Source organism: Paenibacillus sp. Soil750 (assembly GCF_001428045.1).
In the GTDB taxonomy this organism is placed as follows: Bacteria; Bacillota; Bacilli; order Paenibacillales; family NBRC-103111; genus Paenibacillus_E; species Paenibacillus_E allorhizoplanae.
In genome coordinates this window covers 1-57671 of record NZ_LMSD01000005.1, presented here as the reverse complement: position 1 = coordinate 57671, position 57671 = coordinate 1, and the positions used below count along the sequence as shown (strand labels likewise).

At 47.3% G+C, this 57671-nt stretch carries 45 protein-coding genes (1 of these 45 running past the window's edge); 32 read left to right on the top strand and 13 right to left on the bottom strand.

Annotated elements, in window-relative coordinates; genetic code table 11:
* The 3 genes in view from ASL11_RS06780 to ASL11_RS06770 are tightly spaced (each overlapping or abutting the next) and all read left to right on the top strand, a layout consistent with a single transcriptional unit that may run on beyond the window.
* Nucleotides 1-188, top strand: the final stretch of a protein-coding gene (locus tag ASL11_RS06780; protein WP_056611489.1) for a heme NO-binding domain-containing protein. The gene continues 358 nt to the left of window position 1, outside the view; the window shows 188 of its 546 coding nt (coding positions 359-546); its start codon lies off the left edge, out of view; its stop codon occupies nucleotides 186-188.
* Entirely contained in the window at nucleotides 189-1946 is a 1758-nt protein-coding gene (locus tag ASL11_RS06775) for an ATP-binding response regulator (RefSeq protein WP_056611486.1), read from the top strand. It begins immediately after the preceding gene.
* Nucleotides 1939-2301, top strand: a complete 363-nt coding sequence (locus tag ASL11_RS06770; protein WP_056611484.1) for a response regulator — start codon at nucleotides 1939-1941, stop codon at nucleotides 2299-2301. Before ASL11_RS06775 ends, ASL11_RS06770 begins: the two co-directional genes overlap by 8 nt.
* A gap of 106 nt (nucleotides 2302-2407) precedes the next feature.
* Here the strand turns inward: ASL11_RS06770 and ASL11_RS06765 are convergent, their stop codons facing one another.
* From ASL11_RS06765 to ASL11_RS06750, 4 genes are all read right to left on the bottom strand, one after another.
* A complete protein-coding gene (locus tag ASL11_RS06765) occupies nucleotides 2408-3040 on the bottom strand; it encodes a DUF975 family protein (RefSeq protein WP_056611482.1) in 633 nt (210 codons plus the stop codon).
* 231 nt (nucleotides 3041-3271) lie between these two features.
* Nucleotides 3272-4159, bottom strand: coding sequence for a DUF4097 family beta strand repeat-containing protein (locus tag ASL11_RS06760; protein ID WP_056611479.1), 888 nt, complete (start codon nucleotides 4157-4159; stop codon nucleotides 3272-3274).
* 3 nt (nucleotides 4160-4162) lie between these two features.
* Nucleotides 4163-4948, bottom strand: coding sequence for a DUF1700 domain-containing protein (locus ASL11_RS06755; RefSeq protein WP_056611476.1), 786 nt, complete (start codon nucleotides 4946-4948; stop codon nucleotides 4163-4165).
* Nucleotides 4949-5061: 113 nt separating this feature from the next.
* Nucleotides 5062-6495 carry a VanW family protein gene (locus tag ASL11_RS06750; RefSeq protein WP_056611473.1) on the bottom strand — a complete coding sequence of 478 codons (1434 nt, stop codon included), beginning with the start codon at nucleotides 6493-6495 and terminating at the stop codon, nucleotides 5062-5064.
* 217 nt (nucleotides 6496-6712) lie between these two features.
* Here ASL11_RS06750 and ftsE point away from each other — a divergent pair, with 217 nt between their 5' ends.
* The 5 genes from ftsE to ASL11_RS06725 all read left to right on the top strand — a co-directional run bounded on the left by ftsE (nucleotide 6713) and on the right by ASL11_RS06725 (nucleotide 12769).
* Nucleotides 6713-7399 (top strand): cell division ATP-binding protein FtsE, encoded by a 687-nt coding sequence (gene ftsE, locus ASL11_RS06745; RefSeq protein WP_056611468.1) that lies wholly within the window; start codon nucleotides 6713-6715, stop codon nucleotides 7397-7399.
* Nucleotides 7389-8306: a permease-like cell division protein FtsX gene (ftsX, locus tag ASL11_RS06740; RefSeq protein WP_056611466.1), complete on the top strand. Its 918-nt coding sequence runs from the start codon at nucleotides 7389-7391 to the stop codon at nucleotides 8304-8306. The genes ftsE and ftsX overlap by 11 nt, the downstream gene beginning before the upstream one ends.
* A gap of 311 nt (nucleotides 8307-8617) precedes the next feature.
* Complete coding sequence (locus ASL11_RS06735) at nucleotides 8618-9811, top strand: murein hydrolase activator EnvC family protein (RefSeq protein ID WP_056611463.1); 1194 nt, start codon at nucleotides 8618-8620, stop codon at nucleotides 9809-9811.
* 91 nt (nucleotides 9812-9902) lie between these two features.
* On the top strand, nucleotides 9903-11366 hold the full coding sequence (locus ASL11_RS06730) for a S41 family peptidase (RefSeq protein WP_056611460.1): 1464 nt from the start codon (nucleotides 9903-9905) through the stop codon (nucleotides 11364-11366).
* A 119-nt stretch (nucleotides 11367-11485) separates the two neighbouring features.
* On the top strand, nucleotides 11486-12769 hold the full coding sequence (locus ASL11_RS06725; RefSeq protein WP_056611457.1) for a PDZ domain-containing protein: 1284 nt from the start codon (nucleotides 11486-11488) through the stop codon (nucleotides 12767-12769).
* A gap of 463 nt (nucleotides 12770-13232) precedes the next feature.
* Here ASL11_RS06725 and ASL11_RS06720 read toward each other — a convergent pair whose 3' ends face one another.
* Together ASL11_RS06720 and ASL11_RS06715 are read right to left on the bottom strand one after the other, a co-directional pair.
* On the bottom strand, nucleotides 13233-14054 hold the full coding sequence (locus ASL11_RS06720; RefSeq protein ID WP_056611454.1) for an OmpA/MotB family protein: 822 nt from the start codon (nucleotides 14052-14054) through the stop codon (nucleotides 13233-13235).
* Nucleotides 14038-14829: a flagellar motor protein gene (locus tag ASL11_RS06715; RefSeq protein WP_056611449.1), complete on the bottom strand. Its 792-nt coding sequence runs from the start codon at nucleotides 14827-14829 to the stop codon at nucleotides 14038-14040. The genes ASL11_RS06720 and ASL11_RS06715 overlap by 17 nt, the downstream gene beginning before the upstream one ends.
* A 271-nt stretch (nucleotides 14830-15100) precedes the next feature.
* Between ASL11_RS06715 and uvrB the strand changes: the two genes are divergently transcribed.
* The 4 genes from uvrB (at nucleotide 15101) to ASL11_RS06700 (ending at nucleotide 20932) form a co-directional block, all read left to right on the top strand.
* Entirely contained in the window at nucleotides 15101-17098 is a 1998-nt protein-coding gene (gene uvrB, locus ASL11_RS06710) for an excinuclease ABC subunit UvrB (RefSeq protein WP_056611446.1), read from the top strand.
* 41 nt (nucleotides 17099-17139) lie between these two features.
* Complete coding sequence (uvrA, locus tag ASL11_RS06705; protein ID WP_056611443.1) at nucleotides 17140-20022, top strand: excinuclease ABC subunit UvrA; 2883 nt, start codon at nucleotides 17140-17142, stop codon at nucleotides 20020-20022.
* A gap of 264 nt (nucleotides 20023-20286) precedes the next feature.
* Nucleotides 20287-20436, top strand: a complete 150-nt coding sequence (locus ASL11_RS36320; RefSeq protein ID WP_157256838.1) for a hypothetical protein — start codon at nucleotides 20287-20289, stop codon at nucleotides 20434-20436.
* A 292-nt stretch (nucleotides 20437-20728) separates the two neighbouring features.
* Nucleotides 20729-20932: a hypothetical protein gene (locus tag ASL11_RS06700; protein WP_056611440.1), complete on the top strand. Its 204-nt coding sequence runs from the start codon at nucleotides 20729-20731 to the stop codon at nucleotides 20930-20932.
* 82 nt (nucleotides 20933-21014) lie between these two features.
* Here the strand turns inward: ASL11_RS06700 and ASL11_RS06695 are convergent, their stop codons facing one another.
* From ASL11_RS06695 to ASL11_RS06670, 6 genes are all read right to left on the bottom strand, one after another.
* A complete protein-coding gene (locus ASL11_RS06695; protein WP_056611435.1) occupies nucleotides 21015-21983 on the bottom strand; it encodes a sugar phosphate isomerase/epimerase family protein in 969 nt (322 codons plus the stop codon).
* 51 nt (nucleotides 21984-22034) lie between these two features.
* Nucleotides 22035-23189 (bottom strand): MBOAT family O-acyltransferase, encoded by a 1155-nt coding sequence (locus ASL11_RS06690; protein WP_056611432.1) that lies wholly within the window; start codon nucleotides 23187-23189, stop codon nucleotides 22035-22037.
* A 90-nt stretch (nucleotides 23190-23279) separates the two neighbouring features.
* Complete coding sequence (locus ASL11_RS06685) at nucleotides 23280-24197, bottom strand: hypothetical protein (protein WP_056611429.1); 918 nt, start codon at nucleotides 24195-24197, stop codon at nucleotides 23280-23282.
* Nucleotides 24198-24288: 91 nt separating this feature from the next.
* Nucleotides 24289-25488 (bottom strand): hypothetical protein, encoded by a 1200-nt coding sequence (locus tag ASL11_RS06680; RefSeq protein WP_056611426.1) that lies wholly within the window; start codon nucleotides 25486-25488, stop codon nucleotides 24289-24291.
* 7 nt (nucleotides 25489-25495) lie between these two features.
* Nucleotides 25496-25747, bottom strand: a complete 252-nt coding sequence (locus ASL11_RS06675) for an acyl carrier protein (RefSeq protein WP_056611423.1) — start codon at nucleotides 25745-25747, stop codon at nucleotides 25496-25498.
* A gap of 51 nt (nucleotides 25748-25798) precedes the next feature.
* Nucleotides 25799-29038 carry an FG-GAP repeat domain-containing protein gene (locus ASL11_RS06670; protein ID WP_157256837.1) on the bottom strand — a complete coding sequence of 1080 codons (3240 nt, stop codon included), beginning with the start codon at nucleotides 29036-29038 and terminating at the stop codon, nucleotides 25799-25801.
* A 217-nt stretch (nucleotides 29039-29255) separates the two neighbouring features.
* Here ASL11_RS06670 and ASL11_RS06665 point away from each other — a divergent pair, with 217 nt between their 5' ends.
* From ASL11_RS06665 to ASL11_RS06625, 9 genes are all read left to right on the top strand, one after another.
* Nucleotides 29256-31808: a DUF3656 domain-containing U32 family peptidase gene (locus tag ASL11_RS06665; protein ID WP_056611801.1), complete on the top strand. Its 2553-nt coding sequence runs from the start codon at nucleotides 29256-29258 to the stop codon at nucleotides 31806-31808.
* Nucleotides 31809-32064: 256 nt separating this feature from the next.
* The gene (locus ASL11_RS06660; RefSeq protein WP_056611418.1) at nucleotides 32065-34134 is read left to right on the top strand and encodes an alpha-glucuronidase family glycosyl hydrolase; all 2070 of its coding nucleotides are present in this window, start codon (nucleotides 32065-32067) and stop codon (nucleotides 34132-34134) included.
* A 29-nt stretch (nucleotides 34135-34163) separates the two neighbouring features.
* Nucleotides 34164-35168 (top strand): endo-1,4-beta-xylanase, encoded by a 1005-nt coding sequence (locus ASL11_RS06655; protein WP_056611415.1) that lies wholly within the window; start codon nucleotides 34164-34166, stop codon nucleotides 35166-35168.
* A gap of 151 nt (nucleotides 35169-35319) precedes the next feature.
* Complete coding sequence (locus ASL11_RS06650) at nucleotides 35320-36948, top strand: response regulator transcription factor (protein ID WP_056611412.1); 1629 nt, start codon at nucleotides 35320-35322, stop codon at nucleotides 36946-36948.
* On the top strand, nucleotides 36920-38707 hold the full coding sequence (locus tag ASL11_RS06645; RefSeq protein WP_056611408.1) for a sensor histidine kinase: 1788 nt from the start codon (nucleotides 36920-36922) through the stop codon (nucleotides 38705-38707). The genes ASL11_RS06650 and ASL11_RS06645 overlap by 29 nt, the downstream gene beginning before the upstream one ends.
* A 94-nt stretch (nucleotides 38708-38801) precedes the next feature.
* A complete protein-coding gene (locus ASL11_RS06640; RefSeq protein ID WP_056611405.1) occupies nucleotides 38802-40499 on the top strand; it encodes an ABC transporter substrate-binding protein in 1698 nt (565 codons plus the stop codon).
* Between the two features lie 144 nt (nucleotides 40500-40643).
* The gene (locus ASL11_RS06635; protein ID WP_235550406.1) at nucleotides 40644-41579 is read left to right on the top strand and encodes an ABC transporter permease; all 936 of its coding nucleotides are present in this window, start codon (nucleotides 40644-40646) and stop codon (nucleotides 41577-41579) included.
* A 37-nt stretch (nucleotides 41580-41616) separates the two neighbouring features.
* The gene (locus tag ASL11_RS06630; RefSeq protein WP_056611399.1) at nucleotides 41617-42546 is read left to right on the top strand and encodes a carbohydrate ABC transporter permease; all 930 of its coding nucleotides are present in this window, start codon (nucleotides 41617-41619) and stop codon (nucleotides 42544-42546) included.
* A gap of 30 nt (nucleotides 42547-42576) precedes the next feature.
* On the top strand, nucleotides 42577-43722 hold the full coding sequence (locus ASL11_RS06625) for a glycosyl hydrolase family 8 (RefSeq protein ID WP_056611396.1): 1146 nt from the start codon (nucleotides 42577-42579) through the stop codon (nucleotides 43720-43722).
* 156 nt (nucleotides 43723-43878) lie between these two features.
* Here ASL11_RS06625 and ASL11_RS36315 read toward each other — a convergent pair whose 3' ends face one another.
* Nucleotides 43879-44037 carry a hypothetical protein gene (locus ASL11_RS36315; protein ID WP_157256836.1) on the bottom strand — a complete coding sequence of 53 codons (159 nt, stop codon included), beginning with the start codon at nucleotides 44035-44037 and terminating at the stop codon, nucleotides 43879-43881.
* A 452-nt stretch (nucleotides 44038-44489) separates the two neighbouring features.
* Between ASL11_RS36315 and ASL11_RS06620 the strand changes: the two genes are divergently transcribed.
* The 11 genes from ASL11_RS06620 (at nucleotide 44490) to ASL11_RS06570 (ending at nucleotide 57393) form a co-directional block, all read left to right on the top strand.
* A complete protein-coding gene (locus ASL11_RS06620) occupies nucleotides 44490-45584 on the top strand; it encodes an ABC transporter ATP-binding protein (RefSeq protein ID WP_056611393.1) in 1095 nt (364 codons plus the stop codon).
* A complete protein-coding gene (locus tag ASL11_RS06615; protein WP_056611390.1) occupies nucleotides 45577-46293 on the top strand; it encodes an ABC transporter permease in 717 nt (238 codons plus the stop codon). The genes ASL11_RS06620 and ASL11_RS06615 overlap by 8 nt, the downstream gene beginning before the upstream one ends.
* 5 nt (nucleotides 46294-46298) lie before the next feature.
* Entirely contained in the window at nucleotides 46299-47687 is a 1389-nt protein-coding gene (locus tag ASL11_RS06610; RefSeq protein WP_056611386.1) for a GldG family protein, read from the top strand.
* Nucleotides 47684-48616, top strand: coding sequence for a DUF4340 domain-containing protein (locus ASL11_RS06605; RefSeq protein ID WP_056611382.1), 933 nt, complete (start codon nucleotides 47684-47686; stop codon nucleotides 48614-48616). Before ASL11_RS06610 ends, ASL11_RS06605 begins: the two co-directional genes overlap by 4 nt.
* A 537-nt stretch (nucleotides 48617-49153) precedes the next feature.
* Nucleotides 49154-49378: a hypothetical protein gene (locus tag ASL11_RS06600; protein ID WP_056611378.1), complete on the top strand. Its 225-nt coding sequence runs from the start codon at nucleotides 49154-49156 to the stop codon at nucleotides 49376-49378.
* 28 nt (nucleotides 49379-49406) lie between these two features.
* A complete protein-coding gene (locus ASL11_RS06595; protein WP_056611375.1) occupies nucleotides 49407-50351 on the top strand; it encodes a spore coat protein in 945 nt (314 codons plus the stop codon).
* A gap of 185 nt (nucleotides 50352-50536) precedes the next feature.
* Nucleotides 50537-51010 (top strand): DUF6130 family protein, encoded by a 474-nt coding sequence (locus tag ASL11_RS06590; RefSeq protein ID WP_056611372.1) that lies wholly within the window; start codon nucleotides 50537-50539, stop codon nucleotides 51008-51010.
* Between the two features lie 177 nt (nucleotides 51011-51187).
* The gene (locus ASL11_RS06585; protein WP_056611370.1) at nucleotides 51188-51889 is read left to right on the top strand and encodes a heptaprenylglyceryl phosphate synthase; all 702 of its coding nucleotides are present in this window, start codon (nucleotides 51188-51190) and stop codon (nucleotides 51887-51889) included.
* 7 nt (nucleotides 51890-51896) lie between these two features.
* Nucleotides 51897-54266, top strand: a complete 2370-nt coding sequence (pcrA, locus tag ASL11_RS06580) for a DNA helicase PcrA (protein WP_235550404.1) — start codon at nucleotides 51897-51899, stop codon at nucleotides 54264-54266.
* Nucleotides 54267-54333: 67 nt separating this feature from the next.
* Complete coding sequence (gene ligA, locus ASL11_RS06575; protein ID WP_056611363.1) at nucleotides 54334-56355, top strand: NAD-dependent DNA ligase LigA; 2022 nt, start codon at nucleotides 54334-54336, stop codon at nucleotides 56353-56355.
* 27 nt (nucleotides 56356-56382) lie between these two features.
* Nucleotides 56383-57393 (top strand): DUF1835 domain-containing protein, encoded by a 1011-nt coding sequence (locus ASL11_RS06570; protein ID WP_056611359.1) that lies wholly within the window; start codon nucleotides 56383-56385, stop codon nucleotides 57391-57393.
* Nucleotides 57394-57671 lie beyond the last annotated feature (278 nt).

Below are 57671 nucleotides of genomic sequence, written 5' to 3'. Positions count from 1 at the left end.
AATATGACACTTCCGTAGAAGGGACGCTGATCATGATTTACCGATCCTCGCGACCGTTTGCGGATTTGGCTGAAGGGCTAATTAACGGATGCATTCAGCACTATGGTGAGGCGATTAATGTGGTACGCGAGAATTTGGAGGAAGGAACCGCGGCACGGTTTATTATATCTAAAGCGGAAGTGGAATAAATGCAGGATATATCCGAAATTGATGTTCTTCGAAGGCAGCTAGAACGGGAGAGGAAAGCGCGGAAGGCAGCCGAACAGATCGCCGAGGAGAAGACTCGGGAAATTTATTTCGTGAATCAAGAGCTGATGCAGTTAAACGATCAACTGGAGGAATTGGTGAAGGAGCGTACGGCGGAGCTTTCCAAAGCACGTGATGAGGCCATTGAGGCCAATCAGATCAAAAGTCAGTTCCTCGCGAATATGAGCCATGAGCTGCGTACTCCGCTGAATGCGATCATTGGCTATAGTGAGATGCTCAAAGAAGATGCCGAAGATATGAATGAACCGGCATTTGCAGACGATTTGGGCAAAATTCATAACGCTGGCAAACATCTGTTGACACTCATCAATGATATTCTGGATCTCTCCAAGATCGAATCGGGTAAAATGGATATGTACCTAGAAGTCTGTGATATCCAAACTTTGATTCTCGATGTGCTGACGACAGTCAATCCGCTTATAGAGGCAGGTGGCAACCGTTTGGAGGTCGTTTTCCCTGAAGGAGAAATACGAACAGATGTCACGAAGCTGATGCAGGTTCTCTTCAATTTGTTGAGCAATGCAGGGAAGTTTACGAAAGATGGCACAATCTGGCTGACGGCAGGTTACGAGATGGTCAATCGGCAATCTGGCATTAGCTTTAGTATTCAGGATACCGGGATTGGGATGACTGCGGAGCAGATGACGCATCTATTCCAAGCGTTTAAACAGGCCGATTCCTCGACAACCAGGAAGTACGGAGGTACGGGGCTTGGACTTGCGATCTCTCAGAAGCTGTGCCAAATGATGGGTGGCCATATCACCGTTGATAGTGTGTACGGCCAAGGTACAACGTTTACCGCTTGGTTGCCTTTGAAGGAGAATCAGGTGGGTGGAAGCCCTGATGAAGTGATGGAGAGCAGTCCGCTCGACATCCAAAATAATCGCACGGTGTTAGTCATTGACGATGATCCAGCTGTGCTGCAATTGATGCAGCGGTTTCTTGGTAAAGAAGGCTGTACGGTTGCTTTGGCCCAAAATGGAGAAGAAGGCATTCGACTCGCTAGAGAGCTGCGTCCTACCTTGATTTCCCTAGACGTACTTATGCCGGGAATGGATGGTTGGGCCGTGCTGACGACACTCAAGAACGATCCGGAATTATCTGGTATCCCCGTTATCATGATGTCGATGACAGATGACAAGAATACGGGCTATGCGCTTGGCGCGGCAGAGTTTCTAACAAAGCCCGTTTATATCGATAAATTAATCTCTGTGTTGGATAAGCATATCCCTGAGCGCCAAACCAACGCTGTACTTGTCATCGAGGATGATGTGACAACAAGTCATATGATGACGCAAATGTTGGAAAGGGAAGGCTTCAAGGTCTCGAAGGCGAAGGATGGTCGCTCGGCTTTGAACATGATGTCTCAAGCACTTCCGCAATTGATTTTGCTCGATTTAATGATGCCCGGGATGGATGGTTTTGAGTTTGTTACAGAGCTGCGCAAACGTCAGGAATGGCAATGGATTCCCATTGTCGTTGTTACGGCGAAGGACATTGCTTCCGAGGACCGGATGCGGCTGAATGGGTATGTGAAAAACATTATCCAAAAAGGAAGCTTTAAGCGCGAAACGCTGCTGCAGGAAATCCGCAGCCTTATGGCAAGTGCGAGGAATGAGCATAGCAACGGGGATCAAGTCTGTATTCGACGCAAAGAGGAAATGGACGACCATGTATAAAATTTTATTAGTGGAAGATAACGAAATGAATCGTGATATGCTGTCCCGCCGTTTAATTCGCAAAGGCTATGAAGTCATTATTGCGACAGACGGACAGCAAGGTGTAGATGCAGCGCGGACCGAGGCACCAGCTCTTATTCTAATGGATATGAGTCTTCCTGTCCTGGATGGTTGGCAAGCGACTCGACTGCTCAAAGCGTCGCCGGAGACGCAGGGAATTCCCATTATCGCGCTAACCGCCCATGCCATGGCATCGGATCGGGAGATGGCCTTTGAGGCCGGCTGCGATGATTTCGATACGAAGCCGGTTGATTGGAATCGGCTGTTGGAGAAGATTCAGACCTTTTTGAAATAGGTCACCGCTTGAGAAGGAATAACTCATATATCGTAAAAAAGCTCTTCCCATCATCCATTGGATGCTTAGGAGGAGCTTTTTTGCTTAAGTTTATGGTAATGGCTCATTAGGTAAGTTTAACTAATCTATCGGCGTTCAGGATATCGTAGAATACAGATCTTGCGGTATTATAATAAGCGCCAACCCATAATCCTCCGATAAATAAAGTAAATGGAACTAATAGTACCCAGCCAATAAAACTAAGTGCTAAACAAAAGTATTTCCACTTGTACCCTCTCATCATCTCCGAACTAACTCGAATGGCTTTCGACGAAGATATTTCTGGATCGTCTAACTTAATGTATATCGCTTGTGAATATCGTAAGGAAGCAATGATACCTGGAATGATAAACAGAAGTGTCCAAGCTAATATTTTGAGTCCCATTAAAAAAGTTAACTTGAAAAATGGCCAGAAATTTTTAATTCCGTATGCAAATGAGTCAGAGTACCCAATCTTCTGTTGTCTAGCTATGTGGAGGAAGTAAGTTGATACAGTTGTAGATATGACAACGGAAAGAAGGAGGGATCCCAACGTTATTAAAATAGATAATACATAATGCTCGTTTGTTTCAACTAGATTGCTAGCAATTGATAATGGTATCGTGATCAGGATTGTAATCAGATACAACCCAACGGCTGCAAACCAATTCCCCTTTAATGCTTTTCTTGCTTCTTCTCGAATTTCTCTACTATTTTTCATGTTGACCCTCTTCTCTCTTTGTGTATACAGTTTTTTAACTTTTGGATAAATATGAAGGAAAACTGTATATTTTTGTATATTCGGGGGCGTGTGACTTAATTCCTTCTTCTTCGACAAAATAATATACACTTAAATAATTGCTATGTTAACGCAAAGAGGCTGCCTCAAAAGGTCTAAATAGACCTAAGAGACAGCCTCTGGAAAAAACATGCGTATCTGAAAAAGGGGAGTTTATCTACCCTTAACCTCTACATAACCTGTATCCGTTCGAACCGTTACCTTTTTGCTGCCATTGCCGATAGTGCCTTTAGCGTTATTATGGCTGGTTCGCTGTACATTCACACCCGGCACATTCAGCGTTGCGCTGCCTGTATCTGTGGTTAGATCAAAGGTTGCATCTGTGGGTGCAGAATCTAGTTGTATGCGAACTGATCCTGTATCTGATTCCGCGGTAACTGTATCACCAAGCTCACGAAGTTTCGCTGTGATGGAACCTGTATCCGTTTTGAGCTTCACATTACCCTGCCCGTCATTGAGATGAATACTGCCTGTGTCTGTTTGTAGATTCAATGCTTTTCCTTCATAGCGGTCAACCGTAATAGTTCCGGTATCTGTACTCGCAGTTAGCTTCTCAGCTTTCACTTCCTTGAAGTTGATGCTACCTGTATCTGTGCTGGCGGTAATCGCCTTGTAAAGCTTATCAGGCAAACGAACTTCAGTCTGTAAACGAAGGCGTTGACCGCTGAACAAGCTTTTGAATTCGGTGAGATCAAATCCGAAATCAATGTGATTTTTTCTATTCGTACATACGTCAACTCGCCACGTATTCGAACCTTCTGTTACGGCCTCGATTGTGCAGTTCTGGGCATTCTCGGATCGGGCAGCGCCGACTAAACGAACGCTGATTTCATCTGAATTGCTAGGAACGAACGTCATGCCTGAGATATCATTTTCAATAATTAAAGTATCGATATTGGCTGCTGCTATTTTCTTCTCAACATCTAGGTTAGCGACGCCTGTATCAAAGTCCAGTGACTGGAAAGATACAGCTGCTCCAATCAGGCCAATTGCCAGGCAGATAAAGCCGGTCACTAAGAAGAATTTCACTTTAAGTTGCATGGCTTAAACCCCCTTAATCAATTTGGCGTTGAATTGGATGTACTTCCAGCTAAGTTTGAAAAACTGTTTGAGCAGCCAACTGCTAAGCGTCGTGATGATGATGCCTAAGCCAAAGCAGGCAAGCAGCGTAAAGGAGATGAATTGGAAGTCACTCCCGGATGTTCCCGCTAAGCTGGTAAGCACGCCAATAACAGGGGCGATCAGAAGAGCGAATCCGGAAGCGAACAACCCAATCAACGCAGCGCAGACCCCAACCCATGGACCTACAACGAATACGAGATTAAAGAAACCGAGCATAATCGAAATAATGATCGCCTTAATCCCGCTTTCAGGCTTTGTAGTCGGATAGGGAGGGGGATAAGGTGTATTATACATAGGCTGGTAATTCGGCTGAGGTGGCTGGGTATAGGCAGGCGGCACCCAGGTCTCTGGGGCTTGTACGGGAATCTTCGGTCCGATGGCCGGATCGGGCTGCTTTACATACGGGATAGCTGCCTCCTCAAGCTCATCATTCGAATAAGGCAGTTCCTCAGCTTGTATCGCTTCAACATCAAACTCATCTATGGATCGCTTGGTAACTTCCTCTTTAACTGGTGGTGTCTCTTTCTGTGCATCCCAGTTGGGTACCCGCGGATAGCCGAGAGACTGTGACACCTCATCTTCATGCTTGCCGTTTTCAACGGCTTTTTGAAATAATTCCTCATATACTTTTAATATATTTTGGCGCTCCTTCTCGGGAAGTCCGCGCAAGCGATAGTTTAATTCTTTGAAATAATCTACTTTGCTCATCGTTATGCCTCCTTCACTACTCTTTCCATAGTCTTATCATAAAAGAAAAAAGTCATAATGACGTAGTAACTACAGTCACATGACCTTCATGATTTCATCACATTTATTGGTTATCATTGTACAGCGAGCGTACTTACGCCATCTTCTACCATAGGTTGCTTTGGAGCGGGGTCCTCCGTTTGGAGACCTTTACGGTTGGCCGCGATAACTGTAGGCACAGGTGAATACTGATCTTTCGAGATTAACTCTTTGCTCACGATTGTGCCGTTTTCTCGTTTGGTTCGATAGGTCTCAACCTTGTAACCAACTTTTCCGGTGCTGATTGGGCGTTCCAACCCTGGGCTCAAGCTTGGATTGTTCACATATTTGACTGGAGGCTGAATCGTTTCTACGATCTTGGACGCAATGTCATAGGTGATAGTTGGTGTTTGATGTCCAAAAAGTTTCACGGTCACCGCTGAATCCGTCGTTATGGTACGAATCCAGATGTAGCTATTGGTATTGTTACGAAATTTGAAATTAATATAGCCGTTTGCGAATGTGGCATCTTGCCCAAGAGGGACGTAACTGACTGGGAGAGAGTGATTACGTCGTTCTACGATTTCAAGACCGCTGCGTAAAACGGCATTATAGAGCGTTGTGGATACTTGGCATATGCCGCCGCCGATTCCTGGGACGAGACTCCCATTGAGAATAACAGGGGCTTCCTTGTAACCGAATTTGGCTTCCGTCTGTGCAATAATTTTACTGTAATCAAAGGTGTCGCCCGGTGCCATCAAGTAATCTTGAATAGATGTAGCGGTTGCTCGTATATTGTGAACCCGTCCTTCGCCTGATTGGGGGAACGAGGTCGTGAATTCGGAAATTTTGCCATCGATACCTTGCTGCTTCAAGGATGCAATTGTGATAGAGGGACTCAGCTCATAGATGGGTAACGAGAGCCCGAGTGGTGCGGTGTGCGTTAGTGTGCCCAAGCTGGGGGCGATGATTTGTAGCTGCTCCTGTAAGTGCGCAGTATCGATGCGCAGCACATTTCGCTCTGGTTCGTAATCAACCTGATCTTGCGATTTGAGGATGCGTTTGGCGGCAACAGGCTGTTTCGAATATAGCTCTTCCCAACTGTCCTTTACGGTGGCCGAAAGTTGAGTGGGATCCAGCGAGACATTTAAAGGGATATTCGCATTTCGCAAGGTCCAGCGGGCTTTGGCGCGTTCGAAGGGAGATCCGCTAGTTAATTGTTGGAGAGATTGTGTGAGAAGGCTCCTGTCATATCGAATGCCTAGTTGTCCAAGTGACAATTCTTTGGCTGGAACTTCTGGATAGGATGCATGCAAAAGGACCGGGAAAGCGGCTAGTCGCTTCAGGCGTTGCTCGGATTCAGACTGAAATTCGGCATAGGACATGCCACCAACACGCCACCCAGCAATCGTGACATTCCCAGGGAAGGTAGATTGAGATCCATATATGTAGAGTGCGGTGCCGCACGTAACGAACAAACCAAGAGCGACCGAGAAATAGAGGATGGGGTTTCTGAATGAGCGTGTCATGAAGAGCCACTCCTTTACATACGAATGTGATACGGCCTGTCTCTATATATGTATCAATCTCGATGCCAATTTAGTACATAATCCTGATTCGGCTAAAATATGTACAATACATGGTATAATGACGGTATTCCCTATGAATTTCAAAGAGGTTTTAGAAGGATTTTCACCTTTTGTGTCGAATGGATATAGGCTATCTATATAATTAGGATGTGATATTGTGATCGAAATGCAGGACGTATGGAAAACATACGCCAACGGGACGCATGCATTAAGAGGTATTAATGTAAAAGTGGACCGCAATGAGTTTGTCTATGTGGTTGGACCTTCAGGCGCAGGTAAATCTACTTTCATGAAGTTGATGTATAGAGAAGAAAGACCAACGAAAGGTCAAATTTTCGTAAATGGTTTTAATTTAGAAAAACTAAAACAACGTAAAATTCCTTATGTACGTCGAAATATCGGCGTTATTTTCCAAGATTATCGCTTACTTCCGAAATTATCGATTTTTGAAAATATAGCTTTCGCCATGGAAGTTATTGAGGCACCTAAGAAGCAAATCAAGAAACGCACCATGGAAGTTCTTGAGCTCGTTAAGCTGAAGGACAAAGCAAACTCCCTCCCATCGCAGTTATCAGGCGGTGAACAGCAGCGTGTTGCTATTGCCCGGGCAATAATAAACAGCCCTTCCGTCATTATCGCCGATGAACCGACAGGAAATTTGGACCCCGAAACGTCATGGGGCATTATGAAATTGATGGAGGAAATTAATTTCCGTGGTACCACCATTGTCATGGCTACGCATAACAAAGAAATCGTGAATACGATGCGTAAGCGCGTGATTGCAATCGAGAATGGCCTTATTGCTCGCGATCAAATCCGGGGGGAATATGGCTATGAAGATTAGTACAGCTTCTCGACATCTGCGAGAAGGTACGAAAAATGTCGTGCGAAATGGTTGGATGACGTTCGCGTCGATTAGCTCCATCGCGATTTCCCTATTTATTCTTGGTATTTTCGTACTTATCACCTTAAATGTGAATGATGTTGCTACGCAAATTGAGGAACAAGTTGAGATCAACGTGTACCTGGAGGTAAACACTGCTCAGGATCAAATCACAGCGCTCGAAACGCAAATCAAGGCGATCCCTGAAGTGAAAACGATTAAATTCGTTTCGAAGGAAGAGGGACTTGTCTACTTACGCGAAAAGTTAGGGGATAGCGGGAAAGCGCTCCTTGATGGCTTCGAGGGGGATAACAATCCGCTGAACGACGCATTCACGATCGAAGTGGATGATCCGCGGAATGTGGCGGTTGTAGCTGACCAGATCTCAGCGCTTAACGTTGGTAAAGATCCTAAGCCTATTTACAAAGTGAACTACGGTAAAGGAACCGTAGAAGCGTTGTTTAAAGTGACGAAGATTGCACGTTGGATTGGCATTGGTATCGTTGTGCTGCTTTCCTTTACAGCGGTATTCCTGATTGCGAATACGATCAAAGTTACGATTTTGGCAAGAAAACGTGAGATTTCAATTATGAAGCTTGTTGGTGCGACGAACTCATTTATTCGTTGGCCGTTTTTCATTGAAGGTGCGTTGCTCGGTATGATTGGTTCCGCAATCCCTACCGCCATTATCCTTGCAGGCTACTGGAAATTGCTCAATTTGAGCTCTTTGAACTTAAATTTATTGATGATTAAATTAACACCCTTTGAAGATATTGCACCAACAATGACTGTTTTGTTGATCGGCTTAGGTATTGTTATCGGTGTATGGGGTTCCCTCATCTCCGTAAGAAAATTCCTTCGCGTATAAGGAAACCTTTATAACCAGCTTTGATAACGATGATACTTCTTTGAAGTCAACTCGGCGTCGAATCTTGAACGAATATGGAGTAGTGCGGTACTCATGTAGCTTGCTACACTCCGTTCCTCCTACTCTCATTTTCGTCCAACCTTCTCGGTTCTGAAAGCCGGTTCTAAAGGCTTTATTTTTGTTCTTCTATTTTATTTTTTTATTTTCAAAGATTCATAGATTCCTAGAAATATAGATTCTTAGAGACAGAACGTAAGAGATTCAAACCATACATGGGGCATCAATCGCTTGAAAATGGGGAGGCTACGTGCTTGAAGAAGAAGATTCTACCTGTCGTTTTGACATTAGGTATGGCGATATCACTGACTATACCTCATGCAGCTAGTTATGCCGCTTCGGCAACGGACAAGATCGACCAGCAGTTGACGCAGCTTAAGAAGCAGAAGGCGGAAGCGCAGCAGAAGGCCAATAGCGCCCAGAGTCAAATCACGAAAGTTCAGTCTGAGAAAGATCAGACAACGAAGGATATGAATGCCCTTGTCAGCCAGGTGAATGAGGCGAGCAAGAAACTGACACAGCTCAATGAACAAATTGATCAAGTGTCGAACGCTCTGGAAGCTAGCGCTAAGCAGTTGGATGAAGCTGAGGCTCGTGTAGAGAGCCGTGATAATATGTTGAAATCCCGCGTTCGCTTAATGTATATGAACGGTTTCGTTTCCTATATGGATGTGGTGTTGAGTGCAACGAGCTTCTCTGATTTTTTGAATCGGGTCGAAGCCTTGAAATCTATCGTCAATCAAGATAAAGAAATACTAGAGTCGAATATGAAAGACAAAGAAACGGTTATGCTGAAGAAGGCAGATACCGAGAAGCAGCTTGAGAACGTGAAGGGTCTTTATGCGGCAGCAGATGCCTTGCGTGACGATCTGCAAGCGAAGGAAAAAGCGAAAGAAGTGAAGATAGCTTCCCTTTCCAAGCAGGAGCGAGAGCTTGAGGATATTTCAGAAGAAAGCGACAGAATGATCACGCAACTGGCGAAGCAAGAGGCGGATTTGCAAGCGAAGAAGCGGGCGGCACAGAATGCGAAATCACCGTTTACGTATTCGGGCGGTAAGCTTGGATATCCTTTGGCTGTACAAGCGCCAATGACCTCTGATTTCATCGCACGGATTAATCCCGTTACAGGGCGAGCAGAGAACCATAAAGGTATCGACTTAGGTACAGCGAAAGGTACGCCAATTCTTGCTGCGGAGAATGGCTCTGTTATTTATGCATCGTGGATGAACGGTTATGGGAATTGTGTCATCGTGGATCACGGGAATGGGCTGTGGACGTTATATGGTCATATTATGAACGATGGGATTTATGTGAAAGTAGGCGATGTCGTGAAGCGGGGCCAGAAAATTGCTGGCGTGGGCTCCACAGGACAGTCGACGGGTAATCACTTGCATTTTGAAGTTAGGAAAAATGAAGTGCCTACCGATCCTAAACCGTTCCTTCGATAGGACAAACTGGTTATAAAAGGGGTATGGCTTGTCATATACTACAAACAGGCCAACTCAAATTCGGTTTTAGGAAAAAGGCGGTGAATCGGTTTTGCAATTCAAAGGTCGCACGGTCATTGTATTTGTTCTGTTAGCCATGTTTGCAAGTAGTATTGTCACATTAACGATTGTAGATCCCTCCTTTACTTGGGGGCAGAAGGAGCAATCAACAGGAGGTTCAGCTACCTCAGTATCTGCTTCGTCTGGTCTTTCAAGCAAGGATTTAAGCAAGATCGCAACAACGTTTCAGCTAATTGAAAGCAAATATTTGAAACAGCCTGATCATGATCAATTGGTCAACGGAGCTATTAATGGGATGTTGGAATCATTAGAGGATCCTTTTTCCGTTTATATGGATCAGAAGGAAGCCAAACAATTTGATGAGAGCATTACGTCCTCTTTCCAAGGCATCGGAGCTGAGGTATCGCTAGAGGATGGTAAATTCGTCATTGTATCACCGATTAAAGGTTCACCCGCGGAGAAAGCAGGTATTCAATCCAAAGATGTTGTCCTTTCTGTGAATGGCGACAAATTGGACGGGCTTACTTTGAATCAAGCCGTCATGAAAATCCGCGGACCGAAGGGCACGCAAGCTAAGCTGGATTTACTTCGTCAAGGAACAGGGGATCCGGTTCAAGTCATCGTGGTTCGAGACAATATTGACGTTGAAACGGTCTATGGTGAAATGATGCAGGATCAAATTGGTAAAATCGAGATTCGTCAGTTCTCCTCGAACACAGCAGTTCGTTTTGCTGAAGAGTTGAAAAACTTAGAGGCCAAAGGGATGAAGGGACTCGTCATCGATGTTCGTAATGATCCAGGCGGTCTACTGAACGTCGTTGTCGATATCGTAAATCCATTCGTGAAGAGTGGGGCTTCCATTCTCCAAGTAGAGAATCGGGACGGCAAACGTGAGCCAACACCTTCTACAGGTAAAGGTAAGAATTATCCAGTTACCGTGTTGATTAATAAAGGAAGCGCCAGCGCATCGGAGATCCTTGCAGGCGCATTCCAAGAAGCTGTAGGCAGTAAGATTGTTGGTGAAACGTCCTACGGTAAAGGAACGGTTCAAGTGACGTTCGAGAAGGAAATGGGCGATGGCAGCAACATTAAGATGACAGTCTACAAGTGGCTAACGCCAAATGGCAACTGGATTCACAAAAAAGGTATTACACCGGATATCCCGATCGAGCAACCAGCCTATTTCAAAGCAGCACCGCTTACGAAGAAAGATGTGTTGAAACTAGACAACAACAGCGATGATGTGAAGAATTTGCAGCTGATGCTGGCTGGTATTGGTTTCAATCCGGAGCGAACAGATGGCTATTTCAACGACAAAACGGCTCTCGCGGTTAAAGCGTTCCAACGGACCAATGATTTGCCGGTGACCGGCGAAGTTGATACGGATACAGCGGCCAAAATCGAAAAAGCGATTTTAGCGCAAATTCGTGACCCGAAGAATGACTCGCAATTGAAAGCAGCTGTCTTTCAAATTCAGAAGCAGCTTGGGAAATAATGACCGTTAGTTAATGGAAATTGTACGGGGCGGCAGGAAATAAGCTTTCACAGTCGAAATAGAGTAGGAAGGTTGCTTAGGCAGCCTTCCTATTTCTTTTTCAAGGAGCCTAGATTCGTATGGATGTGTGGTTTCAATTATTGGACAGAATGCTGCTGGCTGTGGGGCAGTTGTTTACGAATCCTTTCTACTATATAGGCATTGTTTTTATCGTGTTACATTACAGGAAGCAAATCCAATTAGAACGCAAGCTGTTTCACACGCGGCTTCATTCCTTGTTGAATGAAACGTGGCGCGTAGTGCTGTGGGGCTGGTTAGGTGGGCTAGGAGCCTCCATTCTACTCCTTTTCGTCGGAGTAAACATACAACTGAATGTCGTGATTGTGCTTTGGATTATCACCGTCGTACTGATGATATTCCGTATACGATTCCTATGTTTAGCTTATGCAGTAGGGATTCTAGGAATTGCCCAAGTGATCTTCTCTTGGTTTCCTAATGCAGACAGTCTACGTGAGTCTTACACGTTTCTCGAGACCCTTGCAAGTGCAGATATCCCATCGCTGCTGGTTATCGTAGGCGTGCTTCATCTCTTAGAGGGAGTACTCGTTGGTTACCAAGGTGCGCGAATGGCGACTCCTCTGTTCCTGGAAGGGAAGCGCGGACAAATGATTGGCGCGCAGCAGCTCCAGGGCTTCTGGCCAGTCCCTCTGTTTCTCCTAGTGCCGATGGCTGGAGGTAGTGAGCTGGGCTTGCCGTGGCAAACGTTGTTTGCCTCTAATTTAAGCGCAGGCTGGACGATGCTGGCATTCCCAGCGATGATTGGCTTCACAGAGCTGACGATTTCGAAGCTGCCGAAGAGACAGGCACGCTTTAGCGCTAAGCTGCTCTATGTGTACGGGCTCGTTCTGCTAGGCACAGCCGTTGCTGCCCACTACTGGGCGCCACTGGTGCTGCTTGTCGCGATCCTTAGCATAGCCCTTCATGAAGGGCTTCTGCTCTACAGCCAATGGGTAGAAGCGAAGCAGACGCCCTTCTACATCCACTCCGAGCGCGGGCTTATGGTGCTATCCGTTGTTCCGAACAGTCCAGCTCAGCAGTTAGGAATCAGCGTCGGAGAGATCATCCACAAAGTCAATGGATACAAAATTAAGACAAAGACGGATCTGCATGCAGCCATGGGGCTCAACTCCGCTTTCTGCCGACTGGAAGTCTTGAATGGTCAAGGGGAGGTTCGCTTCCTGAAGCGGGGGATTTTTGACGGTGATCATCATCAGCTGGGCATCCTACTGGCACCGGATCAGGATGTGCTGTATTTCTTGGAGCAGCGTCCGATGCACTTGTTTAGTTATCTGCGAAGCAAATTAACGGGTTTATTGCCGAATGACACAACGAAGTCATTATGAGAAGAGTTGTCCTCAGTGTAGTGAAAACTACGGGTGAGGATGGCTCTTTTTTCTATCTATGATTGTTTTATGTTCTGTGGCGGTTGAGGGCGAATAGCTGGATTTTATGTAGTTAAATTAGCTTGTTTTGGCGTGAAATGGACAATAGATGGATTTCCTACAGTTAAATTTCCGTATTTATCTCAGAAGGAGCGGATTGGGGGGAATTAGCTACGTGTTTTCCAGTTATTTTAATTTTGGAGGGGAGAATGGCCGAAATAACTGGAGTTTTTACAGGTACTACTGGCGGCACGGGCAGAGACGTGGACATGCCAATGCGTGGACATCAAGCACGTACAAAGCAATGCATGATCACAACCCCCAGAACCAGAACCAGAACCAGAACCACGAACCACGAACCACGAACACAACAAAGCCCTACCTCCACAAGCGTGGAAATAGGGCTTCTATTCATCCGGACGAATTATTTGGCTGGTGTCGTTGGTGCAATATCGTTCCGCAAGACAATGATTTCCACGCGCCGATTCTTGCTGCGATTCGCATCGCTTGAATTGGCCACTTGGGGCATTGTATCCGCATAAGCGGTGGCAATGAATTTGTGATCATCCAGATTAGCCGTATCGCTGAAATAGCGAAGTACAGAGAGGGAACGGGCAAACGATAATCCCCAGTTATCCTTATAGGGAGAGCCTGGTGCAAGGGGTAAATCGTCTGTATGTCCTTCGATACTAACCTTACTCTTCAAGGTTGGGAAGAGCGAAGCCAGCTTTTGCAGAATCGGGAAGGACGGCGCCTTGAGATCAGCTTTCCCCAAATCGAATAAGAATAAGTCATTGAGCGTGATCGCCACACCGCGTTCTGTATCACTGGCAGACACCTGCGCCTCTAAATTTTGATCCTTAATATAGGCTTGTACTTGTTTCAGAAGATCTTGAAGCTCTTTCTCACGCTTTTCTTTCTCGCTGTCTTCCGTCTTCGTCTTGTCATGCTCTTCTTTCTGATCATCCTGATTCTGATGCGTTAAATCCTTATCTTTGCTGTCCGCGTCCCCTTGCTTAGGGGTCATCGAGCCGCTGATACCATGGTTTTTATCTAAGACAGAGTCAGCTTTTTGGAATTGTAGGTTTAAGGCTTGCGCCAAAACGGCATACTTTTGAACATCCACTTTACTCATCGCATACATAATAATGAAAAATACGAGCAGCAGCGTAATTAAGTCGGCGTAAGTAATGAGCCATCTTTCATGATTAACATGCTCTTCTTGCTTCTTACCGCGCCTCGCCATTAACGTCATCCTCCTCTACGGCTTTTTTCGATTTATCATGGAGGAAGGAGTTCAGTTTTTTCTTAATTAATTGCGGGTTTTCACCAGCTTGCAAGGCAAGGATGCCTTCTAACATGAGTTCCATTTCATTGACCATTTCTTTACCACGGACTTTGATTTTGTTAGCGATGGGTAAATAAACTAAGTTGGCGCTCATAACACCATAGAGAGTAGCTGTGAATGCAACGGCAATCGCTGGGCCAAGGGAAGAAGGATCTTCTAGATTTCCAAGAACGTGAATAAGTCCCATAACCGTACCGATAATCCCCATTGTTGGTGCATATCCGCCTCCAGCTTCGAATACCTTCGACATATTATTAACTTGATGTTCGATGGCGTCCATTTCCAGCTCAAGAATTTGTCGGGTAAGCTCGGGATCGGTTCCGTCTACGACCATGAGCAATCCGTCCTTCAAGAACGGGTTCTCGTGCTCCTGGGCGCGCTGCTCTAGGGCGAGTACGCCTTCTCTACGAGCGACAGAGGCCATATCGACAATTTCATTAATAGTTGTTGCAGGATCTCGTTTGACTTGCATAAAGGCAATGCCGAGTGCTTTAGGGATTTTGGCTAAAATAGAGCCAGGGAAACTAACGGCGACTGCACCGAAGGTTCCGCCGAAAACGATGAGCATCGCACTGGGGATGATCAACGAATTGATATGACCCCCATCCCACATGTACCCGCCAATTAAACCTACAAGTCCTAATAGTAATCCTAATACTGTTGTCAAATCCATGACTGTACCACTCCTAATTATCATAAAAAGAATAGGGTCCAAAAACTCAGGAAAACGGCCTTGTATAAGGCTAAAACAGATAAAGCTGTTTGCATCCATGGTTCAAAAATAGTATAATGAAAAAACGAGAACAAACATTCTTATGTTGGATAGATATTGCAATCCTTCATATATGTACGAAAAAGTTCCATAGACTTCTATATCGGAATGTCGAATGGGAAAGTTTATAGGATAAAAGTTCGATTTATTTCGACAATGAGGGTGATAATGGATGAGTGAACTTGTCATGAGCTCTAAGAAATTTGAGCTTGTATCCGATTTTCTTCCGCAAGGGGATCAGCCTCAAGCGATTGAGGAGATCGTCCAGAGCATACAAGCCGGCAACAAGCATCAGACGCTGCTCGGTGCAACGGGAACAGGTAAAACGTTCACAGCTGCACAAGTAATAGCGAAATTAAACCGACCAACCTTGATTATTGCCCACAATAAAACCTTAGCCGCACAACTGTGCAGTGAGTTCAAAGAGTTTTTCCCTCATAATGCTGTTTCCTACTTCGTTAGTTACTATGACTACTACCAGCCCGAAGCCTACATTGCCTCCTCCGACACCTACATCGAGAAAGATTCCAGCATCAATGAAGAAATCGATAAACTTCGTCACTCGGCGACAAGTTCCTTGTTCGAACGCCGTGACGTCATTGTTGTTGCCAGCGTGTCGTGTATTTACGGCTTGGGTTCACCAATCGAGTACGGTAATTTATTGTTATCGTTACGAGTAGGGATGGAGAAGTCACGAACTGAAATCCTGCATCGTCTAGTGGATATCCAGTATCAACGCAATGATATGAACTTTGTTCGCGGCACGTTCCGTGTGCGTGGAGATGTTGTGGAGATTTTCCCAGCTTCGCACAGTGAGCATGCCGTTCGTGTTGAGCTGTTTGGGGATGAGATTGAGCGGATTACGGAGATTAATGTCCTAACGGGTGAAATTATTGGCCAGCGCGATCATATCGCGATTTTCCCGGCATCTCACTTCGTGACAGGCGAGGATACGATGAAACGCGCGCTCGTGAACATTGGTCAAGAGCTCGAGGAGCGGTTGGCTGAGTTGAGGGAGCAAGGTAAGCTTCTGGAAGCACAGCGACTGGAGCAGCGTACGCGCTACGACATGGAAATGATGGAAGAGATGGGCTTCTGCTCAGGTATCGAGAATTACTCCGGTCCACTGACATTCCGTGAGCGAGGGGCAACTCCGTATACGTTGATGGATTATTTCCCAGACGACATGCTATTCATGGTGGATGAGTCCCACGTAACGTTACCGCAAATTCGCGCGATGTTTAATGGGGATAAAGCACGGAAAGATGTCTTAGTCGATCACGGCTTCAGGCTGCCTTCCGCATTGGATAACCGTCCGCTGCGTTTCGAGGAATTCGAAGAGAAAGTCAGTCAGATTTTATATATATCAGCAACGCCAGGACCTTATGAGCTAGAACATTGCCCTACGATGATTCAACAAATTATTCGGCCAACAGGGTTGTTGGATCCAATTATTGAGGTTCGACCAACCAAGGGTCAAATTGATGATCTGATCGCCGAGATCCAAGACCGTGTTCGTAAAGATGAGCGCGTACTTGTGACCACCTTAACGAAGAAGATGTCGGAGGATTTAACGGATTACTTTAAAGAAATTGGTATTAAAGTGCGTTATTTGCACTCGGATATTAAGACGTTTGAACGTATGCAGATTTTACGGGACTTGCGCTTGGGGACTTTCCATGTGCTAATTGGGATCAACCTCCTCAGAGAGGGTCTCGACTTGCCAGAGGTTTCACTGGTCGCTATTCTAGATGCGGATAAGGAAGGCTTCCTGCGTTCGGAGCGTTCGTTGATTCAAACGATCGGTCGTGCAGCGCGGAACTCAGATGGCCGAGTCATCATGTACGGAGATAAGATCACTGATTCCATGGAGAAAGCGATCTCGGAGACCAATCGACGCCGCGCCCTACAGGAAGCAAACAATGAGCGATTGGGTATCACACCACAGACGATTGCCAAGAAAATCCGCGATGTGATCGAGGCAACCAAGGTTGCCGAACAGAAATCCGACTATCTGGCTGATGTGAAGGGTGCTAAGATGTCGAAGAAAGATCGAGCATCCCTCATTGAGCGCTTAGAAGTTGAGATGAAAGAGGCGGCGAAGAACCTACAGTTCGAACGTGCAGCACAGCTGCGTGACGCGATTATGGAAATGAAAGCTGACGCCTAAGTAAGTGGGTTTCAGTTTCACATAGGAGAGGAAGGGTATCTGTGTCTAGAGATCAGATCGTTATTAAAGGAGCTAGAGCTCACAATCTTAAAAATATTGATGTCACCATTCCACGTGATAAGTTCGTCGTACTCACGGGCTTAAGTGGATCGGGGAAATCATCGCTGGCCTTTGATACGATTTATGCAGAAGGGCAGCGACGTTATGTAGAGTCATTGTCTGCCTATGCGCGTCAATTTCTTGGGAATATGGATAAACCAGATGTCGATTCCATTGAAGGGTTGTCACCAGCCATATCCATTGACCAAAAGACAACAAGCCGTAATCCACGTTCAACGGTTGGAACCGTAACGGAGATATACGATTATTTAAGGCTGTTGTTTGCTCGTATTGGACGGCCGCACTGTCCTACCCATGGTATCGAGATTACTTCGCAAACCGTGGAACAAATGGTAGACCGGATTATGGAGTACCCGGAACGTACGAAGATTCAAATTCTAGCACCGCTTATTTCAGGGCGCAAAGGTGAGCACACGAAGCTATTCGTGGATATTCAGAAGCAAGGATTTGTGCGGGTTCGTGTAAACGGGGAAACGGTAGACCTTTCCGAGAAAATTGAGCTCGACAAAAATAAAAAACACACCATTGATGTGGTCGTTGACCGTATCGTGGTCAAAGATGATGTACAGACACGTTTGGCAGATTCCTTGGAAACTGCGCTTAAGTTGGCGAATGGTCGTGTCATCGTCGATGTTATGGAGAAAGAAGAGCTGCTATTCAGCCAGAACTTGGCATGTCCAGAGTGTGGATTCAGTGTCGAAGAACTTGCACCGAGAATGTTTTCCTTTAATAGTCCATTCGGTGCTTGTCCAGATTGTGATGGCTTAGGCAGTCAGATGATCGTCGATCCGGATCTGCTTGTTCCTGATATGAAGCTGACGATTGAAGAGGGTGCATTTGAAGCGTGGGCGGGCAGTACTTCCAACTACTATCCGCAGTTTCTTGCTGCTGTGTGTGAACACTACAAGATCCCACGCAATGTACCTGTATCTGAGATAAGCAGCGATCAAATGAAGGTGATCTTGTATGGGACGGGTGGCGAGAAAATCCGTTTCCGTTATGAGAATGATATGGGTGCATCCAAAGAAGCGCTGGTACCATTTGAAGGCATCATTCGCAACTTGGAACGCAGGTTCAAAGATACCTTCTCTGAGGGTATTCGCGAGCATATTCAGACCTACATGAGTACGAAGCCTTGTCCGAAATGTAAAGGTCACCGCTTAAAGCCTGAAACGCTTGCCGTAACGATTAACGGTAAGAACATCTCGCACGCAACTTCCCTTTCCATCGGAGAAGCGGAAGAATGGTTTAAGGGTCTACAGCTGAACGAGCGCGAGCTAACGATTTCGAATTTGATCTTGAAGGAAATTAGAGCTCGTCTAGGCTTTCTGGTGAACGTTGGACTTGATTATTTAACGATGCACCGCGCAGCAGGCACATTATCAGGTGGAGAGGCGCAACGGATTCGATTGGCTACGCAAATCGGTTCGAGCCTGATGGGCGTCCTGTACATCCTCGATGAGCCGAGTATCGGTTTGCATCAACGGGATAACACGCGATTGATTCAAACACTTGAGCATATGCGTGATCTGGGCAACACGTTGATCGTTGTCGAGCATGATGAAGACACGATGATGGCGGCTGATTATATCATAGATATTGGTCCAGGGGCTGGTATTCATGGTGGGCAGGTTATTGCCCAAGGTACACCAACAGAGCTGATGCAGGATGAGAATTCCTTAACAGGTCAGTATTTGAGCGGCAAGCGGTTCATTCCGATTCCTGCGGTTCGTCGTAAGCCGAATGGCAAATGGATCGAAGTGAAAGGCGCCAAAGAAAATAACTTGCGAAACGTGTCGGCTAAGGTGCCTTTAGGGGTATTCACTTGCGTGACCGGTGTATCCGGGTCAGGCAAGAGTACTTTGATTAACGAAATTTTGTTTAAGACGTTATCCCGCGATTTGAATGGTGCGAAAGTTCGACCTGGCGAACATAAAGAAATTGTCGGATTAGAGCATATTGATAAAGTTATCGATATTGATCAGTCGCCAATTGGACGCACACCGCGCTCCAATCCTGCAACGTACACAGGTGTATTCGATGATATCCGTGATGTTTATGCGAATACGAACGAAGCGAAGGTGCGTGGTTATAAGAAAGGACGCTTTAGCTTTAACGTGAAAGGCGGCCGTTGTGAAGCTTGTCGTGGAGATGGCATCATCAAGATCGAGATGCATTTCTTGCCGGACGTTTACGTGCCTTGCGAAATTTGTAAAGGCAAACGCTATAACCGCGAGACGATGGAAGTGAAGTACAAGGGCAAGAGCATTTCTGAAGTGTTAGAGATGACAATTGAGGACGGCTGCGAGTTCTTTAAGAACTTGCCGCGCATTCATCGTAAGCTGAATACACTTCTGGATGTCGGCCTGGGCTATATGACCCTCGGCCAGCCAGCAACCACGCTGTCAGGCGGCGAAGCCCAGCGTGTGAAGCTCGCGGCGGAACTATACCGCCGCAGTACAGGCAAGACGATCTATATTCTGGATGAGCCCACGACGGGGCTTCACATCCATGATATTGATCGTCTCCTGAAGGTCCTTCACCGCCTCGTGGAGAGCGGTGAAACGGTACTGGTCATCGAGCATAACCTCGATGTCATCAAGACGGCGGACCACCTCATCGATCTAGGACCCGAAGGTGGTAACCGCGGGGGCTTGATCGTGGCGGCGGGTACGCCAGAGGATGTCGTGAAGGTGGCCGGGTCCTATACCGGCCAATATTTGAAGCCGATCCTTGAGCGGGATCGCGTGCGTTCAGAAGACTATGCGAAGCGGATGGAGGTCCTAGAAGGATCCGTTAGCTAGAAAGCGAACAATTAAGCTTGAAATTGGGTGTTTCATTTGCCAATTTCAAGCTTTTTCTTTTTACAAGTGACGTAAATACCTAAAATTTTGCTAAGACTTAATTGAATGATACAGGCTTCGACAATTTAACCCTCTATCAATAGTGATAGAAGTAGGCCTATAATAATAGTAAGTAACAGTGAACATCTCCCTCTACCTTAACCATTGACTTGATGATTGAGAGATATAGCAGTTCTAATCTAATTCATGTAATGGAGGCAAATAATGAAACCGACGTTAGAGCTTCAAGAAATTGTATCTGCATTGGGGATTGATCCATTCCGATTTCTAGCATGGCAAGAGAAAGAGCTATCTTACGCCGGATTGACCGAAATTCCGGAAGATGAAGATCACCGAGATGCGCTAGCCGTGTAAGCATAGTCTTAAGTTCCAATCGAACAAAGCCCGCACGGTTTCTACGTATGGGCTTTTTGTTGTTCTTACGGAGAGTAATAAATAGTTGCACAGATGGACATTTTATACGTACAAGGGATATTAAAGAAATCTGCCTGCATGGGCTAGCCAAATAGGCCTAATCCCAAACAAAAGGTGACAAACTTGTTACACATCGATGCAACTACTTGCATCTCGTGTCCAATCGAGCTAACATAGTATTAAAATAGCAGGACGTGTGCCTTGCACCGAGTTACTATAAGGAGGTTTCACCATGTTATTAGCAGAAGCAGCTGAAGCATCAACTAGCACGTATACAAGCTTTGATATCTATGTTTTGATCTTCACAGTGGTGATTGCAATTGCCGTTATCCGTCAATTGATCAACCCAAGAAGAAATCTGTTTGCACTTGGATTTGGAACTGTATCTCTACTCGTATTTCTTTTCATGGATGTCATCATGATCAAAGGCTGGTAGTACATACAAGTAAACAAAAGCCCGCAGGACTCTAGATCGGAAGATCTCTAGCCTGTGGGCTTTTTGTGTGCGATCTATTCGATTACACCCACCACATTTCACCAAGTGGTTCCTTGATGAGTACTTGTTGGAGGTTCGATACGGCCTTGGAGAAGCCCTCGTCAACGGACATTAAGCCGTCTTCGTGCTCGATACTAACGACATAGTCATAGCCAACCAGACGCAATGCGCTGATAATATCTGCCCATACTTTCATATCGTGACCGAAACCAACGGAACGGAACTGCCAAGCACGATCCAGCATGTTTGTGTAGGACTGCATGTCCGTCACACCGAAACGGTTCGTGTTGTTGTAATCATGTGACGTATCTTTTGCATGGAAATGGTGAATCGCGTTCGCGCGTCCAAGAATCTGAACCGCTTGTACAGGATCAATGCCTTGCCACCACATGTGACTTGGATCCAAGTTGGCACCAATCGCTTCACCTGCAGCTTCGCGAAGGCGAAGAAGGGTAGCTGGTGTATGTACGGAGAAACCGCCGTGCAGTTCTAATCCGATTTTGATATTACGATCTGCTGCGAATTTGCCTGTTTCTGTCCAGTAAGGAATGACTTTGTTCGTCCACTGCCAGTCCAAGATCTCTTGGAAATCGTTCGGCCATGGCGCTACCGGCCAGTTCGGATATTTGGCATCCTCATGGTCACCAGGGCAGCCAGAGAACGTGTTAACAACAGGTACTTCAAGGCGTTCAGCCAATTCAATCGTTTGTATAATAGCATCGTGGAACTCTTTCGCGATGTGTTTTTGCGGGTGAAGAGGGTTACCGTGAGCGCTTAGTGCGCTGATCGTCAAACCGCGGGACTCTACCGCGTGTTTAAAAGCTTTCAGTTTACCTGCATCAGCAAGTAGTTCAGCTGGGTTGCAGTGTGCAGTACCTGGGTAGCCACCCGTACCAATCTCAACGGCGTCCAAGCCTTTCGCAGCAATATAATCCAAAGCTTCCTCGAAAGGTTTTCCACCGAAAAGAACCATAAAAACGCCTAACTTCATTCGATTACACCTCCATAATTGATAAAACAATCAGATCAAATTATACCACTATCATCCAGTAAAATGAAGCAAGCCTTTATAGATCCGAAGCACGGTATCGTAATTCGAACTATAGATGATTACGGAGAACGTCACGAGCGTCTGCGTCACCAAACAGCGGAAGTAGAAGTATGCTTTAGATACCTTTTTCTTATTCACGGTTGTGAGTTTGAAGATATTCTCAATCGCGATAATGATGCCATGGTACAGCCCGTAAAGGAAGTACAACCACGTAAAGCCATGCCATAAGCCCATCAGCACCATGATCAGGATGGATAGGCTGGCTGTGAGCGCCGTGGAGGGAGTTTTACGTGAGAAGAACATGAAGATGTGATCACGGAAAAAATCGCCCAGCGTCGCATGCCAATTCCGCCAAAACTGCGTCATGGAAGGTGAGAAGAGAGGCTTTTTGAAGTTCTCTGGCATCGTATACCCCATTAATCGACCAAAGCCAATCGCCATATCGGAATAACCCGAGAAGTCGAAGTAGATGAGCGCATAGAACCAGACCAACAGAAATAATGATTGATGCGTATGAAGCTCCTGCTTCAATACGTGGTCGAACACACCAGTCATCCAGGTGACGACGACGATCTTTTTAAATAAGCCTAAAATAATACGCTTTATACTGTCTTCAAACAGCTTGGCATCTACCGTGTAGGGCTTCTTGCTGTCGGCCATGAAATCACGGAATTTCAGAATCGGTCCGGAAGTAAAAGTCGGAATGAACAACAGATAGTTGGCATAATCAATGGCCGGCACTTCGCCGTCTTTTCCAAAGAAATAAGCGAAATAGTACGAATCAATCACTTTGAGAACGTTGTAAATGAGTCCTAAATAAATGATGGCGTCGAACAATGGAGAACTGAAAACACCCATAACGAAAAAACGAACACCGAGAAAGACACCGACAATATTCGCGGCGATTCCGAAAATAAAGGTCGCTTTCCGCCATATCGTCGTCCGGCACAGATACACAAACCCGAAATAATTAATAATCGTAAAAGCAGCATAGAAAACGACCAGCTTCTTACTAAACAACAGGAGGAAGCACAGACTGAATATGATCATCAAAATACGCTTATTATCCGCCCACTTGCGGGTGAGCATCAGAACGGCAATCATGCCACTCATCGCGACCATCGCGTTCATGTGCATATAAAACATAGCTAAAGAACTCCTCGCTTGCTAGATCTTAGAACTTCTCGTAGATGAACAATCCCTTGCCGGTAAAATAAATGAAAACTAAGTAAAGCATCACGAGGTAGATGAGGATTTCGACGGTTTTCCTAAGGAATTTAACCATGTGTCAACCTCCTTCGTAAATAGCGGCGCGCCTTCTTCCCGGTTCAAGTGAACAAGGTCATGGAAATAACGCGGATCGTACGTGTGCATCAAATCGAGCGTGGGAACGTTCGCAGCCTTTAGCCGGGCGTTAACCGCATCCTTCAGTGAAGCAACATAAGGAGGATCAGCGTAGCCTTTGTTCCACGGCATCCAAATCACACGCAGCGCGAGCTTATGCTCGTCCGCATACTGGAGCACCCACTGTAGGGCATCCAGATTGCCTTGGAAATCCTTCAAGGTCATGGCGCCGAACCGTTTGTCGTAGTCGTCCCACTTGGTCTTCAGAGCAGCGTCGTCCTTGCGGCCTGGGTACAACTCCTTATCAATCCAGCGAGGCTCGAAGGCAAGGCTGCCTTTGCTTAAATTGCGAGCAAACTCGATACCCGAATCCCGGAAGTAATCGCGGTACGTATACACATATGGCTGGTACCAAGGCTTGAACCACTGATAGGTCGGATCCGTTTCGAGAGGGTCGAGCATTGTATGTACGTCGATCCCGATGACAAGCTCATCCTTCACCTGATAGAGGTTGTTCTTCAGTATGCCCTTCAGATCAGTCAGCTTCCCGTAGGAAAGGCCCATCTCGACCAAATGGCTATCCGACTTCTCTTCGATATAAGCACCCGTAACAGCCGAATTACCGAAGAAAACCGGACCCGTATGGGACCAGCTATGGTGGTAGAGCGTTTTGGTGAAGTCGTTTTTGTAAAAACGGCGTGAAGACGCCATCGGGTTCCACCAAGAGATAAGCAGGTCGGAGACGACGATGGCGAGCAATAGGCCGAGTGCAAAGCTATTTCTTTTGAGAAAAGCAGCGGTTGCTTTCAATAGAATCACTCATTATCTTCGTAGTGGTTAAAATGAAAACCCAAGGACTCGTTCGTATGACACGAGCACCCTGGGGTAATTGAAATAAGACTTACAAAGCCTTCTCTTGCCAAGCGTGGTACTGCTCACGGAACGTAGCAGGCCATTGCCCCTCATCGAGACCGTACTGTGCGAGGAACGCGAACGCCCAGCGCTCAATACCGAACCCTACGCAGCCCGTAACGGCGTTACGTTTGCCCATTTTAATATTAAAAGCATTCCCGAATGTGTTGCTATGGAAATTGACGGAAGAACATGCAATGGACTTCTTCACATGCGGAATGTTCAGGCGAAGCTCGTACTTCATCTCCTGGTTACGTTGGAAAGACGCTTTCACTTGGAAATCGTTCGTGAAGAACGGATCGTTCGCGATCTCCAGTAAGCTGTCTACTTGCCATTCAACGGCCAATTCTTTCAAATACTCGATGGATTTCAAGCGGTTCTCTTTCACGAATTCCGGCTTACCGACGAAAATAATTTCACGCATTGAGAAGTCGAGTAGACGACCGAAGTCGGAGTGGTTTTTGGACTCAAAACGGTGACATTTCGCAATCGCGGTCACGACAATGCCGTCGCCTTCCAGCGTTTCATTCTCGAGACCTTCATAGCAGTGGTAACAAGTAGAAGGGTTCATCATGAAGTTAGGCTTCACCATGTTGTTATCCAGCGCCAAAGGCTTCTCTTGGTCCCAACCACCAGCTTCGCGAATTGTTTGGGAGAATGCCTCAATGACATCGAGATCTTCACGCAGATGCGTCACGAAATGAATGTGCTCAGGGAACGAAGTGAAATGGTTCGTTTTGTTCAACGTATGGCTATTGATGACCGCAGGATATTGTTCCTCTTGGACACCTTCGAAACGTCTTGCAATTTTACTGACGAATGAGTAGTCAAGGAAACGCATCAAGCTGGAGAAAGGCTCACGGAAGATGAATAGGCCGGGCTCTAACACCTTAATCGCTTTACGCTCAGCGAGCTCAGCAATAATGTCGCCTTCATAAGGCGTGTCGACTTTATTTTCGAATAAAATATTCTCTTTAAATCCGAAATCACCGTGGGAGAAACGCTCAATTAGGCGCTCAACTCGTGCAGTAATCCCTTCATCACCGTTAGGTGAGTTGTGGGTGATGATGATGTCTCCATCAATTAAAAGGATTTCTTGAATGTGCTCATCAGCAAAGGCAGAGGCATATTTGACTTGACCGTGCTGGCTTTCAGCTAGGCCTGCCAATGAAATTTTAACTGTACTCATGAATCCGTTACCTCGCAGTCTTCTTGGAAATAAAATCGGCAATTTCACTCACCGTGTTCATTGGATAGAGCATCAAATCTTGGTTCGTTACTTGCAGGTTATACGTTTTCTCAATATGAGCGATGAGGGCAGTCGCCCCAACGGAATCGATAAACCCATAATCGAACAGATGAACGTCCACATCGAAATCGTCATCATCCTCGGCAATTTCGTAACGCTCGCGAATATGCTGCTCAAGCTCTTCTAATAAAGTAGACATGGGGAAAGCCTCCTGATTCAAAAATAAGTAGATGATTAAATGTGGATAGGGTTACTGCGCATTGGCGACAGGCCCGGTAAAAGTAAGTGTCGTCACATCCCCATATCGGGTCAGTGTGTAAGTTTGGGAAGCAGCGTCATGCAGAACGGTAACATCAGGTGACGACGCTAATTTGAGCTCAACTGGACTAAATAATTTAACTTGCTGTAGACCTGCGGATTCAAGCTTCAACTGATAGGTATTTCCTTTCTCCGTAAGGGTAAAAGGAACATTCGAACGGACAACATGGAACTGTTGTGACGATGGGCCCACGCGAATCTCAGCTTTCTTCGCTAATCCGAGATAAAACTTGTTCTCAATCGTCGTATAGATGTTTGAATTGCTTTGCAGGGAATATAGGGCGAGCTTATCCCCTTTTTCGATGGTGACGCCTAAGGTATCCGCGTATTCTTCAGCTAAAAGAGAAACATCAGATCTTTCAGGTGATAGCGTAGCGTGGAAGTGAGGACTGCCACCGCTGAGGCGATCCTTTAATCGATCCCACAGGTAGGAACCCCAGGATTGGCTGATCTTCACATCGCTTTGCATAGCGGTTAAGAACGATTTGGCCATCTGTGTTTCGGACATAAAGTTATAATCATGCTTCGTGCGAAGCTTGTCAAAGTAATCAGCAAATTCCGTTAAATTAGCAATTTTCTGAGGTTCAGGGAAATGGTATTCAATATGCTCGAAATAATCAATCGGCATATCCAGCTTTACCATGGTCTCGAAAACATCTGTGTTTGCATTGTCACCAGCCGGCCTAAGGACCGGTGTAGGTGCATGAATGAGCATCGTCGTATCGGTCTTTCCTTGCTCATCTTGTAAAAGGAAGGGAAGCGACCAGATCGATTCTGGACGAGCAAGCACAGGGGACTCGGAAGGTAAGAATCCGAAGTTGTACCACATGCCTTTTCCTTTCTCGGTAAGCAGGGTCTGATCGTGATCTTCATTATTAATGCGCCAGGTGTGCTGGTTCGTTCCAGGATGTAACCATGGAATACCAAGCTTATCGAAAGCCTGTTGATGCAGGTTGAACTCAATTCTCTCGTCATCAGCACTCTTAAAATTATGTACAAATGTGTGCGGATTTAATTGTAAATGCTGATCTTTCGCATACGCAATGAATTCGTTTAATTCCGCTTTATAAGGAAAGTGCGGGTCATCGATCGCTACTGGAGAGCCGAATTCGATACCACCCACGATGAGATCGTCATTGCCATCGTGATTGATGTCCAGCCATAAAGGCACGGAATAATGTCCAGCAACCAACGCGTTATTGCCGACTTGGTTTAAGGTTGTCCCTGTGAGGGGCCCCACATCAGTCCAAGCGCCAGCGGATTCTTGGATGAACACTTGGAGGTCCCCATCGCTGCTGCCGACCACGAGATCCGGTCGGCCGTCGCCGTTCATATCACGCACCGCTGGCGCGGCGTGCGTGGATCGGTTCGGCAGCGTGATGATCATGCTGCCTGGCGCGAGATCCAGAGCCGCTGCGCTGCGGCCCTGATACAGCCACACTCGTCCATCGGCTGCGCCTAGGACGAGGTCTAGCTTGCCGTCGCCGTTCACGTCGGCGACGGCTGGCGCTGCAGGCCCTCCGGGCAGCTGCAGCGCAGTTCCGTCCGCGAGCACGGCCGCGGGCTTGCCGAACCTGCCGCTAGCGAGCTGCGGCAAAAGCTGTATCGCGCCGGACTCGTCCGAGACGACGAGGTCCGTGCGGCCATCCCCGTTCACGTCGGCGGCGTGAACGGCACTGTAAGGGCTGAGCTGGAGCGGTGCGCCGCTCTCCAGCAAAACCTTCGCAGGCGCGCCGAACGTGTCGGGCAGAGCCATGCCCTTCGGCGGCGGCTCGCTGACGTAAGCCGCCTCATCCTTGCCCAGATTCGTGTAGACATACACGAATCCATCGCTGCTGCCGGCCAGCAAGTCCATGCGGCCGTCGCCGTTCAGATCCGCGGCGGCCGGGTAGGCGCGGTACGGCAGTTCAATCGTGCCTGCAAGATCGCGATAATCAGGGTACGTAGCTTGCCGTAACGGTATGCCGGCAGCCATCACGTGCAGTCCGCTCGCGTAGCCGGAGCCGGGCAGCTCGCCCACAAACGAAGGCTTCGCGTTCGTTCCTGTGTTGAGCTGCACCGTCACGCTCTCGCGCCATTCACCCCAGTAGAAGGCGTTGCGTACGAGCGTAAACGAGGGAACCTCGTTGTACTCCTTCAGCTTCTCCGCCCAGGCTATGCCGTCTTTTTGCCCGATCGCCGGCATCGCCTCGAAATGGTTCTGAAACGCCATAGCCGGCCTGCCATATGGCCCCAGGCTCTTCTTTATACTGTACCCGAGCGTTTCCTTAGCGACATAAGCTAGCAGCTCACTGCGATACTGCATATTAGCCGCCGCCCAAGCGAAGTTAAAATACGGCTCAATCGGCAGCGCTCTTTTATTGAAGTAAGCCGTTCCCGGTGTTGGCTTGCTTGATGATTGGTATTTCTCTGCCAGTTGGGCAAAACCTAATTTCGGATCGAACCCGCTCTTCATATCAAAGCCTGTAGGGAAGTACCGGTTCGGCAAGAAGTTACTGCTGATGAGCACGGCACCTTTGCCCACACGATTGTGCAAGACAAGGGAGACAGACTGCTTCGATTCCAATGGGTTAGCCATAGTGACAACAGTTTGTCCTGTTGAAGGGTTGAAGCCATAACCAAGATTAAACCCAGGCATATCATCCATCGAGTTATGTTTGAGATAACTGGTTGTAAATAATTGAAACGATTGTTGAATGCCCTGTAAATTAACAGGCACTTGTGGGTAGCTGAGAGACAGCGAATCGCCGCTCAGAGGCACTTTTCTCAAATCAACGATCCCAGCTGCACCCAGAAAGTCTAGCGGAAACCGATTCGCAAACTCATTTTCTAACAATAAATGTCCGCCCTGCTTCACGAAAGCTATTAGTTTATCCGCTTGTTTGGACCATGCAGCATCTTGGGCTAGCCCTGGATCCAAATACAGTGCGTCGTACTTGCGAAGCTGACGGGTTGAGATTGCAAGCAAACTAGTTCTATCAATTTGAACACCTGCTTGCAAGGTTTGTTCGAAATTACTATAGGCGGCGGTATCATAAGAATCCCCGCTCGTTGCGTATAGAAGCTTAGTTTCCTCGACTTTTGGCAAAAATAGAAGGATTAGCACGATGACTAAGAGGCCAAGGCTTAACCCGATCAGAAGTTGGGTTACACGAATTTTCGACAAATTCAAAAGGATCCCTCGATTGCTAGAATGGTCACTATCCTTGCCATTATAGCATTCATGGGTACGTTTGTTAACTTCTAAAGGTGGCGCCTATTGCCGTATTGTCGGATATTGGCTTTAGGCGTAGTTATCCCCTGCCCTAGATTCCTACCTATCGTTTCTGTTACACTAAAGAGAAGAGTTTGAGGATTACCGAGGATTGATATTGAAAGGATTTGCTGCCATGCGTACGATACGCAGAGAAGATGTAGAATTATTGGCCCCCGCGGGGGATTGGGATTGTTTGCGAGCGGCTGTAGCCAATGGGGCAGATGCCGTGTTTTTTGGTGTGGAGAAATTCAATGCGAGAGCGAGAGCGCATAACTTTACGATGGCCGAGCTGCCGGATATTATGTCGTTCCTTCATCTATATGGTGTTCAGGGCTTCTTGACGTTTAACATTCTGGTGTTTGAGGAAGAGTTGAACGATGCCAAACAATTAATTGAAGCGTGTGTCGATGCGGGCGTAGACGCGGTAATTGTTCAGGATCTGGGCTTGGTTAAAATGATTCGTGAAATCTCACCCGATTTCCCGATTCACGGTTCAACGCAGATGACGATTACATCGCCGGAAGCTGTTGAATTTACGAAACCGTTCGATATCGAACGTGTCGTTCTTGGTCGTGAGAATAACCTGAAACAAATTAAACAAATCGGCGATCAAGCGAAGCTTCCGATGGAAGTATTCGTACATGGTGCTCTTTGTGTGTCCTATTCGGGACAATGCTTGACCTCCGAAATGTGGGGAGGGCGTTCCGCTAACCGTGGTGAGTGCGCGCAGGCTTGTCGTTTACCTTATGATCTGATGGTCGATGGCGAGCAAAAACCGATGGGAGACGTCACATATTTGCTCTCGCCAAAGGACTTGGCGGCGATTGAAATCGTGCCCGAGCTAATTGAAGCAGGTGTTCGTTCCTTTAAAATTGAAGGGCGTCTGAAGACCCCTGAATATGTAGCCAATGTTGTGAGCAAATATCGCAAAGCGATTGATCGTTATTTCGATGGGCTGGACGCTCGTCCGTCCAAAGAGGAAGTGCGTGAGCTTCAGCAAAGCTTCTCACGTGGTTTTACAGTTGGGTTCCTGCAAGGAACCAACAACAAGCAGTTGGTTGACGGCACGTTTCCGAAGAGCCGTGGGGTTTTCGTGGGCCGTATTAAGCAGATTCTGCGCGATGCGGTGATCTGTGAGCTGGAAGCGCCGCTGAAACGCGGCGATGGGCTAGTTTTCGACGCGGGGGATCCGACGAAGAAGGAAGAGGGCGGCCGCATTTACGATTTGCGCCGCAAAGGAGAGAAACTCGAAGGCGAAGCCGAGGGTGGATTGATCGAAATCGTTATGGGACGCAACGATGTAGAGCTTGGCCGTTTGCATGTTGGCGACCGCATCTGGAAGACGAACGATCCTGCGCTGGACAAACGTCTGCGCCAGACATTTGAGACGGATAAGCCTTACCGTACATTCCCAGTAAGTGTGAAAGTAACCGGCGTACTTGGCGAGACGCTCAAGAGCTGGTGGACGGATGTGAAAGGCGGTCACACCGTCTTCGTACAGTCCGAGCTTCCGCTAGTTCAAGCGGAAAAAAGACCAATGGACGAACAGCTCTTCACCGAGCAGTTCGGTCGTCTTGGCGGCACGATTTATGAGCTTGCCGAGCTGGATGTCCAGCTGGACGGCGCGCTGATCGTGCCGATGCGTGAGCTGAACAGCATGCGCCGCATGGCTGTCGAGCTGATGGAAGACGAGCGGCAGAAGCCGCGCGCGTACATCAAGCGCGAGGTCGGCGTGTACGACGACGTGCCTGCTTCAGTAACCGAGCATCACGCGGCTGTTACCGCTGTGAATGCACCTGCTTTATCCCTCGCGGATCGCAGTGCCGTCGAGTTGACTGCACTTTGCCGTAACCTGGATCAGGTGAAGGCTGTGTTGGCAACGACTGACGTTGGCTTGATTTACGCTGATTTTGAATTTATTAAGCAGTTCCCTGCCGCTGTTGAAGCCGTTCATGCCGCTGGGCGAAAGATCGCGCTAGTGACACCACGGATTCATATGCCAGGGGAAACGGGCTATTTTAACAATATACTCAAGCTTAAGCCAGATGCGGTTCTGATTCGTAATACGGGTGCAGCCTACTATTTCTTGAAGCATCGCTTTGAGAATCCAGATGCACCACAACCGGAGCTGATTGGTGACTTCTCCTTGAATGTGGCCAACCATAAAGCCGCAGATTTGTTCTTGGCTGCCGGGCTCTCGAAGGTTACGCCTTCGTATGACTTGAACATTCAGCAGATGGTTGACTTGCTTCGCCGCGCGGAAACATCCAAGCTCGAAGTCGTCATTCATCAACACATGCCGATGTTCCACACGGAGCACTGCGTGTACTGTACGTTCCTGAGTGAAGGAACTGACTTTACGAACTGTGGCCGTCCATGTGAGGAGAAACGTGTGTCCTTGCAGGACCGCGTGGGCATGTCTCATCCTGTTCGTGTAGATGAAGGATGCCGGAATACCGTTTACAACGCGATAGATCAGTCTGGTGCGGAGTATTTGAATCACTTTATGGATCTGGGTATTCGCTCTTTCCGTGTGGAATTCTTGGAAGAGACACCGGAGAAAGTAACGGAAATTCTTGATTTGTATCGCAAAGCAATCGATGGCCAAATCAGCGGGACGCAAGTATGGCGTTCACTGAAGGCAACGAACCAGTTGGGTGTAACGAAGGGTACTTTGGTGAAATAAATAACAGCGCCTAGTGCGCTTAGCCGCCTCACGACGATTAGTGTCGGGGGGCGGTTTTTTGTCTTGTCGGTCCAAATCACTGCAAAAAAGCACTCAGAAGACGTAGAGGCGCTAGGGGCTGACCTACTTAGAAAACTCCTTTAATCTGTTGGGTACAATCTAAACTTCCTAGGGTATGAAACGATGGAGGCAGACGATATAATAACTCGCGAAAGCGCTTTATTTCGAAAACCATACATAATCAGGGTGGTGCAGCATGTCTACACATAAGCAAGAAACAGATCTTTGTTGGCTTCGATACTCGCTAATTGACGAGGCCTCTTTAATAGAAACCTACCGAACGTGGTGTCAGGAAATAGTCACCTATACGATATCTGAAGTCTTTCAGACGGCTGCGCACGAGCTCCATGGAGGAATTTCAGCGTTGCTTGGTGTCGCACCTGTACATTCAGAGAAACCTACGAAATCACATGCGATTCTCCTAGGTGTTAAAGATCAGACGACGGCGCTGGACCATCTCTTAGATACCGAGCGCGTGGCAAGCATACAGGAAGACGGTTACCTGATTCAATCAGTAAAAGCTTCAGAGGGTAACTACCTAGTCCTCATAGGGGGCTCCGATAAAGGTGTGCTATATGCGGTGTTCGAATTGCTTCGTAGACTTCAGTGCGGAGAATCCCTTGGGCAGCTCAGTATTTCCCAGAATCCGAGCAATATGCTGCGGATGATGAATCAGTGGGATAACATGGACGGCAGCATTGAACGTGGCTATGCGGGGCGCTCCATTTTCTTCGAGGATAATGCCATCATCAAGGATCACACGCTTATTCGTGAGTACGCTCGCTTGCTTGCATCTGTAGGCCTTAATACGATCTCGATCAATAACGTGAACGTACATCGTCAAGAAACGATGTTGATCACAGAGGCTTTTCTCCCTGAAGTCGCACAGATTGCTGCGGTGTTCCGTTCGTATGGCATCACGTTATTTCTCAGTGTGAACTACGCGAGTACGATGGAGATTGGCGGATTGACGACGGCTGATCCATTGGATAACGATGTCATTCTCTGGTGGGAAGAGAAAGCGGCCGAAATCTATCAACACATTCCTGATTTCGGCGGTTTCCTGGTGAAGGCGGACTCCGAATTCCGCCCAGGGCCATTCACCTACGGCCGCGACCATGCCGATGGTGCCAATATGCTGGCGAACGCACTTTGGCCACATGGCGGTCTGGTCATTTGGCGGTGCTTCGTGTACAACTGCCTGCAGGATTGGCGCGACCGTTCCACGGATCGAGCGCGAGCTGCTTATGATCATTTCACGCCGTTGGACGGGAAATTTAAGGATAATGTCATTTTGCAAATTAAAAATGGTCCAATGGACTTTCAAGTACGTGAGCCAGTATCTCCGTTGCTCGGAGGCCTGCGCAGCACGAACCAAATACTGGAGCTGCAAGTCACGCAGGAGTACACGGGGCAGCAGAAGCACGTTTGTTTCTTAGTACCTCAATGGAAAGAAGTCATTGACTTCGATACCTATGCGCAAGGTGAAGGGTCAACAACGGCCGACATTGCTAGCGGTGCTTTATTTGGTCGAGCTCATGGCGGTTTCGCAGCGGTGTCCAATATCGGTGATGATTGGAATTGGACGGGTCACGTGCTAGCACAAGCGAATCTCTATGGATACGGCCGTTTGGCATGGAATCCTAATCTTACTGCGGAAGCTATTGCAGAGGAATGGATCAAGATGACATTCAGCCGGCGGCCAGAGGTGGTTGCAACGCTTTCGGACATGATGCTCCGTTCGTGGAGCATTTACGAGAAATATACAGCGCCGCTTGGCGTAGGCTGGATGGTGAATCCAGGTCACCACTATGGACCTAATGTGGACGGCTATGAGTACGCCAAGTGGGGGACCTACCATTTTGCGGATTGTCACGGCATTGGCGTCGATCGCACCGTGAAATCGGGAACAGGCTACACGGCGCAGTATCATGAGCCGCAGGCAACCCGGTACGAATCGTTGGCAGAATGTCCGGATGAGCTCTTGTTATTTTTCCATCACGTGCCGTATACGCATAGGTTGAAATCTGGCAAAACAGTCATCCAACACGTGTACGACACTCACTTTGAAGGCGTCGATGAGGCAGCTGGTTTAGTTACTGCATGGACATCACTGCAAGATTACATCGATGAAAGACGCTACGCCCAAGTGCTGCAGCGTCTCCAGAATCAGGCTGAGCATGCGAAGGAATGGCGCGATGTGATCAACACGTATTTTTCCAGGAAATCGGGGATTTTGGATGAGCTGGGACGTACGATTTACTAACTCACAGGAACTGAAGGAGGTCAACCAACATGACGAAAGAAAGCCAAATCGGAATAGCTTCCTTATATCAGAAGTTTGAGCACTACTTCGATATTGGTGCAGCAGTGAATACGAGAACCATTGTAACGCAAGCCGACCTCATCGAACGGCATTATAATAGTGTAACAGCAGAGAATGCAATGAAGTTTGCTGAGATTCATCCCGATCCGGACCGCTATACGTTTGGGGCGGCAGATGCGATCGTTGATTTTGCAACCAATCAGGGGAAAAAGGTAAGAGGTCATACGTTAGTTTGGCACAACCAAACGCCAGATTGGGTGTTCGAGGGACCTGCAGGAGCAGAAGCAACACGGGAAGAACTATTGACTCGGATGCAGCAGCATATTGAAACAGTGATGAAGCGTTACCGCGGCCAAATTTACGCATGGGATGTTGTCAATGAAGCGATTGAGGACACCACAGAAATCACACTGCGTAAATCCAAGTGGCTCGACATCATAGGTGAGGACTATATCGCTAATGCCTTTCATTTCGCCCATCAAGCAGATCCTAGTGCACTCCTATTCTACAATGATTACAATGAAACCAACCCTGTGAAGCGGGATAAAATTGCTGCGCTGGTATCGTCCTTGCAAAATCAAGGCGTACCGATTCATGGTATCGGAATGCAGGGACATTGGAATCTTCAAGGTCCTTCCATCGAGGAAATTCGCGCTGCCATTGAGCTCTATGCTTCTCTTGGCGTGCAGCTTCAAATAACAGAGCTAGATCTGTCGGTATTTGAATTCACGGACAGACGAACCGATCTCACAGAGCCGACCTCTGAGATGCTAGAGCTGCAAGCGCAGCGATATGAGCAGATTTTTGAGCTATTTCAAGCGTACCGAAGCAGCATTACGGCCGTTACATTCTGGGGAGCAGCGGATGATTATACATGGTTGGATGATTTCCCAGTGAAGGGGAGGAAGAATTGGCCATTCCTCTTTGATCGTCATCATGCACCGAAGAAAGCTTTTCATCGCGTAATGAAGTGATTATGAAAATAGACCTTTACACCCATAGTTGTCAGATCATGACAGACTGGGATACAATAGACAACATCTAGATTACTCGTATAGATACCCTGCGAGTCCGGCTATGTACCGGACTCGCTTTTCCATTTTAGTTACCAAGGGAGTGAAGGTCATGAAGCTGCAAGTGATGTTAGTTGATGATGAGCAATATGTCAGGAAAGGTTTGCTAGGCTTAATTGACTGGGATTCCTTGGGGTACTGTGTCAGCCATGAAGCGGATAATGGAAAAGATGCGCTGCGCATCATTACCTCCAGGCAATCTGACATTGATGTTGTCATTACGGATATTCGAATGCCAGTGATGGATGGCTTAAAACTAATAGAAGAAGTGAAGCTCCATAATTTAAGTACTTGCAAGTTTATAATTTTAAGCGGTTACAATGACTTCTCGTATGCGCAATCCGCCATTCGTTATGGCGTGAGCGACTATATTTTGAAGCCCATCGAGGAAGAGGATTTGGAAGAGACGCTGCGGAAGTTAGCGCTTGAAATTAAAGAAGTGCGCTTGCAGAAAGCGATAAGCGGCCGACTCACATTAAGAGGCTTGTTCGAACAACTAAGTAGAGGCGAACAAGCGGCCAAAGCAGTGACGGAGCTTGACGAACGAGTTCGCCTGTCCAAAGGAAGCGTACTGCGGTATGGCATTGTTGAAATGAACCGAGGCCTCTCCGAAGAAGGAGATGCGACGGATTACCTCATCAAGGACGATGTCAGCGTTGTCGCCCAGGCCTTGCAAACATTAGTCGATGTACCTAGCGACTTTGTTGTTCAGCTGCGCAATCATCAGTGCGCTTTTCTCATTTGCTCTGATGCGTTGAAGCTGTATGGCGGCAGCTATGAGCAATTTGGCGCTGCGCTGCAGAACCTGTTGGCTAAGCGGCTGCAAGCGGGAGTCACCCTTTATTTTGGTGCGAGTGTGAAAGATATGAAAATGCTCAGTACGTCGATTCAGACAGCTAACGAGCTGCTGCAATACAAGTATGTGAAGGGGATGAAGGATGTCCTCTTCTACGAGACGGCTTCTAAGACGAAGCTAAGCTATGCAGAGCCGGATGTCAGCCTGTTTCATCGCATTCAGGAAGCCGTTGAGGAGCAAGAAACCGAGAAGATCAAGACAACGATCGCGACGCTGTTTGCTGAAATTGAAACGAAATCCCTAGCCAAAGACGCGATTCGTACGATTATTAATCGCTATGTGCACCGAATCGTGGGAACACTGCAGGGAATGCAAGGACCAACGGATTTACTCGTTAATCTAAAGCCCATGCTAAGCTGGGATGCACAACCGCTTTCTTTTGGCCAACTGCAGCACTTATTTATTTCGTTTATGATCGAGAGCTCTCGTATGATGGAACAATTGCGGGGAGAGCAGACCAAGGGAAGCATCCACAAGATTAAGAGCTACATTGAGCATCATTACCAAGAGAACATCAATCTCAAGAGCATTGCTGCGGAGTTCTATATGAATCCGGTGTATGTCGGGCAACTGTTCAAGAAAACATACGGCCAGTATTTCAATGAATTTCTGCTGTCTATCCGCATTGGCGAAGCCAAGAAGCTGTTACGTCAGACGGACTTGCGGATCTATGAAATTGCCGAGAAGGTAGGCTTTAACAACGCGGATTATTTTGTTGCGCAATTTGAGAAAATGGAGGATATGCCTCCATCCGAATATCGCAAAAAACTACTGACCAAACAAGGCGGACATACCCATGAAAATGCGACGATTCCAACTAAATAATGTGCGTTTGCGCAATAAATTGTTGATGCTTTACTTTCTAAGTGTGTTTATTCCGATATTATTGACCAATGTAATTTTCTATCAAGTGACTACGCATAATGTTCAACGTCAGAAAACGGAAGATATCTCTTTGAATTTAGATAAATTGAAAGATGAATTTCGTGCTAAGATCGACAATGCGGTTGGGATTTCATCCGTCTTTTATACAGACGGTCTCTTAAATGAAGCCCTGGAGCAAACATACGCGGAAACCATCGATTATGTGCGCATGTATAACTCGCAGTTGGCGACCAACATTAATAAGTACAATTTGGTATACAGCGAAATTAAAGGCATTCAGATGTACACCAACAATCCAACGATTATCGACTCAGGCGGCTTACACCCGCTAACGGATATTATTCGGGAAACGGAATGGTATCGTAATCTGCAGAAGGTGCATGCGGAAGGACAACCCTATCCCCTCGTTATGCGAAGCGATGACAATGAGAGCTCGTATAGCGGACTTAGTATTATCCGTCAAATGAACAATTTCGTGAATGCAAATACCTATAGTAAAATACTCAAAATTGAGATGAGCCCAGATGCCATCGAGGTGATGTTTAGCAATCAAGCGCTGCAAGGAAATCTGTATTTGCTGAACGCCGAAGGGGATATTCAATATACGACAGACACGAAGCTGGATTGGATTCGGGGTAAAACGAATTTCCGCAGCGTGGCGATCCCTAAGGATGCCATTCAATTGGAACGCGATTATACCACCAACTATTTAAAGGATTGGCGTATCGTGCTCGTTTCCGATGGGCATGTCCTAGATGCGGTGCGTAAATCCAAGCAATTCGTCGTTTATCTAGCACTAGTTAACCTACTGCTGCCGACACTTGTGATTGTATGGATATCCTCCTCCTTGCATACACGACTAGTTCGTATTCTTATTCATATGAAAAAGGTGAAAAACCAGCATTTCGATCTTATTGATGAGCCGGAAACGAAGGATGAAATCGGCCAACTGGTGCGGGAATTCAACCGTATGACCGTGCAAATTAAGAGCCTCATTGATGATGTGTACATCGCGGATATTCAGAAGAAAGACCTGGAGCTGAAACAGAGGCAATCGCAGCTGCACGCTTTGCAGAGCCAGATTAACCCTCACTTTCTCTTTAATGCGTTGGAAACGATTCGTATGCGCAGCTTGATCAAGCAAGAAAATGAAACGGCTAAAATTATTAAAAATATGGCCAAAATGTTTCGCCGTTCACTGGAATGGGGCGGGGAGTGGGTCACGTTCCGTGATGAGCTAGATTTGATTCTATGCTTCCTAGAAATTCAGAAATACCGTTTCGGTGATAAGCTGAGCTACCGCTTCGAGGTGGATGAGTCTGTCTATAGCTGTAAAATCCCCAAAATGACCTTGTTGCCCTTCATTGAGAACGCTAGTCTTCACGGGATTGAGCCTTTGCAAGGCCACGGCACCATTGAATTGAAAGCGACTAGAAGTGGGAATCAGGTGAATTTTACGATTGCGGATACCGGCATTGGGATGCCGAAAGAGAAAGTTGATCTACTGAACGCTTATATGGGTAACGGCGAAGATGTAAGTGGACACGTCGGGATGAAGAATGCTTTTATGCGACTGAAATTATATTATGGCAATGCCATTGATGTACAGATTAGCAGTGAGGATGGCGTCGGAACCATTGTGAAGATTACGACCCCCGTCCAAGTGAATGGGAATGAAGGATCACCTAAGCTTTACTAAGAAGATACTAAACTTTACAGGGTAATCAAGCTGAGAGCGGTTTTATATAATGAAAGTGCTTACAAGATAGTGTTGAGAGGGGAGCTTCACAAGAATGAAAAAGTTGAAATTAGTCACAATGGGCACATTGTTAGCGCTTTCGCTAAGTGCTTGCAGCAGCTCAAACTCAGCAGATCCTGCCGCTTCCAAAACACCAAGTAGTCCTAGTGGGACAACCGCTGCCAAGGAAGAGCTTAAACCGGCTACATTTAGTTATTTCTTGTTTAATGCAGGGAAGAACATGAACACGAATGAAACCCCAATTGGGAAAGAGTTAGAGAAACAAACAGGTGTTAACTTTAAAGTGGAGAATCTCGTTGGCGAATCTAAGACGAAATCCGGTGTCATGATCGCTGGTAATGAGTTCCCAGATGTGGTGCAGCCTGAAGGAGAAATTGATAAGTTCATGGATGCTGGCGCATTCATTCCGCTTGATGAGTTAATTGAGAAATACGGTCCGAACATCAAGCGCGTATATGGTCCTTATTTTGACAAAATGAAGCAAAAGGATGGCAAGATTTATCACCTTCCATTCAGTGCGAATCAAGGCTTTGCTGCTAACCCTAACGTTGACCAAGGCGCATTCTGGATTCAACGCGGCGTACTGAAAGAGCTTGGTTATCCGAAGCTTACGACGCTTGATGAATACTTCAATGCCATTAAGACATATAAGGACAAGCATCCACAAGTGGATGGCAAGGATACGATCGGGTTCTCCGTCATGACGTATGACACGAACTTCTTCACGATCACGAACCCAGCATTCCATCTAGCTGGCTATCCGAATGACGGTGGTCTGCTGATCGATTTGAAAACACATGAAGCGAAAAGCAATGCCATCGACGAGGCGACTACGAAGCGTTGGGTGAAAAAGCTCAATGAAGTCAATACAGCAGGTCTGTTCGATAAAGAGTCCTTCACAATGAACAAAGATCAGTATTTAGCGAAATTGACTTCCGGTCGTGTACTCGGTTACTTCGCATATGACTGGCAAGTGGGCGATGCGCGCAATAACTTGGCGAAAGCTGGCGTAGATGACAAGCGTTACGTGGCACTTCCGATCGTGTTTGATAAAGGGATTAAGGACCAATACTTGGATCCACCTTCCTTCGTAAACAACCGTGGTATTTCCATTTCCAAAAGCGCGAAAGACCCAGTTCGCATCATCAAATTCTTTGACACGATGCTGACAGAAGACAATCAAATCCTTCAGCAATGGGGTATTAAAGGCCAAACGTATGAAGTGGACGACAAAGGCAAGTTCTTCCGTACAGATGAGGAAATTGCCAAAATTAAAGATCCTAAGTTCTATGAAGATTTCGGTTTGAAAATGTTTGCGTACAACTGGCCTCGTTATGGTAACTTCTCTATTGTAAAAGGAGACAATGCGTTCGATCCGAACAAGCAGCCTTCGGTTGCTGAGAAGAACTATACAGATGGTGATCGCGCACTTTTGAAAGCGTACAACGCGAAAGTCTTTACAGACATGTTTAGTAAGCCGGATGCTCGTCCGTGGTACCCTGCTTGGAGTATCAATAAAGGACAAGGCACGCCTGAACAAATTTTTGAGCAAAAAATGGGTGATCTTCAGAAGAAGGCTTATCCAGAAATGATTCTAGCTGCTGGTACAGACAAGTTTGAGAAAGCATGGAGTGACTATGTAGCTCAAGCAAGCAAGCTTGATATCAAAGGTTACGAAGCATTTGTAACGAAGGTTGTTAAAGACCGCGTTGCAGGTAACTGGGCGAAATAAGGTATAAGCATATGGAATAAGGGATGCAGGGCACTAGCGCGTATGATTTGGTGCCTTGCGTCCCTTCTAATTAGATAAAATGCATTAAGGAGTTGGTGATTTTCTATGGAGAGCCTTACAAAAGAATCCCTAACGGCCAGACCAATGCTATCCGAGAAATCAACAGGTTTAGCCTTATTTTTTCGTAAGCTAGGTAAACAAAAAGTATTGATGGCCATGTCGCTGCCTTTTCTCATTTGGTTATTTATTTTCAAATATGTACCGCTATGGGGCTGGTCCATGGCATTTCAAAAATATCGTCCTGCCAAAAAATTCTCGGAGCAAACGTGGGTTGGATTCGATCAATTTAAGTTCCTCTTTCAAGATGAGGGATTCCTTCGCGTCATGCGAAATACGTTAGCGATGAGCACGATTAATCTCGTATTAGGTTTTGTTACAGCGATTACCCTAGCTATTCTTCTCAATGAACTACGTAAAGTTATTTTCAAACGCTTTGTACAGACGATCAGTTATTTGCCCCACTTTATTTCCTGGGTTGTTGCTGCAAGTATCGTGTCCGGTGCCTTATCTACAGACGGTGGGATTATTAATGAAATTTTATTAAAATTACATGTCATTAGCGAACCTGTTTTATGGCTCGGTAAGGGTGAGTATTTCTGGGGAATTCTTGGTGCATCCGAGGTGTGGAAAAACGTCGGTTGGAACACCATTATTTATCTAGCTGCGATGACGACGATTGATCCGGCTCTGTATGAGTCGGCAGAAATGGATGGAGCCAACAGATTTCAGCGTATTGTGCATATCACGCTCCCAGGCATTAAACCGGTTATTATCATATTGCTAATTATGAATTTAGGTCACATTCTTGAGTCTGGCTTTGAACCGCAGTATTTACTCAAAAATGGGATGAACATAGATTATGCAGAAAATCTGGATATTTTCGTACTCAATTACGGAATCAACCTAGGCAATTTCTCATTGGCAACAGCAGCAGGCATTTTCAAGACCGTCGTTAGCTTTATCTTCTTGATCAGCGCGAATCAAATTGCCAAACGTGCCGGCGAAGCCAGATTGTTCTAACCGTTTATTTGGACCACTTCACAAGGAGGTATCAGCTATGGAAGCTTCACAACATACAAGCTCAGGCCGGCGGAATACGCACATAGGTGATCGCTTGTTCGATATTTGCAATATCATTTTTATGTTAGCTCTCGTTGTTGTTACGCTGTATCCCTTTGTTAATACGCTAGCCGTAGCGTTGAACGATGCGAATGACGCGGTCCGCGGAGGGATTTATCTATTTCCTAGAATGTGGACGTTCGATAATTTTAAATACGTGTTTAGCGAAGCCGCAATCGTGCATGCTTTCTTCATTTCGGTGCTGAGAACAGTGCTGGGTACGGTGGTTACGGTGTTCTGCTCGGCCATGGTAGCCTACACGATGTCTCGTCAAGAGTACGTGCTTCGCAAGTTCGTTACCGTTTCATTTATTTTCACGATGTATTTCAGCGGCGGATTAATTCCAGGGTACCTGCTCGTTCGGGACCTTGGCATGTTAGGGAGCTTCTGGGTGTATATCATTCCAGGAATGATCGGGGTATTCAACTTAATTATCATCCGTTCGTTTATTGAAGGACTTCCGGATGGGATTATGGAAGCGGCTCGTATTGATGGAGCGAATGATTTCTCAATGTTCATGCGGATTGTTCTTCCGCTGGTTGTTCCTGTATTGGCAACCGTTGCGCTATTTAGCGCAGTTGGTCAATGGAACTCTTGGTTTGACGTCTTCCTGTACAATTCATCGAATGAAAATTTGAGTACGCTGCAGTACGAGTTGATGAAAATATTGCAGAATACGAATACACAAACGTCGCAAACGGCAGCCGATATCTTTGCTAGCAGCGCGAACACGGGGGCAGCCACAGTGACGCCAACGTCGATCCGTTCTACCATGACCATCGTGGTGAGTCTTCCGATCATTATGGTGTATCCGTTCTTGCAGAAGTATTTTGTAAAAGGAATGACAGTTGGCGGTGTAAAAGGTTAATTATCAGAGAGCACTCAGGAGGCATTTCTTATGCAAAAGCAAGCGATGGGCGCATCAGCTACAGGCAGCAACCGCAATCTATTTGCGGAGTATGGGTATGCGGAAGCAGATATTCAAGATAAATTGCAGATTCTGTGGAACCAATTGTTCCACGGAGATGAAGATACGAGAATCTATTATGAAGCCGGTGAAACTGGCGGTTATTTATTGGATACAGGTAACTTGGATGTCCGTACAGAGGGTATGTCCTATGGCATGATGATGGCCGTCCAACTAAATCAGAAGGATGTATTTGATCGTATTTGGAAGTGGACATACACGAACATGTTGATGACTGAGGGTGATAATACGGGCTATTTTGCTTGGTCTTGCAACACGGATGGTTCTAAGCGATCGAACGGTCCGGCGCCAGATGGGGAAGAATACTTCGCTTTGTCTCTTTTCTTTGCCTCTCATCGCTGGGGTGATGGTGCAGCGCCTTATAACTACAGTGAGCAGGCACGCGATTTGCTTCGGACTTGTATTCACAAAGGAGAAGACGGCATAGGCCAGCCGATGTGGAATCCAGAGAACAAGTTGATCAAGTTTGTGCCAAACTGCGAATATTCGGATCCTTCGTATCATCTACCGCATTTCTATGAGCTGTTCGCGGAGTGGGCCTATGAAGAGGATCGGCTGTTCTGGTTGGAGGCTGCGGAAGCTAGCCGGGCCTATATGCAGATGGCGTGCCACCCAGAGACAGGCCTGGCACCGGAGTATGCGCATTACGACGGCACACCGAATGACGATCGCGGCTACGGCCACTTCTTTAGCGACTCCTATCGGGTTGCGGCGAATATCGGGCTGGACGCGGCTTGGTGCGGCGGTTCCAAGTGGCATGCGGATACAGCCAATCGGATTCAGAACTTTTTCGCAGATAAGTCGCCGGAGGACTATCGTCGGTATCAGATCGATGGCACACCTTTTGAGGAGAAAGCTCTGCATCCTGTTGGCCTCATAGCTACCAACGCGATGGCCTCGCTTGCGGTGCCAGATGGTGCTCATGCTAGAGCATGTGTGGAGCTATTCTGGCAGACACCGGTGCGTACAGGTGTAAGACGATATTACGATAATTGCTTGTATGCGTTTAGTATGCTTGCGCTGAGCGGGAATTTTAAGATTTGGCTGCCTGAGTAGGCTGCAAATAGGGAAACCATGAACGCTAGTCGTTTATGGTTTTTTGTTTGGGCTGCGGGTCGCCATACACCTAGGCAGGCAAGCCCCATCGTTGTCCAGCAATTTGCAGATCTGAAAACCGAGGGATAAACTAACCACCAGTTAACTAAACGCTACTCAACCACCAAGCAAACGAGCTTCCAAGCAAAGGCAACTCAACCCCCAACCAATCCAGCCCATGCCAAAGCAACTCACCACCCAAACCCACCAACCAATCAATCGAGCACCCAGCCAAAGCAACTCACCCACCAACCAACCAATCGAGCACCCAGCCAAAGCAACTCAACCCCCAAGCAAACGAGCTCCGAAGCTAAAGCAACTCAACCCCAACCAATCCAGCCCATGCCAACGCTCCCCCCACCATTTAACTGGAAAACCTACATCTAATTCATCCATTTCTAAGTGAATTTTATATTTAGCTGGAAATTATCCAGTTAATTTTGAGCATTCCTCCACTTTTTCGGCTTACTTATGAGAATAGCTGTACCTTTTCCAGTTATTTCGGAAAAAACAGAGAAACATACGGAATTACCTACATGTTTTCCATCTAAATCGTATATCCGACATAATGCGCACTAGCGGAATAAAGCTAGAGCACACACATCCACTTGTTCACAATTTAGACACATTTTTTTAATCTATTTTTCAGATTTGCTTAAGGTTGGTTTATTGTTCCACCCGTATAGTGATGATGAATAATACGAACGCATAGAAATGGGGGATCTTGGATGCTAGAGGTCAAACAAGTCAGCAAGCTGTACGGAAATGATCGCGGCGTGCATAACATCGACTTCTCGATGCAGCGCGGTGAAATCGTCGGCTTCTTAGGGCCGAATGGTGCTGGCAAAACAACGACGATGCGCATGATTACAGGTTACCTGAATCCAACGCATGGTCAAATATGGGTGGACGGTCACTCCATGTCCGACAATCCGAAGAAGGCGCGCCGCAAGATCGGCTACTTGCCTGAAACACCACCGCTGTACCCCGAGATGACGGTACAGTCTTACCTGCGCTTCATCGCCAACCTGCGCGATGTGCCTGCGCGCGAGCAAAAACTCCGTGTCGGCGAAGCCATCGACAAGCTTGGACTGCAAGGTCGCGAGAAGCAAATTATTCGCTCCCTCTCGAAGGGCTACAAGCAGCGCCTCGGACTCGCGCAAGCGATCCTACACCAACCGGATCTGCTTATTCTGGACGAGCCCACGTCGGGCCTCGATCCGAAGCAGATCATCGAGATCCGCCAGCTCATTCATGAGCTGGGCGAGAACCACACCGTGCTGCTGAGCACGCACATTTTGCCTGAAATTAACGCGATTTGTAACCGCGTTCTTATTATTAACCAAGGCCGCGTCGTCCTCGACGAGCGCCCCGAGCATCTCGGCCGCACGATGGGCGAGACGTTCGAGGTATCGCTCGAGGTCAAGGGACCTCGCGAGCGGATCTTGACCGAACTGCGCAGTCTGCCGTCCGTCGGCGAAGTGAAAGAAGTCGACGTACCGGAAGCGGGCACAGCAGCACCAGCGGCGTCTGCCCTTGAATCTTTGGAATCCGCGGAGTCTGCTACAGACGAAGCAACCGATGTTCCCGCAGTTGCTCTTTCATCCGCATCAGCCGAGTCCGTCAAACTCCTCGTCACCTCCGCAGATCGTGCGGAAGACATTCGCGAAGCAGTATTTTTCCGTCTCGCTAGCGCTGGCTTACCGATTCTAGCGATGAAGCGGGAAAGCCTTAGCCTAGAGGATATCTTCCTCAAGCTGACGACCGACGAGCCAGTAGCGCCTGAACTTGTACCAACCGAGGAGGGTGACACCGATGCGTAGAATTTGGGCGATTTGCTCCAAAGAACTGCAAATGTATTTCTTCTCGCCAGTTGCGTATGTGGCGTTTGCCTTCTATGTGCTGTTGTCGAGCTTCTTCTTTTACGTGAATTTCGTGGCTGGACAGCCGCCAATCGTGGACGCGCGCTCCATCGTGGGCAATACCACGTTCATCTACCTTTTCATCATCCCACTACTAACGATGCGTCTTGTTGCAGATGAGTTTCGTCAGGGTACGGACGAGTTGCTTCTGACATCACCTGCCGGTATCAGCGAAATCGTGCTGGGTAAATATCTATCCGCTCTAATCGTGCAAGTAGGCCTAGTGGCGATCTCCCTTGTATATCCGCTCATTATGTCCTCTTTCGGTACATTGGATATGCCTGTCACGTGGTTATCGTACCTCAGCATGTTCCTATTAGGCTGCGCGATGATGGCCATTGGCTTGTTTGCATCCAGCTTGTCGAATAACCAGATGGTTGCGGGGATTACAGGCTTTGTTATTTTGCTGTTGCTGTGGCTATTGGATTGGGTTAGCAGCTCTATGACGGGTAAATTGAAGGATTACGTAGGTCAATTCTCATTGACTGGTCACTTGGGCAACCTCCAAAAAGGCGTTTTCCACGGCGGCGACATCCTCTTTTACATCACATTAACAGCCGTGTTCCTGGTTCTTTGTATACAAGTCCTTGAAAGAAAGCGTTGGAGGTGAGCGGAATGAATAAGTGGATACGGGGAACTAATGCGACGGTTCTATCAATCGCGGTTATCGGCATTTTCATTATTCTGACAATCTTCCTTCACTCGCTTAAGGGCTTCCAGGTCGATTTGACGAAAAATAAAAATTTCACGCTCTCAGAGCAAACAACCGCTGCACTCAAAAATCTCAATCAAGATATCCACGTTATCGCCTTCACGAATAGTGGGGACGGCAACGATTTTGTAACGCGTCAAGTCACGGATATGGTGGCTGAGTACAAAAAGCAAAGCAGTAAAATTACGTACGATGAGTACGATATGCTGAAGCAGCCTTCTATGGCGAAGCAGTACGGGGTGGACCAAGGCGGAACGATTATTTTCGAAATTGGCACCAAAAAGCAAAACATCAATTTCTATGAACTGTTCGTGGGACAACAGGATGGTTCCTACACATTCTCAGGTGAAGAGAAATTTACACAAGCGATTCAAAGCCTGACATCCACGGAGAAACATACGGTTTACTTACTGTCAGGTCATCAAGAGTATCCGGCGTCTGCAATGAGTATTTTCAAAAGCAGCCTAGCTGCTGCCAACTATGACGTGAAAGATCTGAATCTTTACGTGGAAGGCAAAATCCCGGATGATGCACAAATGCTCATGCTTTTAGGGCCAACTAACGATTTGAACGACAAAGAAGCAGAGCTCATTCAGACCTATTTGAAGGGTAAAGGTAAAATTTATATCGCGCTGGGCTTCAATAAGGATATGACGACGAAGTGGAAAAATATCGATGCCATCATGAAAACCTACGGTGTTCAGGATCAGCACGCGATTGCGATTGAAACGAAACAAACGTCGTTGTATGACCCGTTAACGATCATTCCAGAGTACGGTTCACACGATATTACGAACAAATTGTCCAGCAATAATTTGATTACCATGCTCTCCTTGGCTGTTAGCTTGAATGCGGATGAAAGTGCGCCGGATTACACCAAATCATTGTTGTTAACAACAACGGATAAAGCTTACGGTGAAACGGACATTAACCTGCTTGCACAGAACAAGACGAAGCAGGATGCAACCGATGTTAAGGGTCCGCTGAACTTGGGTTACGCCATCTCAGACAAAGATAACAAGCCGAAAGCTGTTATTCTAGGTGGTTCTACATTCGTGTTGGATGAAGATATTCAGAATCAAGGAAATAAGGACTTTGCTCTGAACAGTATTGGCTGGCTGCAAGAACAGAAAGATCAAATTACGATCCGTCCACGACAAGGGGATGCGTATCAACAGGCAATGATTACACCTAGCCAAGCGAATACGATTTTCCTCATCACCATCGTGTTCTTACCACTCTTGTTCCTTGTAATTGGCGGCTTGATCTGGTGGAGGAGGAGAAGAGGATGAAACGGTTTATTCCAACCATTCTGTTAGTCGTCATTTGCATCGGTGGCTTCTGGTTCGCCTCAAGCAAAGACTTCTTTCAAGAGAAGAAAGATGAACCCAAGTCCCTTCTAATCCTGAAACAAGAAGATGTGAAGGCTGTCACCGTGAAAACGGAGGAGGAGCAGATTGAATTAAGCCGCACGACCACTGGTTGGGATATGCAAAAGCCAGCGGCTGCGCCGATCAATTCGAATCAAGTTGACTCATGGTTAGATATGTTAGGTCTGGTAACGTCGACTAAGCTTGTAGAGGATCAAGCAACGAATCTAGCCGAATATGGCTTAGATAAACCAGTGGGCACCTATGAAGTCACCTTGAAGGACGGTTCCAAACAGGGCTTGCTCGTAGGGACTGCATTGCCGATCGAAGGCTTCTCTTACGTACAAGTGGAAGGCTCATCTGCCGTGTATCAAGTCAGCGATCAATCGTTGACATCGCTGAACAAAACGCCGGTCGACTTTGCCGACACAAGTCCTATTCATCAAGAGAACGACAAGGTACAAAGTGTCAAGTTGACATGGAAGGGTCAGTCATGGACGCTTTCTAAGATAGATAAAGATAAAGTCGCTGCGGACGCAAGCTGGAAGCTTGGGGATAAAGAGATGAAGGGTACGGAGGCAAGTCCGCTGCTCGATCAATTAATCTTCCTGCATACTGGCGAATTACCGCAAGCGGCAGCTCAGAAACCGACCACAGGTGGAGAGCTTAAATTGGAGATTGCCATGACGGTAGACGGGAAAGACGTTACCGATGTTTATGAGGGTAAATTGAGTGGAGAACAAGTGTGGTTAGCCAAGCAGGGTGGGCAGTGGGCCTACTCGCTGGCAGCCGAGGATATTCAAAAACTAGCAGATGCGTATGCGGGCAAAACCGCTCAGCCTGCTTCCTAATCGAAAGCTGCTTCCTACAGGGAATAAACTGTGGCGAAGCAGTTTTTTTGTTCATGTATGCTCCGGTGGTCGCAGACAACTCACCTAACACTTTAGGAAGTCCAGCGCCTCCAGCGCCCTGACTCCTTTAACTCTCTATCTTCTCCAGCGCCCTAACTCCTTCAACTCTCCATCTTCTCCAGCGCCCTAACTCCTCTAACTCCTCCATCTCCTCTCCTAGATCACCCTCTAGCCATTCCTCCTCCTATGCCCACTGGATAAATCCAGTGAAATCCCCATTCCAGACCTGAAAATGAGACTTTCATTGGATAAATCCAGTAAAATCTTAGATTTCACCATAGAAATTGCCCTTTTTAGTGGAAAAGTCCAATGGAATGTTCTGTTTTTGCCTAAGAAAGTGAAAAACACTGGATATATCCAGTGGTAGCGACATATTCACCAACCTAGCTTGAAGTGGTGAAGCAGTTTTTTTGTTCATCCGACATAAAACGGCATTTTTTGGGAAAAATAAAAGAGAGGAAAGGAGGTCACATGCACATGTATAACACGCAAGAGAACCAAGCTATTTCAGGTAAAGAACTTTCGTATCTAACGGATACATTCAAGAATGAAGAATTGTTAGCGAAGCTTTGTGTACAAGGCGCGGTGAACAGCCAAAGTCAGTCCTTGAAGCAAACCTTGTCTCACCTATCGCAAGAGCGTTTGCAAAATATGAGTATCCTAATCAATGCCCTGCAACAACAATCCGGAATGACCCACTAATTCGAACCCACAAGGAGGTGCAAGACGCATGTATCAGCAAAATTCTCAACAACAGCACCAACAACAGCAAGTCGACTTAGAAGATTTAGACTTTGCCAACTTCGTCCTGTCTGAATTGAAGCGCAGTGCACGTGAATACACAACGGCTGCCTTGGAAGCTGCTAACCCTGGCATTCGACAGACTTTCGAAACCTTATTACAAAAAACATTAGATGACCAAGCGCTTGTTTTTCAAGAAATTCAGAGTCTTGGCGGTTATCAGATTCAACAGGCTGAGCAGCAGATGATTGAGCAAGAGATTCAGAAGCAGAGTCAGACGGCGTTACAAGTACAATCCATCGTCCAGCAGCATGTGAGCAGAGCGGCGTCAGCAAGCTTTGATCAGCAAGATCGGAGTTCGGAGTCATCGGCACAGTCTCAGCAGCATCAGTCGTACGCACAATCACAGCCGCAATCACAATCACAACAGCATCAATCGTACCAAACACAGTCCCATCAGTCCGAACAGTCATACCAGCAAAGACAGCCATACAGTCAGCAACAAGGACAAACAAATCAACAGCAGAACCAAGTTGCGGCACTGCACCAAGCGCCAACGCCAACGGCAGCACCTACACCTTCGTTCCAGCCAGTGAATTATGCTAACCAGTATCCGAATGCGGTATACAATAATCAACAAGGTCGAGGCCAAGGATATACACCTAGTCAGTCTCAGCAACAGTCCTCTTCTTATAACCAAACTCCAACAAGGAGCTACCAAGATCCCAGCCATGATCAGTCAAGCTACGGTCGTGGATCTCAGGGATATGCTGCTTCTTCCAACCATACGAATGAGAACACAGGTATAACGGGGACAGGCAGAGGTGCGCAAGCACGTATTGTTTCCCGTACACAGCAAGGCATGCCATCGCCCGGTTCCGAAGGGAACTCCTACACGAATAGGTCACAAGAAGGTACGAAATATAACTTCTAAGCAAGTGTAATCACGAGTAGATCGTTTCCAGATAATCAGACATCCAGTCCTCCTCGGGCAGGGTGTCTTTTTTTTCTTCCTCTAATTTGTCCCACTATTTTTCTAATTCAGGAATGAGTACGGCTTGGCACACATATATAAGGAACATAGGATGTCCAAACTTAGGAAAAAGGGAGCTTAAGCTGATGAAAAAAACATGGGTATATGGTGCGGCTACTTTAGTGGTACTGGGAGCATTAACAACGGCGTGCGGTTCCAAAGATGAGGTCATCCCGTCCGTAGCAACAGGGACGAAGGATGCGGGTACGACGACAACGGTTCAAGTGAAGACGGAGACGGGAACAGGAACGAAGGCGTCTACGACGAGTGCTAAGCCTGCGATAGATGCCAGCTACAAAGTAGATGGGAAGAATGTCACGATTACGTACCAAACGTCCAATTTTAAATTATCAGAAGAAGACATGAATAAAGCCAATGTACTGGGAGAAGGACATCTCCACTTGTATGTGGATGGTAAGCAGAAGGCGATGATCGGCAAGACAGGCCCATTAACCCTCACGAATTTAACAACAGGTGCCCATGAAATTAAACTTGAGCTTCAGCAAAATGACCACAAAGAAATCAATGTAGAGAAAATTCTCAACATCGTCGTGAAATAACGAACATTTGTGCGTATTTGGGCGCAAATGTAGCTTCGACGAAGATCGGATACGTTCAGTTGCATATTCCTTTAAAAGACGGGCGATTAGCCCGTCTTTTGTCATTTGACACACCAGAATGCGTAGCATAGACTGTTGATAGTATGGCAGAACTGCCGCCTAATCGGAGGGAAACAATTGATCGTCGATATACGTAAGTGGAAACATGTATTTAAGCTCGACCCAGACCGGGACATCTCAGATGAGGCACTGGATCGGCTCTGTTTATCGGGTACAGATGCGATTCTCGTAGGTGGCTCCTCCGGAGTGACGTTCGATAATACGGTAGATCTTCTATCGCGAATCCGTCAATATGAGGTTCCTGTTGTCTTAGAGATTTCGAATCAGGAAGCGATCGTACCGGGATTTGACCTCTTCTTGATCCCCGTTGTGCTGAATGCAGATGATCCGAAATGGATCGTCGGGCAACATCATGAGGCGCTCAAGGAGTACGGCGCATTACTGAATTGGGATGAGATCGTAGCCGAAGGCTACATTATATTGAATAAAGAAGCGACGGCAGCCCAGCTGACCTCAGCGCGTACCGACTTGGATGTGAAGGACGTAGCAGCTTATGCGCGTATGGCGGACAAGCTTTTTCACATGTCGATTGTGTATTTGGAATACAGTGGCACCTTCGGAGATATGGAGCTCGTCCGTCGGACGCGGCAGGTGCTCGAGAATGCCCGTTTATTGTATGGCGGCGGGATTGACTCGCTAGAGAAAGCGCAACTAGCAGCCGAAGCGGCAGATACCATTGTGGTCGGCAACATTATATATAGTGACTTGGAGCAGGCGCTTCAGACCGTGCATGCGAACTTTGATAGAAATGGAAGGTAACTCTAACGTGAATGAAACTGTCAATATTTTAGAAGCTGTCAAAAAGTTGAACCCCCAACAGCGCAAAGCTGTAGAAGCCGTGGACGGCCCTCTTTTAATTATGGCTGGAGCGGGAAGCGGTAAGACGCGTGTGCTCACGCATCGGATCGCCTACCTGATTGGCACGCGTAAAGCGGCGCCGTGGAACATTTTAGCGCTAACCTTTACGAACAAAGCAGCGCGCGAAATGCAGGATCGTGTAGGCAAGCTGGTAGGTGGCAGTGGAAGCGACATTTGGGTATCCACGTTTCACTCCATGTGTGTGCGCATGCTGCGCAAAGACATCAATCGGATCGGCTTTTCCTCGAACTTTACGATTCTAGATTCTGGTGACCAACTATCTGTTATCAAAACCTGCTGCAAAGAACTCAACATTGATACGAAGAAATACGAGCCCAAAACATTCCAAGCAGCCATCTCCACAGCCAAAAACGAACTTATCTCTCCTAAACAATTTGAAGACAAAATCGGTGATTACTTCGACGGGTTGACCTCGAAAATTTATACCCTGTATCAGAAGAAGCTAAGAGCCAACAACTCCTTGGATTTCGACGATTTGATTATGGCAACCATTCATTTATTTAAAGAAGTGCCAGAGGTGCTGGAATTTTATCAAAACAAATTTCAATATATTCATGTCGATGAGTATCAGGATACGAACAGAGCGCAATATATGCTGTGTCAGATGATCGCGTCCAAACATAAACGCATTTGCGTCGTCGGGGACAGTGACCAGTCCATTTATCGTTGGCGCGGAGCAGATATTAGCAATATCCTCAATTTCGAACAGGATTACCCGGATGCAACGGCGATCCTCTTGGAGCAGAATTATCGCTCGACTTCGAATATTTTGCAGGCTGCGAATAAAGTCATTGCGAACAACACAGGTCGTAAGCCGAAAAACCTTTGGACAGATAAAGAAGGCGGCGTTGGGATTAAGTTGTACCAAGCGGATACCGAGTATGAAGAAGGTTACTTCGTTACGAATGAAATCAATAAGAATAAGTCGAATGGCAAAAGATTTGGCGATCATGCGATCCTATACCGTACGAATGCTCAGTCCCGGGTCATCGAGGAAATTTTGATTAAATCGGATATCGCCTACACCATCGTCGGTGGGGTTAAGTTCTATGATCGTAAAGAGATTAAGGATATTTTGGCTTACTTGAGACTCATCTCCAACCCGAACGATGATATTTCCTTGAACCGAATCGTGAACGTGCCGAAAAGGGGCGTTGGCGGTACGACGTTGGATAAAGTGGCGGAAATGGCTGGACGTAGAGGGATTTCTCTATTTGCCATGTTGGAGGAAGTTGATTCTTTAGAGATCAACACGAAGGCGAAGCATGCTCTTGCGGATTTCCGCGAAATGGTTGATAACCTCAATCGCATGGTGGACTACCTGTCCGTAACCGAGCTTACTGAGAAAATTCTTGAAATGTCTCAGTACCGTTTAGAAATGCAACGCGAGAACACAATTGAATCCAAGGCTCGCCTCGAAAATATTGAAGAGTTCCTGTCCGTGACCATGGACTTTGAGAAGCGTAATGAGGACAAATCCCTCATTTCCTTCCTCACAGACCTAGCGTTGATTGCGGATATTGATACGCTAGATAAAGATAAACCCGAAGAAGAGCAGGACGCTGTCGTCCTCATGACGATGCACAGCGCCAAAGGGCTGGAGTTCCCGGTTGTATTCATCATCGGGATGGAAGAAGGCGTCTTCCCGCACAGCCGTGCATTCGCCGACAACGAAGAGCTCGAAGAGGAGCGCCGTCTAGCCTATGTGGGCATCACGCGCGCCGAGCAAGAGCTGTTCCTCACGTGCGCGCGCATGCGCACGCTCTTCGGCCGCACCGCGGCGAACGCGCCGTCGCGATTCCTTCAGGAGATTCCGAAGGAGCTCCTGGAACCCGTTTCCGCTGGCGGCTCCAGCGGAGGCTTCTCACGAGGCGGCCGCTCCAGCGGCACCTCGTCTTGGGGTGGCAGCGGCAGTGCCGCTGCATCGAGCCGTGGCACGACCACCGGCTCGTCAGCCTGGGGCACACCGTCCTCCTTCGGGGGACGGGCAAGCACGGGCACTACCGCTGGTGCAGCGGCTGCGCCAAGCCCTGCGGCCGCGTCGAGACCGGCTGCGTTCCGGGCTCCACAGCCTGCCGCAGGCGGCGCGGTGCCGGACTACAGAGCCAGCGACAAGGTGTCGCATGGCAAATGGGGCGTCGGCACCGTCGTGTCCGTGAAGGGCTCGGGTGATGACACCGAGCTGCAAATTGCTTTCCCGGCGCCTGTTGGCTTGAAGCGCCTGCTCGCGAAGTTCGCTCCAATCACGAAAGTGTAGGAGCGCTCTTCCTTGCCCTGTCTTACCCTTGTCACACACATATTCTCATTGAGAGAGGAAGTCCGCCATGACCGATAAACTCGCGGCAATGAAAACCCTCATCCAAGAAATCAACAAGCATAACCATAATTACTATACGCTGGATCAGCCCACGATTTCGGATGCAGAATGGGACGCACTTTATGATAAATTGTCCGAGTTGGAGAAGGAGACAGGGGTTACCCTGCCTTCCTCCCCTACCCATCGGGTAGGTGGGGACATCCTCAAAGGCTTTGAACCGCACCGTCATTTAGCACGTCTCTGGAGCCTGGACAAAGCGCAAAACGCCGAGGATTTAGCAACTTGGCATGCACGCGTGCTTAAGCTGATCGCCGATTACAATAGCAAGAACCCTGAGACACCGCTGCCAGACCCGACTTACGTGGTCGAGCTGAAGTTTGATGGGCTTACACTAAACCTAACCTATGAGCAGGGGCAGCTGGTCCAAGCCTCTACGCGGGGGAACGGTACGGTTGGCGAGGGTATTTTGGCCCAAGTCAAAACAATCAAATCGATCCCGTTAGAGATTCCCTACGATCAAGGGACGATTGAAGTACAAGGCGAGGGCGTCATGTTCCTGTCTGTCCTAGAAGCTTACAATCAGACGGCCGCAGAGCCGCTCAAAAACGCTCGAAACGCCGCAGCAGGTGCCCTGCGTAATCAGAACCCCAAACTAACCGCAGAGCGCAAGCTGAACGCTTTCTTCTATAATGTGGGCTACTCGAGTGACCTTCAATTTGAAAATCATGCTGATATGGTTCAGTTCTTGCGGGATAACCTGTTCAAAATCAGTAACCGCACGCGGTACTTCTCCACCATCGAAGAGGTCAGTTCGGAGCTCGAACGCATCGCGGAGGAGCGGTCCAGCTTTGATTTCCTCATTGATGGAAGCGTGGTGAAGCTGACGGATATGCGCACAAGGGAAGTATTCGGCTATACGGAGAAATTCCCGCGCTGGGCGATTGCTTACAAGTTTGAAGCCGAAGAAGCGACGACAATCCTGCAAAGTGTTTCTTGGGAAGTCGGCCGCACGGGTAAAATCACACCTCTAGCCCGCGTAGAAGCCGTTGATCTCGCAGGCGTGACGGTGCAGAACTGTACGCTCAACAATGTCGGGGACATTGAGCGCAAGAACCTCAAACACGCCCTCGGCAGCCTCGTTTACATTCGCCGATCGAATGACGTCATTCCAGAGATTCTCGGCAAGGTCACCGAGGAGAATGATGGCGAGGAGATCGTGGCTCCGACGCATTGCCCGTCCTGCGGCAGTGAACTGGAGATGCGTGGTGCGCATCTCTTCTGCCTCAACCGTCTCGGCTGCAGTCCGCAGCTCGTCGGCCGGATGGCGCATTTTGCTTCGCGCGATGCGATGGACATTGAATTTTTCAGCGAGATGACCGCTTCACAACTGCATCAAGAGCTGGATGTCCGCGATCCTGCGGATCTGTACACCTTGCAATTTGACGATCTCGTTAAGCTCGATCGCTTCGGTGAGAAGAAGGCGCGCAACCTACTCGGCGCCCTTGATAAGAGCAAGTCCCGCGATCTCGCGTCTTTCTTGTATGCACTTGGCATCCCGAACTCGGGCAAAACCACCACGAAAGTGCTAGCCGATCACTATCGCAGCCTTTCGCGCATCATGGAAGCAACGACAGAGGAACTGATCACCCTTCCAGATGTTGGTGGTATCGTTGCGGAGAGCATTCACTCTTTCTTCCGTGACCCTGTGATGGTATCCAGCATTGAGCGGATGCTAGCCGCAGGCGTGAACCCCGTTGCAGAGGAAGCCCCGGTCATCGTGGCCAGCGAAGATAACCCATTCTTCGGCAAAACGATCGTCCTTACAGGAACACTTTCCTCGATGGGACGGGACGAATGTGCGAAGAAGCTCGAAGCCAGAGGTGCTAAGATCACCGGCAGTGTCTCCAAAAAGACAGACATCGTGATCGCAGGCGAAAGCGCAGGCAGCAAGCTGACCAAAGCGCAGGAGCTAGGCATTCGAATCATTGAAGATGAGCAGGAGCTTTTGCAACTGCTAGGTGAAGTTTAATCAATATAGAAGAGAGGTGACGGCGCCATGCCGAAAACGACCCTGCATATCGTCAACGGAGACGCATTTGGCGATAAGCTGCGAGCATCTGGTATCAATGGTGAGATTTTGGTATGGCGCGAGTCGCTCTATGAGGGACCTATCGGCATGCAGATGTCAGATAGTGCCCTTTTATCTATGAGAGCATCTTATATGAATAACCGTTACGGTATTCCCGAGGACACTTTTAAATCGCAGACCATACAGCAGGAAGCGAAGCTAGATACCCTTACGGATGTGGACGAGGTTGTCCTGTGGTTCGAACATGATTTATATGATCAATTGATGCTCTGTTATTTGCTTTCAAGAATCGATGACTCACCTGGCCGTTCCTTCCAACTTTCGTTGATCTGCATTGATGGCTTCCCTGGCATAGACCCTTTCTATGGCTTGGGGCAATTAACCGTTGATCAAATTCTACATCTGCATGACACTTGGTTGCCTGTGAGCGAAAATCAGCATTCCCTTGCCTGCAAGGTCTGGACAGCCTATTCGGCTTCCGAGCCTTTGCTTATGGCTACGTTATTGAAAGAAGACTTATCAGCACTCCCTTTTCTTAAAAAGGCCTTAGAGGCCCATACAACTCGATTTCCTTCCATGCAAAATGGCTTGTCCGCCATTCAGCAGCTGACACTTGAGCTGTTAGTGGATGACGAGGTGTCCGTATTGTCCTTATTTCAAACCATATCTGAGCAAGCCATCCACTATGGCTTAGGAGATCTGCAATTCTTTGGCATCCTGAATGGGCTGTGGCATTGCGAACATCCCCTTATCCAAGTCCTCGGTGGTGATAGGCTGCCAAGGTACAATGAAGCATGGCCGCCGCAATTTGAAAATTACGGAGTAAAGGTAACAGAAGTGGGTAAACTTATTCTTACGTGTAAGCAGGATCATATCTTTCTGAACGGGATCGATGACTGGATCGGTGGCGTACATTTGCTTGGTAGGAAGGATGTTTGGCGCCGAAATGCATTAACTACAGGGTTTGCTAAGCTGTAAGATAATGGATTTTAAAAGATGCTTGCATTTCATTTTGAAACCTGATAATATATGTTCTTGTCACCGCAAGAGCGATACATTAACGCTTTAAACGGTAGCGCAATAAAGCTCTTTGAAAACTGAACAAATGAATGAAGCATATCAGCAAATTCAGTCACGTAAGTGACTACAATTGAGATTGCAAAATCTCGCTAGCAAGTCAATGAGCATTTCAGCTTTTCTATTATGGAGAGTTTGATCCTGGCTCAGGACGAACGCTGGCGGCGTGCCTAATACAT

What these genes read in the sequence shown, in the direction of transcription:
- ASL11_RS06615 (WP_056611390.1), top strand. Translation starts at nt 45,577, where the DNA reads ATGCGTAGAATTTGGGCGATTTGCTCCAAAGAACTGCAAATGTATTTC.
- ASL11_RS06700 (WP_056611440.1), top strand. Translation starts at nt 20,729, where the DNA reads ATGTTATTAGCAGAAGCAGCTGAAGCATCAACTAGCACGTATACAAGC.
- ASL11_RS06720 (WP_056611454.1), bottom strand. Translation starts at nt 14,054, where the DNA reads ATGGCGAGGCGCGGTAAGAAGCAAGAAGAGCATGTTAATCATGAAAGA.
- ASL11_RS06655 (WP_056611415.1), top strand. Translation starts at nt 34,164, where the DNA reads ATGACGAAAGAAAGCCAAATCGGAATAGCTTCCTTATATCAGAAGTTT.
- ASL11_RS06760 (WP_056611479.1), bottom strand. Translation starts at nt 4,159, where the DNA reads ATGCAACTTAAAGTGAAATTCTTCTTAGTGACCGGCTTTATCTGCCTG.
- ASL11_RS06725 (WP_056611457.1), top strand. Translation starts at nt 11,486, where the DNA reads ATGGATGTGTGGTTTCAATTATTGGACAGAATGCTGCTGGCTGTGGGG.
- ASL11_RS06660 (WP_056611418.1), top strand. Translation starts at nt 32,065, where the DNA reads ATGTCTACACATAAGCAAGAAACAGATCTTTGTTGGCTTCGATACTCG.
- ASL11_RS06605 (WP_056611382.1), top strand. Translation starts at nt 47,684, where the DNA reads ATGAAACGGTTTATTCCAACCATTCTGTTAGTCGTCATTTGCATCGGT.
- ligA (WP_056611363.1), top strand. Translation starts at nt 54,334, where the DNA reads ATGACCGATAAACTCGCGGCAATGAAAACCCTCATCCAAGAAATCAAC.
- ASL11_RS06775 (WP_056611486.1), top strand. Translation starts at nt 189, where the DNA reads ATGCAGGATATATCCGAAATTGATGTTCTTCGAAGGCAGCTAGAACGG.
- ASL11_RS06640 (WP_056611405.1), top strand. Translation starts at nt 38,802, where the DNA reads ATGAAAAAGTTGAAATTAGTCACAATGGGCACATTGTTAGCGCTTTCG.
- ASL11_RS06715 (WP_056611449.1), bottom strand. Translation starts at nt 14,829, where the DNA reads ATGGATTTGACAACAGTATTAGGATTACTATTAGGACTTGTAGGTTTA.
- uvrB (WP_056611446.1), top strand. Translation starts at nt 15,101, where the DNA reads ATGAGTGAACTTGTCATGAGCTCTAAGAAATTTGAGCTTGTATCCGAT.
- ASL11_RS06755 (WP_056611476.1), bottom strand. Translation starts at nt 4,948, where the DNA reads ATGAGCAAAGTAGATTATTTCAAAGAATTAAACTATCGCTTGCGCGGA.
- ASL11_RS06770 (WP_056611484.1), top strand. Translation starts at nt 1,939, where the DNA reads ATGTATAAAATTTTATTAGTGGAAGATAACGAAATGAATCGTGATATG.
- ASL11_RS06570 (WP_056611359.1), top strand. Translation starts at nt 56,383, where the DNA reads ATGCCGAAAACGACCCTGCATATCGTCAACGGAGACGCATTTGGCGAT.
- ftsX (WP_056611466.1), top strand. Translation starts at nt 7,389, where the DNA reads ATGAAGATTAGTACAGCTTCTCGACATCTGCGAGAAGGTACGAAAAAT.
- ASL11_RS06675 (WP_056611423.1), bottom strand. Translation starts at nt 25,747, where the DNA reads ATGTCTACTTTATTAGAAGAGCTTGAGCAGCATATTCGCGAGCGTTAC.
- ASL11_RS06595 (WP_056611375.1), top strand. Translation starts at nt 49,407, where the DNA reads ATGTATCAGCAAAATTCTCAACAACAGCACCAACAACAGCAAGTCGAC.
- ASL11_RS36320 (WP_157256838.1), top strand. Translation starts at nt 20,287, where the DNA reads ATGAAACCGACGTTAGAGCTTCAAGAAATTGTATCTGCATTGGGGATT.
- ASL11_RS06610 (WP_056611386.1), top strand. Translation starts at nt 46,299, where the DNA reads ATGAATAAGTGGATACGGGGAACTAATGCGACGGTTCTATCAATCGCG.
- ASL11_RS06635 (WP_235550406.1), top strand. Translation starts at nt 40,644, where the DNA reads ATGCTATCCGAGAAATCAACAGGTTTAGCCTTATTTTTTCGTAAGCTA.
- ASL11_RS06695 (WP_056611435.1), bottom strand. Translation starts at nt 21,983, where the DNA reads ATGAAGTTAGGCGTTTTTATGGTTCTTTTCGGTGGAAAACCTTTCGAG.
- ASL11_RS06625 (WP_056611396.1), top strand. Translation starts at nt 42,577, where the DNA reads ATGCAAAAGCAAGCGATGGGCGCATCAGCTACAGGCAGCAACCGCAAT.
- ASL11_RS06750 (WP_056611473.1), bottom strand. Translation starts at nt 6,495, where the DNA reads ATGACACGCTCATTCAGAAACCCCATCCTCTATTTCTCGGTCGCTCTT.
- ASL11_RS06590 (WP_056611372.1), top strand. Translation starts at nt 50,537, where the DNA reads ATGAAAAAAACATGGGTATATGGTGCGGCTACTTTAGTGGTACTGGGA.
- ASL11_RS06630 (WP_056611399.1), top strand. Translation starts at nt 41,617, where the DNA reads ATGGAAGCTTCACAACATACAAGCTCAGGCCGGCGGAATACGCACATA.
- ASL11_RS06650 (WP_056611412.1), top strand. Translation starts at nt 35,320, where the DNA reads ATGAAGCTGCAAGTGATGTTAGTTGATGATGAGCAATATGTCAGGAAA.
- ASL11_RS06680 (WP_056611426.1), bottom strand. Translation starts at nt 25,488, where the DNA reads ATGAGTACAGTTAAAATTTCATTGGCAGGCCTAGCTGAAAGCCAGCAC.
- ASL11_RS06645 (WP_056611408.1), top strand. Translation starts at nt 36,920, where the DNA reads ATGAAAATGCGACGATTCCAACTAAATAATGTGCGTTTGCGCAATAAA.
- ASL11_RS06665 (WP_056611801.1), top strand. Translation starts at nt 29,256, where the DNA reads ATGCGTACGATACGCAGAGAAGATGTAGAATTATTGGCCCCCGCGGGG.
- ASL11_RS06620 (WP_056611393.1), top strand. Translation starts at nt 44,490, where the DNA reads ATGCTAGAGGTCAAACAAGTCAGCAAGCTGTACGGAAATGATCGCGGC.
- ASL11_RS06690 (WP_056611432.1), bottom strand. Translation starts at nt 23,189, where the DNA reads ATGTTTTATATGCACATGAACGCGATGGTCGCGATGAGTGGCATGATT.
- ASL11_RS06600 (WP_056611378.1), top strand. Translation starts at nt 49,154, where the DNA reads ATGTATAACACGCAAGAGAACCAAGCTATTTCAGGTAAAGAACTTTCG.
- ASL11_RS06765 (WP_056611482.1), bottom strand. Translation starts at nt 3,040, where the DNA reads ATGAAAAATAGTAGAGAAATTCGAGAAGAAGCAAGAAAAGCATTAAAG.